The organism is Micromonospora sp. NPDC049175 (genome assembly GCF_043197345.1).
In the GTDB taxonomy this organism is placed as follows: domain Bacteria; phylum Actinomycetota; class Actinomycetes; order Mycobacteriales; family Micromonosporaceae; genus Micromonospora.
Genome location: NZ_JBICSY010000001.1, coordinates 859,534 through 916,984, shown reverse-complemented (window position 1 = coordinate 916,984; position 57,451 = coordinate 859,534). Strand labels below are relative to the sequence as shown.

Sequence of the window (57,451 nt, the reverse complement as noted above, 5' to 3'; positions counted from 1 at the left end):
GAGATCGAGGACCGGGGCCTCGGCATGAGCGAGGAGGATCTGGCCGCCGCGAACCACCGCATCGTCGACCAGTCCGAGTTGAACCTCGCCAACGCCACCCGCCTCGGGCTCTACGTGGTGAGCCGGCTGACCGAGCGGCACGGCGTACGGGTGCGGCTCAAGGAGTCCGCGTACGGCGGCACGACGGCCGTCGTGCTGATCCCCCTGGAACTGGTCACCGAGGACGCTGCCGACCCGGAGGACTCGGGCGAGATCCGCTCCGGCTCGGCCATCCCGCTGCCGTCGGGGCCGTCCGGCACCAGCGGCCGCCCCGCCCTCCTCGCGCCGGTCGGGGCGACCGCGTCGACGACCAGCACCCGCGAGACCCCCGACGTGGTGACCCCGCCGGCACCCGTGTCGGACGACTCCGCCACCCCGGAGGTCGTGGCCGACGAGGGCGGCGGCCTGCCCACCCGGCAGCGGACAGCCCCGACCACCGGCGGCTCCGAGCTTCCCGTCCGAGCCCGGCGTGTCCCGGGCCTGCCAGCCCTGGAGGCCCCCACGGTGCCCACCGGCCTGCCCGCGGTCGACGGCAAACGATCGACCGAGAGCCGCGACGCGCCGGACGCGGCCAGCGACGGTGGTCCCGAGGCCGAGGCCGAGGCGGCCCGGACCGACTCGGGCCTGCCGGTCCGCGTCCGACAGGCGAACATCGTCCCCGAGTTGCGCGACGACCCGGCGGCCAGCGAGACCGACGACGACGAGGACGTGGTACGCCCGCCGGAGCAGGTGCGCCGCATGATGAGCTCGTACCAGACCGGCACCCGGCGTGGTCGGACCGACGCGGCACGACTGCTCGGCGGCGCCCCCGGCACCCCGGCGGAGTCAACCCCCGAGCTGACCGACGACGACCCGAAAGCGACCTGACCGAGCGCTGGTTTTCCGCGCGGTGTGACGGTCAGCCCGATACGAGAACGGCGCACAGCCGGGCGAGAAGAGGACGACGAAGTGGCGCAGAAGACGGCTTCGAGTGCCGACCTGACGTGGTTACTTGATGACCTGGTGGGCCGGGTGAAGCAGGCCGAGCACGCGGTCGCGCTCTCCACCGACGGTCTGCTGATGGCTTCCTCCCAGGGGTTGAGCCGGGACGACGGCGAGCACCTCGCCGCGATGGCGGCCGGCATCCAGAGCCTGGCCCGGGGCGCCGGTAAGCGCTTCGGCGGCGGGCAGGTGCAGCAGACCATCATCGAGATGCAGTCGTCGTTCCTGTTCGTCACCGCGGCCGGCCGCAACGCCTGCCTGGCGGTGCTGGCCAGCGAGGACGCCGACGTCGGTCTGATCGCCTACGAGATGGCGATGCTCGTCACCCGCGTCGGCAAGTACGTCGCGTCGCCGTCCCGCACAGAGCAGCCGGCCGGCGAGAGGTAGCGGTGATGACGGTCCAGGGGGAGTCCGCAGACCATCAGTGGGTGGATGACCATGCGGGTCCGGTGGTGCGCCCGTACGCGGTGACGCGCGGGCGGGCCCGACCGGTCACCGGCACATTCGATCTGATCTCCCTGGTCACCGCGACCCGAGCCGAGGTGACGCCGGAGGTTGGTCTCGGCCCGGAGCACCTGGCGATCGTCGGACTGTGCCAACGCATACAGTCCGTCGCCGAGATCGCCGCTCATCTCGACCTGCCGGTGGGCACCATCCGGGTGCTCCTCGGTGACCTGGCGGCTCGCAGCCTCGTGCAGGTCCGCGAGCCGCACACCACTGCCGGCCTTCCCGACAACAGCATCTTCGAGGCGGTAATCAATGGACTACGGGCACTCTGACCGGCCGGCGGGAGCGACCCCACTGCCCACCGCGATCAAGATCCTGGTCGCTGGCGGCTTCGGCGTGGGCAAGACGACCATGGTCGGTGCGGTCAGCGAGACCCGGCCGTTGCGCACCGAGGAGGTGCTGACGGAGTCGGGGGTCGGCATCGACGACCTGTCCGGGGTGGAGGGTAAGACCACCACCACCGTGGCCATGGACTTCGGCCGGATCACCATCAGCGACGACCTGGTGCTGTACCTGTTCGGCACGCCCGGCCAGGACCGGTTCTGGTTCGTCTGGGACGAGTTGGCGTTGGGCGCCATCGGCGCGGTGGTGCTGGCCGACACCCGCCGCCTCGCCGACTGCTTCCCGTCGATCGACTACTTCGAGGGCCGGGGCACGCCCTTCGTGGTGGCGGTGAACTGCTTCGCGGGTTCCCGGCAGTACCGGCTCGACGAGGTGCAGGCCGCGCTGAACCTGGACCCGGGAGTGCCGGTGCTGCTGTGCGACGCCCGGCAGCGCGAGTCCAGCAAGGAGGTGCTCGTCACGCTGATGGAGCACGCCATGAAGACCCGTGAGGCCCGCCGCCGCGCCAACGGAAACTGACAGAGATTTTTCGGGGGAGGGTGTCCGGAACGCTGTCCGCCGATCGTCATGCTGGCGAAACCCCGAGAAACCAGGGAGCGACCAGATGAAGTACCTGATGTTCGTGTGCAGCGACACCGAGCCGGACACCGACCCCACCGAGCTACCCGACATCCACAAGTGGGTGGCGGAGAACGACGCTCGTGGCCGCCGCCTGACCGGCAACGTACTGGCGGCGACGACAGCGGCCACCACCGTCCGTGTCCGCGACGGTGAGCTGCTCGTCTCCGAGGGCCCGTTCGCGGAGACCACGGAAGTGATCGTGGGCTTCGACCTGCTCGACTGCGCCGACCTGGACGAGGCGATCGAGGTGGCCCGCACCCACCCGATGGCCCGCCAGGGGCGACTGGAGTTGCGCCCGTTCGCGGCCCTGACCGACTGACGCGGTTGTCCACCCCGCAGCGCCGGCCGGCGCGTACCCGGGAACCGGCCGGCGCGGCGGCGGAGGCGGTCGCCGCCGCCGGCGTCGAGGCGTACCCCCGGATCGTGGCGACCCTGATCCGGGTGACCGGGGACTGGGCGTTGGCCGAGGACTGCGCCCAGGAGGCGCTGGCCGTCGCCCTGGAGCGCTGGCCCGGTGACGGTGTGCCGACCAACCCGGGTGGCTGGCTCATGACCGTGGCCCGCAACCGCGCGCTCGACGTGCTGCGCCGGGCCACGGTGGAGCGCCGCAAGCTGCACGACCTGGCCCTCCTCACGCCCGTCGACGCGCAGCCCGAGGTGCGGGAGGACGTGGTGGACGACCGACTACGCCTGATCTTCACCTGCTGCCACCCGGCGCTGGCCCTGGACGCCCGGGTGGCGTTGACGCTGCGAACCGTCTGCGGCGTGCCGACCGCGGACATCGCCCGACTGCTGCTGGTCAGCGAGTCGACGATGACCCGACGCCTGACCCGGGCGCGGACCCGCATCGCGCAGGCCGGCATCCCATACCGGGTGCCGACCGGCCCGGCGCTCACCGAGCGGCTGCCCGGCGTCCTCGCCGTGCTGTACCTGCTGTTCACCCGGGGTTACGTCGCCGACGGCGAGCCGGCGTTCGCCGAGGAGGCGGTCCGGCTGGCCCGGCTGCTCGACCGGCTGATGCCGGAGCAGTCCGAGGTGACCGCGCTGCTGGCGCTGGTCCTGTTGCAGCACTCCCGTCGGGACGCCCGCCGCGACGCCGCCGGCAACCTGCTCACCCTGCAACGGCAGGACCGCGACAGGTGGGACCGCGCCGGCATCGCCGAGGGCCTGGCCGCGCTCGATCGGGTACGCCAGGACGGGCCGTACGCGTGGCAGGCGCGGATCGCCGCCTGCCACGCCACCGCGACGTCCGCCGACGCCACCGACTGGCCGACCATCGCGCGGGCCTACGACGCGCTGGTCGGCGGCCGACCCGCACCGGTGATCGCGCTCAACCGCGCTGTCGCGCACGGTTACGCGTACGGCCCGGCCGCCGGGTTGGACCTGCTCGACGCGGCACACGCCGGGGGAGGGCTGGACGGCAACCCGCTGGCCGTGGCCGTGCGGGCCGATCTGGTGGCCCGCCAGGGCGACCGGCTGCGCGCGGCCACCCTGTTCCGCGAGGCCGCGGCGGCGGTCGGCTCGGCCGCCGAACGCCGCGCGCTGCTCGACCGGGCCGCCGAACTCGCCAGGTAGGACTGGGGGTCAGCCGCTGGGGCCACCTCGCGGCCGGTGCCGAACGCATCGTCGCCCGAAAGGCATTCGGACCTATCGACGTCCTGGTCAACAACATCGGCCCGTGGTGACCTTCCTGGCCTCGGACGCTGCCCGCTGGATCACTGGGGAAGTGTTGTTCGCCAGCGGTGACCAGCGATGACTGGCACCCACCTGTCGTGCGCGCCTGCCGCGTCGTGGCCTCTCAGCCCCGCGGTGCGACCCGGATACGGTTCCCGTCAGGATCGGCTGCGAGGAAGGTCAGCCCAAACCCCGCATCATGAGGCTCCTGCAGGATCGTGACCCCCTTGGACTGCCACTGCTTGAAGATCGCGTTGACCTCGTCGGGTCCACCGCCGCCGATGGCCAGGCAAACCTCACTGGTACGCGGGACGTCCGGCGACAGATCCTCGAACTGGCCAGACCACACTGCGAGGTCAGCGCCCGGCCCGAGGTCGAAGGTGATGTATCCCGGAGTCTCGAACGAGGGGCTCATGTCAAGGAGGTCGCCGTAGAAACGAGCTGCCGCGGGAGCGTCGTTCACATAGACGATGGACACGACGGATCTGGTCATGGTTGTTCCTTCTCACTGCTCGTAGGTCTGCATCCACCAGCCTGGCCGGAATATGCGCCGTATCGTGTCGCAATTTCCTGGAAAACTTCGCGTGTGAAACCGGACCGCTTCTTCGCACTGATGCTGCTGCTCGAATCGAGGGATGGCGCGACCACCCAGGGACTTGCCTCGGCGCTCGGGGTTTCCCTCCGAACCATCACCCGGGACCTGAACTGGCTCCGCGACGCCGGTCTGCCGGTGACCGCACACCGGGGCCGCCTCGGCGGCGTGACCATGCTGCCCGGGTCCGGGCTCGATCTCACGCGACTCACGCCCGTCGAGCATGATCATCTTTCGCTCATTGGGCTGGATGAGAAGCAACGCGCGGAGCTCAACACCTCGGTCGAGAGCCGACGCGCGCTCGCCAAGCTCGCCGCGACACAGTCACGTCGAGTTCATGAACTCCTGCCGCTCACCGACGTCGTGCACGTGGACAGCCGTCCCTGGCACCAGACACGAGCTTCCGGCACGACTCCGGCTTCACTGATCGGCGCAGTGCGGCGAGGTCGCCAGCTACGGATTGCTTACGACAGCCCACGCGAGCCATGCCCCCGTGACCTGGTCGTGGATTCCTACGGGCTGCTCGCCAAGGCCGGCATCTGGTACCTCGTCGCCGACTGTGCCCGAGTGCCACGGATGTACCGACTCGAACGGATCACCACGTGGAAAGAAGTCGACCAGCCACGACGGCTCCGCGACAACCAGACCCTGGCCACCGTCGCTGCGGCGCTCATTGATCAGTGGGAACACAGCCACGCGATAGAGGTCAGCGCCACCATCGACCAGAACCAGATCGAGAGAGCGCAACGGATCTTTGGCCTACGACTCGTCCGGGACGACGATGAAGAATCCGCCACCGGCCACAGGGTGACAATCCGCTTCCTGAATCTGGAGGACGTGCGAGCACTACTGCCGTTCGGGAACGCCGTCACTGTGCATGGCCCCACCGAAGCCAGGGCTCACCTCCGGGACCTCGCCACCAACCTCGCCCACCACTACGCGCCGTCACCAACGTCCTGAACAGCGCCACCTAGTTGTCCTCCTCGCGCTGTCGGCCGAGCAGGAGGGCAAGGGTGCCCCCTGGCCGCTCGTCGTCGACGGCGCTGCAGCAGTAGCGGGCACCAGAACCCGTCGGCAAGCTCGGTCGGCCCGATCGCCGCCGCAACACGCTGGGACTTGACAGGGAATCTTTGCGTCCTTTGCTCTGCACCCGCCCATGCGCCAGTTACGGACCGTTCGTGGTGCACGGGCGGGTGCAGAGCAAAGGACGCAACCTGAACCGGGCGGCGGGTCTGGCTGCCCACTGAGGGCGGCGACAACCCATCGGCCCGCCGCCACGACCGGGCCGATGGAGGCCGCTGCCGAGTCGAGAGCGCGGAGAAGCGAAAGGGCCGCTCCCCGCAAGCGCGGAGAGCGGCCCTTTCGCCGCCGTCGGTACGTCAGTTGGCGATCATGCGGCGCATCCCCGTTGGACACTGGCCGGCGACCGATAAGGTGGCCGCATGGAACTGCCGTTCGAAACTGCTCTGCGCGGTTACGACATGCGTGCGGTCGAGAGTCTCTTCGCCGAGGTCGACAGGGCTCTGGCCATCGACAGCGCGGTGTCCCGGGCTGCCGCGCGCGACGCGCTGCGGGGGGCCAGCCTGCGACGGCGCCTACGTGGCTACGAGATGGGGCAGGTGGATGCGGCGATAGACCAACGGCTGGCTTCGCTCGCGCTCCCGGACACCCCGAGCGGGCCGGCGTGACCGACCGGCATGACGCGGTAGCCGTTCGACTCCGGGCGCTCTGACCGCGAGCCCTTTCTCGGCGTGGACGGCGAAGGCCGCCCCCGCCGGAGCGGGAGCGGCCTTCGACCAGCCGTACGCGATCAGTTGGCGATCATGCGGCGCAGCACGTACTGCAGGATGCCGCCGTGCCGGTAGTAGTCCGCCTCACCGGGGGTGTCGATCCGCACCACGGCGTCGAACTCTACGCCGGTGTCGGTGTTGACCCGCACGGTGCGCGGGGTGTCCCCGTCGTTGATGGCGGTCACCCCGGTGATGCTGAACGTCTCCGTGCCGGTGAGACCGAGCGACTCGGCGGTGACATCCACCGGGAACTGCAACGGCAGCACGCCCATGCCGATCAGGTTGGAGCGGTGGATCCGCTCGTACGACTCGGCGATGACCGCCCGGACACCCAGCAACATGGTGCCCTTGGCCGCCCAGTCCCGCGACGAACCCGAGCCGTACTCCTTGCCGGCCAGCACGACGAGCGGGATGCCCGCCTCCTGGTAGGCCACCGAGGCGTCGTAGATCGAGGACTGCTCACCGGTGAGGTGGTTGACGGTGAAGCCACCCTCCACCCCGGGGACCAGCTGGTTGCGCAGCCGGATGTTGGCGAACGTGCCCCGGATCATCACCTCGTGGTTGCCCCGCCGGGAGCCGTACGAGTTGAACTCGTGGCGCGGCACACCGTGCTCGGCCAGGTACGTCCCGGCCGGGGAGTCGACCTTGATCGCGCCGGCCGGCGAGATGTGGTCGGTGGTCACCGAGTCACCCAGCTTGGCCAGCACCCGGGCGCCGGAGATGTCCACGACCGGGCTCGGCTCCTGCTGCATGCCCTCGAAGTACGGGGGCTTACGCACGTAGGTGGAGTCGCTCTCCCAGGCGAAGGTGTCGCCGGTCGGGGTGGGCAGCGACTGCCACCGCTCGTCGCCGGCGAAGACATCGGCGTACGCGGCACTGAACCCGGTCGCGCCGATCGCCTGGGCGATGACGTCCTGGATCTCGGTGCTGTTCGGCCAGATCTCCCGCAGGTAGACCGGGTTGCCCTCGGTGTCCTCACCGATCGGCTCGTTGGCCAGGTCGATGTCCATCGTGCCGGCGAGGGCGTACGCGACCACGAGCGGCGGGGACGCCAGGTAGTTCATCTTGACGTCCGGGTTGATCCGGCCCTCGAAGTTGCGGTTGCCCGACAGCACCGAGACGACCGACAGGTCGTGCTCGTTGACCGCGGCGGACACCTCCTCGGGCAGCGGGCCCGAGTTGCCGATGCAGGTGGTGCAGCCGTAGCCGACCAGGTTGAAGCCGAGCTTGTCCAGGTACGGCGTGAGGCCGGCCCGCTCGTAGTAGTCCATGACGACCTTCGAGCCCGGCGCCAGGGTGGTCTTCACCCACGGCTTGCGGGTCAGGCCCTTGTCGACGGCGTTGCGCGCCAGCAGCGCGGCGCCGATCATCACCTGCGGGTTGGACGTGTTGGTGCAGGAGGTGATCGCGGCGATCACCACTGCACCGTGGTCCAGCTCGTACTCGACGCCGTCGGCGCCGGTGACCCGTACCGGCTTGCTGGCCCGGCCTCCCGCGCCGACCGCCGCGGTCTCCAGGTCGCGCGGCTCGTCGGCCGGGTCGCTGAAGTCGTTTGCCGGCGGGTCGCTGGCCGGGAAGGACTCGGCGCTGGCCTCGTCGGCCGGCCCGTTGGCGCCGCGCGGCAGCTCCTCGCGGGGAACGCCCGGCTTGAAGTCGCGCTCACCGGCGGAGTCGTCGCCCACGTAGTCGGTAAGCGCCGAGCGGAACAGCGTCTTGGCGCTGCCCAGCGGCACCCGGTCCTGCGGGCGCTTCGGGCCGGCGAGCGACGGCTCGATGGTGCCGAGATCCAGCTCCAGGCGCTCCGAGTAGTCCGGCTCGTGGTCCGGGTCGTGCCAGAGGCCCTGCTCCTTGGCGTACGCCTCGACGAGGGCGACCTGCGCGGCGTCGCGGCCGGTCAGCTCCAGGTAGCGGATCGTCTCCGCGTCGATCGGGAAGATCGCCACGGTGGAGCCGTACTCCGGGGACATGTTGCCGATGGTGGCCCGGTTGGCAAGCGGCACGGCGCTCACGCCGGGGCCGTAGAACTCGACGAACTTGCCGACCACGCCGTGCTTACGCAGCATCTCGGTGATGGTCAGCACCAGGTCGGTGGCGGTGGTGCCGGCCGGCATCTCGCCGGAGAGCTTGAAGCCCACCACCCGGGGGATCAGCATGCTGACCGGCTGGCCGAGCATCGCGGCCTCGGCCTCGATGCCGCCGACGCCCCAGCCCAGCACGCCCAGGCCGTTGACCATTGTGGTGTGCGAGTCGGTGCCGACAACGGTGTCCGGGTACGCCTGGCCGCCGCGCTCCATGATGGTGCGGGCCAGGTACTCGATGTTCACCTGGTGCACGATGCCGGTGCCCGGCGGGACGACCTTGAACTCGTTGAACGCGGTCTGGCCCCAGCGCAGGAACTGGTAGCGCTCCTTGTTGCGCTCGTACTCCAGCTCGACGTTGCGGGCGAACGCGTCCTCGCGGCCGAACAGGTCGGCGATCACCGAGTGGTCGATGACCAGCTCGGCCGGGGCGAGGGGGTTGACCTTGCTGGCGTCGCCGCCCAGGTCACGCACTGCCTCGCGCATGGTGGCCAGGTCGACCACGCAGGGCACGCCGGTGAAGTCCTGCATGAGCACCCGCGCCGGGGTGAACTGGATCTCGACGCTCGGGGCGGCGGTGGAGTCCCACGCGCCGAGCTGCTCGATGTGGTCGGCGGTGATGTTCGCGCCGTCCTCGGTCCGCAGCAGGTTCTCCAGCAGGATCTTCAAGCTGTACGGCAGCCGCGCGTGGCCGTCCACCTTGTCGATCTTGAAAATCTCGTAGCTCGCGTCTCCGACGCGTAGCTGGGTCTTCGCACCGAAGGTGTCGAGGCTCGCCACGTCGTACTCCTTCACACCAGCGACCGTGAGTAGTCCTGAGCAGTCTGTCGCACCGGTCGGGGTACCGCCGAGGTTAGGTGACACTTACCGCCGATTACGCTCTCAACAAAACCGTACGTCCGTCTTGCTATTTGCGCAACCCGAGCGCCGACCCTGGGTCCACTCCCATCCCTAGCCTCCTAGGACGGTCTGCGGGGTGTGAGGGACCTGCCGGGCCAGCCGGCCACGGGTAGGGTTCGAGGCCCGGTCGGAGAAGGGGTCAACCGTGTTCGACGTCCAGCACTGGCTCGAGTCGCTGCCACCGATCGCGGTCTACCTGCTGGTCGGCGGCATCATCGGCGTGGAGAGCATGGGCATCCCCCTGCCCGGTGAGATCGTCCTGGTCAGCTCCGCACTGCTCGCCGCCACAGGCGTGGTCGAACCGGAGTGGGTCGCCACCGCCGCGGCCACCGGAGCGATCGTCGGCGACTCCATCGGGTACGCGGTCGGCCGTCGCGGTGGTCGCCCACTGCTGGCTCGACTGGGCCGGCGCTTCCCCCGTCATCTCGGTCCCGCCCAACTCGTCCGGGCCGAACAGAGCTTCGCCCGCTACGGCGTCTGGGCGGTGTTCTTCGGCCGCTTCGTGGCGCTGCTGCGGATCCTGGCCGGCCCGCTCGCCGGGGCACTGCACGTGCCGTACCGGCGGTTCCTGGTGGCCAACGCCGCTGGCGGGCTGGTCTGGGCGTTCGGCACCACCTACCTGTTGTTCAGCGTGGGCCGGGCGGCCGAGCACTGGCTCAAGGACATCTCCTGGGCCGGGCTGGTCCTCGCGGTGCTCGCCGGGCTCGGCAGCACCTGGTGGCTGCGCCGACGGGCCCACCGCATCGAGGCAGCCACCCCAGCGGCGGCCGGCGAGCCAGCGGCGGACGCTGGGCCGGTGGCGGACACCAAGCCGGCGGGCGTGGGTCGGGAACCCTGATTCGAGTACGCCGAAGGGCCGGCCCCTGGTTGGGGTCCGGCCCTTCGGTGTGTGTGGGTGGTGTGGGTCAGCTGGTGGCGTAGCCGCGGGTGGCGATCCAGTCCGCGAGGTGCTCGACGCTGATCTGGTACGCGGCCTGGTTGGGGTCGGCGGAGTCGGCGATGGTGACGGTGTTGCCGTTGTCGCGGTAGCCGACGACGCTGATGTAGTGCCCGCCCTCGTAGGAGTGGGCGACCCCGTCGGTGTCGGTGCTGGTGCCGGCGATGTTGGCGACCACGGCCCGGCCGTCATCGACGGTCTTGACGACATCGGCGCGCAGGGTGTCGGTCTGCTTGGCGTCGGCGTCGGGGCTGCTGATCTCCACGGACCGGTAGGCGTCGTTCTTACCGGTCTCCTTGTTCAGCACCGGGGTGATGTCGTTGATGGAGTTGGTGCCGGCCTCGGTGGTGCCCATTTCCTTGGCCATGTCGTCGACGTTGATGTTCTTGCCCTGCACGCTCAGGGCGTTACGGGTCGCGGCGGGCCCGCAGTAGTAGAAGTTCGGCTGCGCCTCGTAGCGCACACCCAGTTCCCGCTCACCGTGGGTCTTGCGGTCGGTCTGGGTCTGTGTGGCCGGCTTGGCCTCCGACGCGGCGTAGGCGGCGGTGACGGGTCCGGCGATGGCTCCGCCGGTGAACGCGAGGCCGGCGGCGGTCAGAGCGGTCTTACGGATCAGATCGGTACGCATGATGGCGTGCTCCTCTGCATCGGGGGAACCCACACAGCACTCAACGGGGGAGGTGCGGCCGTGCGGGGAAGTTCGTGCCCGGCAGCCCTGGAGGGGCCGGCGTCGGGCGGGGGTGTAACGGTGCGGGCTGGCGGGTCATGCCGCCTAGCCGGGGGCTCGGCTGTCAGGGGCCCTCGGCCGTCAGGGGTGCTCGGCTGTCAGGGGCCCTCGGCCGTCAGGGGTGCTCGGCCGTGTGGTGGTGTAACCGTCCGGACCGGCTGCGCATTCCGCCTTACCGGGGCCCGGCCGTTGTGGCACTTGGCGGTGCGGGGGATGTAACCGGGGCGGCCTGCCGGGTGTTCCCGGCCGGGGTCGCGCACTCGGGACTCGTCAGCGGCGGAGGCCGGGCACCAGGACTTGATGGTCGCGGTGGCGTGCCAGGTATAACGACCCCGCCCGGCCGACGATTCCGCCTCGGAGATGGCCCGACCGCCCGATACCCGCCGGTAAACCAGACAAACCAGACAGGGCACCACTTCGCCCGCGGAGGACCCTCCGATTCGGCAGCCTCTCCAGCTTGATCGACTCGGGTTTGGTGAAAGCGCGGTGTCCCGGCGCCGGAGACACCCCGACATCATGAAACGCGAGTGGATCATGCCTGAATGCGTGGTTTGCGCCGGGGATCCGCCGCCGGGCGGCGCCACGAGGCCACGAGGCCACGAGGCCACGAGGCCAAGCGGCCAAGCGGCCAAGCGGCCAAGCGGCCAAGCGGCCAAGCGGCCAAGCGGCCAAGCGGCCAAGCGGCCACGAGGCCAAGCGGCCACGAGGCCAAGCGGCCACGAGGCCAAGCGGCCACGAGGCCAAGCGGCCACGAGGCCAAGCGGCCACGAGGCCAAGAGGCGGAGGACGTGCACCAAACCCGCCCATGATCGTGCTTGATCCAGGAAGTAGTGCCCTGCGCGCGCCGACGAGGCCACTACATCAAGGATCGAGCACGATCATGCGGGGCAGGTGGACCGTCCAGAGAGGGCGGAGGTGGTCAGGCGGGGTCGCGGGGCTCTGCCGCGTCGCCGGCCTGGGCGTGCCGTTCCCGCAGGCGCTGCCGGATCTCCTCCGGGGTGTACGCGCGCCGACGTCGTTCGGCCCGCGCGATGACCACGCCGGAGGCCGCCACGCCAGCGAGGCCGGCCAGCCCGAGGACCTTCCACCACCGCAATCCTTGCCGCATCGGCCTAGGCTAGTCCCTCATGAGCATCAGCCTGGATGAGGCCGTCGAGTTGACCCGTACCGGAGACGTGTGGGTGTTCCGGGGTCGCAGCGTGCCGGACCGGGCCATCCAGTCCCTTACCAACAGCCCGGTCAACCACGTCGGGATGGCGGTCGTGCTGGACGACATGCCCCCGTTGATGTGGCACGCGGAGCTGGGCAGGTCGTTGCCGGACCTGTGGTCGGGCACCCATCAGCGCGGCGTCCAACTGCACGACCTGCGGGACGCGGTCTGCGTGTGGGCGAACAGGTACGGCCAACGGGCCTGGCTGCGGCAGCTCGACCCGCCGGCCGACGCTGAGATGGAGCGGGCGGTGCTGCGGACGATCGCGCGGTTGGACGGCACGCCGTTCCCGTCGACGGCGCAGTTGGCGTGGCGCTGGGTACGTGGTCGGGTGCCGACGCTGCCGCTTCCCGGCCGCCTGTCCGCGCTGCCGCTCGCCGGTCGCCTGTCCGCGCTGGCGCGCCCCGCTCGGCCAACACCTGCGCCAACCCCGGGACCAGCCCCGGCCACCCCCGGCAGCCCGGCCGCCTCCGGTAGCCCGGCCGCCTCCGGTAGCCCGGCCGCCCCCGGTAGCCCGGCCGCCCCCGGCAGCCCGGCCGCCCCCGGGAGCACGGCCACCTCGGCGGGGGAGCGGGACCGGGCGTTGGAGACGGCGTACTGCGCCGAGGTGGTGGCGGTGACCTATGAGGCCATGGGGTTGCTGCCGGCGGGCCGGCGTCCGAACTGGTATGACCCGGGGCGGTTCTGGAGTGGGGACGACCTTGGCCTTGCCGCCGACGCCCGGTTGGGTTCGGAGATCGAGGTACGGGTGCCGCCGCGCTGAGGTTTGACCTGGGCGATGACTGGCAACTGCTGTGACCGTGAACGCCTCCACGGATCTTGACACGTTGGCCGACTTCTTCGACAGGTACGGCGTGGCGTTGACCTCCGGCGACCTGCCGGCCATCGCTGGCTGTTACGCCCTGCCGGGGTTGGTGGTGGCCGACACCTACAGCTTCTCGTTCACGTCCGCGGCGGCGGTGGCGCTGTCCTTCGTGGGTGCCGCGCCCGACTACCAGGACCGGGAGTTGGTCGCGGCCCACGCCCGGATCGAGGACGTGCAGCCGCTGTCCGCGTTGTTGACGATGGTGGCGGTGGAGTGGGAGTTCTTGGACAGTCGGGGGCAGGCGGTGCCGGGGGAGCGGTACCGGTACCTGCTGCGGCTCGCGGATGGTGGACCACTGATCTGCACGGTTGTCCGGACGGGCTGACCGACCCGGGCCGGTTGGCCCGATCCGTACCCGCCGGGTTTCCGCTGGGTACGGTGCTGGCTACGCTGTCGCCTCGGTGGGACGAGGGGAGACCTGATGGCGGTGCGGCCGGACGGTGCGGCAGGGTCACGAGCTGCGCGATTGTTGGCGTCGATGCCGTGGGTCGTGGTGTTGCTCGGTGTGTGTGCGCTCGTGGTGCTCCTGGTGATCGCGCTGCTGTCGTTCCGGACCAGGGAGCGGGACGCCGCGCCGCGGGCCGCGCCTTCGGTGTTCCTGCCGACCGTGCCGGCCGCCGCGTCGGCCACCGGTGGGCCGACTCCGGCCGCCGTGGAGCGGCGCTCGGTGTCGCCGCGGCCGTCGCGGAGTAGTCGGGCGCCGTCGCCGCGGGCCACCGTGACCGGCGCACCGACTCCGGGACGGACGAGCGCGTCGGCGGTGCCGGTCGTGCCGACGGCGTCGGTCGTGCCGGCGGACGGCGCGGTGGGTGCCCGTTACCAGGTCGGTACGAACGGCTGGGACGGTGACGCCGCGGTGCTGTCGATCGTGAACGAGTCGAGTCGGTCGGTGGACTGGCTCGTGGAGTTGGCGTTCGACGACGACCTGTGGGCTCTGCGGGTCACCGACGACTCGGGCATCTCGGTGCGGGGTCGGGGGGACGGCAGGTTCGTGGTGCGTGGCACGCGTTCGTTGGAGGCGGGTGACTCCCGGACGCTGCGGCTGCGGGTCGGCTGGGGTGAGTCGGCGCAACGGCCGCTCCGGTGCACGATCAACGGGGTCGACTGTCGACTCGGCTGAGCCGGGTCGGATCGGTGGCGTGGCGGGGCGTGTCGTCGGCGCTTCCGGCTCCGGCCGCCGATCGCTAGGCTGCCCGGACGGTGCGCTGAGGGAGGTACATGTCCGGCATGCGTCGTGCCCCGCGACTGTCGCACGGTCCGGCTGCGATCGTGTCGTCGCCCTGGATCGTGGTGGGCGCTGGTGTCCTCGTGATGGTGGTCCTGCTCTTCATGGCTCTGGGCGCGTACCGGGGGCGTAGTCCCGCGCCGGACGGCGCGCCGGTGCCGCCGGTGGTGCCGCTGCCCACGGGCGTGGGCGGGTCGAGCGCTCCCGGCCCGGCATCGTCGTCGCCCCCGCCGGTGCGGCCGGGTTTGTCCGGGCGGGCGAGTGGGTTGCCGCCGAGCACCCCGCCCGGGTCGCGGTCACCGTCGGTCGGCGCGTCTGCCGGCGCGACGGGGGGTACGCCGATGGTGCCGCGGTCACCGAGTGGGGCGCCGCAGGGGCAGCCGGCGATGAGTGGGCGGTACCGGGTGGTGCAGAGCTTCGACGGCGGTTTCATCGGCGAGGTGGCGATGGTCAACAGGTCCGCCGTGAGTCGTGGTTGGACGGTTCGGTTGGAGTTCTCCGGTGGGCGGTTGGTGACCACCTGGGTGGAGGGTGTGCCGCAGGGGACGCTTCGTCAGTCCGGCGACGGTTTCACCTACGTCAGTGGGGTGGACGTGCGGCCCGGTGGTGCGGTGTCGTTGCGGTTCCACCTGGAGCGGACGTCCAGCACCCCGCGGGTCTGCACAGTCGACGGCGTGCGCTGCAGCGGATTCTGAGCGCGACGGCGTGCGCTGCAGCGGATTCTGAGCGGCGCTTCCGCAAGGATGCTGCTGTGTTGCGACCGTGTTTGCAAGTGATTGCAGAATGTTTCGGCAAGGGTTAGCGTGCGGCGCATCAGCGACCAGAGGAAGGCGTCGATGAAACCCTCGCCGATACCGCGCTCCGCCCTGCTGGCTCTCGTCCCCCTGCTCACCCTCACGCTCGTCGGCACTCCGGTCGCCGCGCACCGGCCCGGCGCCGCCACGGACCCCCGGCCGTCCGGCACCGACACGTTGGCCGGCACCGACACGTTGGCCGGCACCGGCACCGGCGCGGTGCAGTGGCGTACCGAACCCTCCGCCGAGGCGCTGCTGAAGGCGGGCGGGAACTCGGCGCGGGCCGAGCAGTTCTACTTCGTGCTGCCGGACCGGTTCGCCAACGGCGACCCCCGCAACGACCGGGGCGGCCTGACCGGCGACCGGTTGCGGACCGGGCTCGACCCGACCGACAAGGGCTTCTACCACGGCGGTGACCTCAAGGGCGTCATCGACAAGCTGGACTACATCCAGGGGATGGGCACCACTGCCATCTGGCTCGCCCCGGTCTTCAAGAACCGGCCGGTGCAGGGCGCCGGCAACGACATCTCGGCCGGCTACCACGGCTACTGGATCACCGACTTCACCCAGGTGGACCCGCACTTCGGCACCAACGAGGAGATGAAGCGGCTGGTCACACTCGCCCACCGGCGCGGCATCAAGATCTACCTCGATGTGATCGTCAACCACACCGCCGACGTGATCAAGTACGCCGAGAACTCCTACGCGTACGTGGACAAGGCGACCTCGCCGTACACCGACGCGCGGGGGCGGGCGTTCGAGGACCGCAACTACGCCGACGGCAGCCGCGCGTTCCCGCCGGTCGACAAGGAGTCCTTCCCGTACACCCCGGTTCTTCCCGAGCCGGGTGACGCGAGCGTCAAGGTACCGGCGTGGCTGAACGACGCGACCATGTACCACAACCGGGGGGACTCGACCTTCGCGGGCGAGAACAGCGAGTACGGCGACTTCTTCGGCCTCGACGACCTGTGGACCGAGCGCCCCGAGGTGGTGCGGGGGCTGACTAAGGCGTACGGGGACTGGATCGGCGCGATCGGCGTCGACGGGTTCCGGCTGGACACCGTGAAGCACGTCAACATGGAGTTCTGGCCGCAGTTCAGCCAGGGCATCCAGCGGGCCGCCGAGAAGGCCGGCAAGAAGGACTTCTTCATGTTCGGTGAGGTGTACAGCGCCGACCCGGAGATCAGTTCCCGCTACGTCCGTCAGGGTGGGTTGCCGGCCACCCTCGACTTCGCCTTCCAGGAGGCCGCGCGCGGTTACACCACAGGCGCCGGCTCGGCGCGGGCGCTCGCCGACGTGTACGCCCGCGACGACCTCTACGCCGCCCGGGACACCGACGCCGGCCGGCTGACCACCTTCCTCGGCAACCACGACATGGGCCGGATCGGCTCGTTCGTCGCCGGCGGTGGCACCGACCCGGCCAGTCACCTGCGCCGCGACCAGCTCGCGCACCAACTGATGTTCCTGACCCGCGGCCAACCGGTGATCTACTCCGGCGACGAGCAGGGCTTCACCGGGCCCGGCGGGGACAAGGACGCCCGGCAGGACATGTTCGCCTCGAAGGTGCCCGACTACCTCGACGACGACCTGCTCGGCACCGACCGCACCCACGGCAGCGACCAGTTCGAGACCGACCACCCGCTGTACCGGACCATCGCCGAGCTGGGCCGGCTGCGCCAGGAGCACCCCGCCCTGCGCGACGGCGTGCAGGTCACCCGGTACGCCGCCGACGGCCCGGGGGTGTTCGCCGCCTCCCGGATCGCCCCCGCCGACCGCACCGAGTACGTGGTGGCGGTCAACAACGCCGACACCGCGCAGACTGTCACCGTGGACACCTGGTCGGCCGGCGCCACCTTCACCGGCATCTACGGCAGCGCGAGCGGCGAACAGGCCGGCGCCGACGGCAGGCTGACCCTTACCGTGCCGCCGCTGTCGGCGGTGGTCTACCGGGCTGGCACCCCCGTCGCGCAGGCGGCCGGCAAGCCGACCGTCACCATCACCTCCCCCGCCCCGGACGCGCCGGTCGCCACCCGGGCGGCGGTCACCGCCCAGGTGACCGGTGACCCCCTCGCCACCGTCACCGTCGCCGCCCGGGTCGCGGGTGGGCGGTGGACGGTGCTGGGCAGCGCCGACCACGCGCCGTACACCGTGCAGCACGACCTGACCGGCCTGGCCGGCGGCACCCGGGTCGAGTACAAGGCGGTGGTCCGTGACGGCCGGGGTCGTACCGCGACCGCCCGGTCCACCGCCACCGTGGGTACGCCTCCGCAGGGCGGTTCCCGGGAGTGGGCGGTGGTGCACTACCAGCGCCCCGCGGGTGGGTACGACGACTGGGGGCTGTACGCCTGGGGGGACATCGACCCGGCGTACGTCACCGAGTGGCCGAAGGGCCAGCCGTTCGCCGGGGAGGACTCCTATGGTCGCTTCGCCTGGGTGAAACTGAAGCCGGGCGCGACGTCGGTGAACTTCCTGGTCGTCGACAAGGCCGGCACCAAGGACGTCGCCCAGGACCGCGGCGTCGACGTCACCCGGACCGGCGAGGTCTGGCTGAAACAGGGCGACCCGGCCGTCTACCCGAGCCGGCAGGCGGCCACCGGTGAGCCGGACCCCCCGGTCGAGGAGGGCACCGCGGTCGTCCACTACCGGCGGGCCGACAACACCTACGACGGTTGGGGTCTGCACGTGTGGGACGGCGCGGCCAACCCGACCGAGTGGTCGACGCCGCTGAAGCCCACCGGGACCGACGCGTTCGGGGCGGTGTTCCGGGTGCCGCTGGCGGCCGGCGCGACCGGGCTGAACTACATCATCCACAACGGCGACACCAAGGACCTGCCCGACGACCAGCGACTCGACCTGGCCGGCGCGGGCCGGGAGGTGTGGCTGCTCGCCGCCACGCCGGGGCGGTTGCTGCCGACCACGGCGACCACCGCGGGCGGGGACACCGACATCGGCAAGCAGAAGGCGCACTGGATCGACAGGTCCACGGTGGCGTGGCAGACACCCCCGACCGACGGCAGGACGTACGCGCTCGTCGCCGCGCCCACCGGCGGGGTGAGTGTGGTCGACGGGGAGTTGACCGGGGCGTACACCACGTTGCCGTTGCGGGCGCAGCGCAACGGGCTCACCGAGGCGCAACGCGACAGGTTCCCGCACCTGTGGTCGTACCGTAGCTTCGCCCTTGACCGACGCGACCTGGCAAAGGTCCCGGCGGCGCTGCGGGGGCAGGTGCTCGTCACCGAGCGCGACGCGAAGGGTGCCCTGCTCGCGGCGACGGGTGTGCAGATCCCCGGGGTGCTCGACGACGTGTACTCCCGGGCCACCGACGCCACCCTCGGCCCGACGTTCGACGGCCGGACGCCGAGCCTGGCGCTGTGGGCGCCGACCGCGCGGACCGTGCGGCTGCACCTGTTCGACTCGCCGAGCGCGTCGCCCAGGATCGTGCCGATGCGCCGCGACGACCGCACCGGTGTCTGGTCGGCGCGCGGCACCGCCGCCTGGGTGGGCAGGTACTACAGGTACGAGGTGCAGGCGTGGCAGCCCGCCGCGCAGAAGATGGTCACCGCCGTGGTGACCGACCCGTACTCGGTGGCCCTGGCGGCGGACTCCACCCACAGCCAGCTCGTCGACCTGAACGACCCGGCCCTGGCCCCGGCGGGCTGGGGGACGCTGCGCAAACCGGCCCCGGTGCCGGCGGCGAAGGCGCAGATCACCGAGCTGTCGGTGCGGGACTTCTCCATCGCCGACGAGACCGTGCCGGCCGAGCGGCGGGGCACGTTCCTCGCCTTCACCGACCCGAAGACCGCCGGCATGACCCACCTGAGGGCCCTCGGCGACGCCGGTGTCACCCACCTGCACCTGCTGCCGGCGTTCGACTTCGCGACGATCCCGGAGCGGCGGGCCGACCAGCGTCAGCCGGCCTGCGACCTGGCCGCGCTCCCGCCGGACTCCGCCGAACAGCAGAAGTGCGTGGCGGCGGTCGCCGACACCGACGGCTACAACTGGGGGTACGACCCGCTGCACTACACCGTGCCGGAGGGCGGCTACGCCGTCGACCCGGCCGGCGCGGCGCGGACCGTCGAGTTCCGGCGGATGGTCGCGGGGGCGAACGACGCCGGGCTGCGGGTGGTGATGGACGTGGTCTACAACCACACGGCCGCGGCCGGCACCGACCCGAAGTCGGTGCTCGACCAGGTGGTGCCCGGCTACTACCACCGGTTGTTGGAGGACGGCGCGGTCGCCAACTCCACCTGCTGTGCCAACACCGCCCCCGAGCACGCCATGATGGGCAAGCTGGTCGTCGACTCGCTCGTCACCTGGGCGCGGCAGTACAGGGTGGACGGGTTCCGGTTCGACCTGATGGGTCACCACCCGAAGGCGAACATCCTGGCCGTACGCCGGGCGTTGGACCGGTTGACAGTCGCCCGCGACGGCGTGGACGGCCGGTCGATCCTGCTCTACGGCGAGGGCTGGAACTTCGGCGAGGTAGCCAACGACGCCCGGTTCGTGCAGGCCACCCAGGCCAACATGGCCGGCACCGGCATCGGCACCTTCAACGACCGGCTGCGGGACGCCGTGCGCGGCGGTGGGCCGTTCGACGCCAACCCGCGGGCGCAGGGCTTCGCGTCGGGGCTCTACACCGACCCGAACGGCGACGACGTCAACGGGTCACCGGCCGAGCAGAAGGCCCGCCTGCTGCACGCCCACGACCTGATCAAGGTGGGTCTGACCGGCAACCTGCGCGGCTACCGGTTCACCGACACCGCCGGGCGGCAGGTCACCGGGGCGCAGGTGGACTACAACGGCTCCCCGGCCGGCTACACCGCCGCGCCGGGGGAGGCCGTCACCTACGTCGACGCGCACGACAACGAGATCCTGTACGACGCGCTGGCGTACAAGCTGCCGCAGGCCACCTCGGCGGCCGACCGCTCCCGGATGCAGGTGCTGGCACTGGGCACGGTGGTGCTGGGACAGGGCACCGGGTTCGTCACCGCCGGCACCGAACGGCTGCGGTCGAAGTCGCTGGACCGCAACTCGTACAACTCCGGCGACTGGTTCAACCAGATCCGCTGGGGGTGCGAGCGGGGCAACGGGTTCGGCGCCGGCCTGCCGCCCGCGCCCGACAACGAGGACAAGTGGCCGTACGCGGTGCCCCTGCTGGCGGACCCGGCGCTGGTGCCGGACTGCGCGGCGATCGACACCACGAACGCCCGGTACGCCGAGCTGCTGCGCATTCGGGCGTCGTCGCCGGTGTTCGGGTTGGCCACCGCCGAGCAGGTGCAGCGGCGGGTGGCGTTCCCGCTGTCCGGTGAGCAGGAGACGCCGGGCGTGCTGACCATGACGCTTGACGCGCGCGGGCTGGGCGGGGCGTGGACGTCGGTGACTGTCGTCTTCAACGGCACCCCGTCGGCGGCCACCCAGACCGTCACCGGACTTCGCGGTGCGGACGTGGCACTGCACCCGGTGCTGGTCGAGTCGGCCGACGAGGTGCTGCGTACCGCCTCGTTCGACCGGGCGGCCGGCACGTTCACCGTACCGGCGCGCAGCGTGGCGGTGTTCGTGCAGAGGTAACGACGTGAACCGGCCCCCTTCCGCGTGGTGCGGAAGGGGGCCGGTCCGTTGTGCTTGTCACCCTCGGTGCTGTGCCGGTTGATCAGGCGAAGCAGTTCTCGATGGTGCCGCCCGGAATGGCCAGGCAGTTGGTCGGACGGTTCGCGGTGATGGCGGACTTGTCGTCCACGTTCACCTCTCCGAAGAAGCTGAAGACACCGCCCGGCTCGAAGGTGGAGAAGTTGTGGGCGACCTTCGTCTTCGACAGGTTGACCTCGCCGAAGATGTTGAAGATGCCGCCGCCGACCCCGATCGGGCCCACGGCCCGGTTGCCGACAACCTCGCTGTCGCGCAGCGTGGTGACGCTGTCGGCGTTGAAGAGCCCGCCGCCGAAGAAGCCGGCGGTGTTGTCCTTGATGTTGCTCTTCTCGAACGTGACCACGCTGTCGAAGGCGATGGCCACACCGCCACCGACGCCGGCGGTGCTGTTCTTCTCCACAGTGACGTTGTGCAGGTTCAGCTGGCTGTCCGCCGCGGCGATACCGCCACCAGCGAGCACCGCGGTGTTCGAGGCGAACTTGGTCTCGTACGCCGTGGTGTTGCCCTCGATGTCGAGGTAGCCACCACCGAAGCCGAGCGTCTCGTTGTCGGTGATCTCGGCCTTCTTGAGCTCGACCGTTCCGCCGTCCACGTCGTCGGTGAAGATCTCCGCGGCGCCGTTGGAGATACCGCCACCACCGATGACTGCGGTGTTGTCGGTGATCTTCGACTCCTCGACCTTGAGCAGGCCGGCGTTGAAGACGCCGCCACCGAAGAAGAAGGCGGTGTTACGGGTGACGGTGCTGTGCCAGATCTTCGTGGTGCCGAAGTTGGCCACACCACCGCCGTTGCCGCCCGACTGGTTCAGGACGACCTCGGACTCCAGGATCTCGGCGGTGCCGCCCGGCTGGACCAGGATTCCGGCTCCGTCGTTCTCCTCGGGCTCCTCGACGAGCGGCGTGACGACGCCCGGCGTGACCTTCTTGGTGACCTTCGGCGCGGCCTTCAGGCCCGCCTTCGGGTTGGCCTGCCGAACGGTGAGCGCCTGGGTCAACGGGGTGCCCGCCTTCACCTGCGCGGCGAGCGCCTCGGAGTCCGAGTAGGCGGCCCAGACGGCGTTCGGCTCGACACCGTTGAACAGTTCGAGGGTCTGGCCGCCCTTGATGGTCAGGCCCTTGATGGTGAGGTGACCACCGGCGCCGACGTTGAGGATGCGGAAGTAGTCGGCCGTTGCTTCCCGGGAGATCGTGGTGTGCTCACCCTTGAGGGTGATGTTCTCCGTGATCACCGGGAGGCCGTTGCCCTCGTAGTCGTTGCGGGTCAGGTTGTAGGTGCAGCCCTTGGCCAGCTCCAGCACACCGCCGTGCTTGTTGTTGGCGAACACGATGGCCTGAATCAGCTTGTCGGTGTCGCAGGGCACCTCCTTCCCACGCTCGTGGTCCTTGTCCCGGTCCTTGTCCTTGTCCCGGTCCTTGTCCCGGTCCTTGTCCCGGTCCTTGTCCTTGTCCTTGTCCCAGTCGCGCCCCTCGTCACCCCGCTGGTCGCCGTCCTTGCTGACCTGCGCGGTGTTCCAGTTCAGGCCGACCGCTCCGGCGCTGCCCGCGACGCCCACCGCCGCGAGACTGATCACGCCCGTCAAACCGGCCACGCCACTGGCGAGCCAGAGCTTGCGACGGCGTTTGGCCGTCGCCCGCCCGGAGGCTTCGTTGTTCGTTAGGTAGTTGGACATCGGAGCTCTCTGCCCTCTCCTCGTACCAGACAGGGTCGCCGCCGTCAGACGGGTGTCCCCTGCTACAAATCGGTTGTAGCTCCCAAAACCACCGTATGAGAAGGTTCCTCGCCTCGCGGGCTTATCCGAGAGAACCCCACATTCGGTTCATGTTGCGTGCGAAGGGGCCGGGACACCCCGCCGGGCCCCGTGCCGCCCAGGGCGGCCGTAGACCCCCGTTGACCTGCCAAAACGGGTACGCCCCTCCGGGCCGGCGACGGCGCGGAGGGGCGTACCTCTCTATGTGGTTCAGCCCCACCGGGTCAGGCGAAGCAGTCCGAAACGTTGAAACAGTTGGTCGGGCGGTTGGCAGTGACCGCGGACTCGTCGTCAAGCGTCACAGTGCCGCCGACGCTGTTGAAGATGCCCCCCGGCTCAAGGGTGGAGAAGTTGTACGCCACCGTGGTCCGCTGGAGTCTGACCTCGCTCCCGTCGGCGTTGACGATGCCGCCGCCGCGGGAGGACGGACCGACGGCCCGGTTGCCCACTACTTCGCTGTCGCGCAGCGTGGTGACGCCGTCGTCGTTGTAGAGGCCGGCGCCCCACAGGACCGAGGTGTTGTCCTTGATCTTGCTGCTCTCGATCGTCGCGACGCTGTCGGAGCTCACGAACAGGCCGCCACCGTCGCTGGCGGTGCTGTTCCTGACCACCGTGGCGTCCTTGAGGGTGAGCTGGCTGTCCGCAACCGCGACGCCACCACCCTCGAGCACCGCGGTGTTGTCACCGACCGTCGTCTGGTGCAGCGTCGTGGTGCCCTCGACATCCAGCACGCCGCCGCCGAAGCCGAGCGTCTCGTTGTCGGTGACCTCGCTCTTGTAGACCCAGACCGAACCGCCCACAACGCCCTCGCCGCGAATCGCCGGCGCGCCGTTGGAGATGCCACCGCCACCGATGATTGCGGTGTTGTCCTCGATCTTCGACTCGTCGACCTGGAGTACGCCGGCGTTGAAGATGCCGCCGCCGACGAAGAAGGCGGTGTTGTGCGCGACCGTCGTCTTGCTGAGCCTGGTGCTGCCGAAGTTGGCCAGCCCACCGCCGTCGCGGCCGGACTGGTTGTAGAGCAACTCGCTGTCCAGGATCTCCGCCCGTCCACCGGGCTGCACCAGCACCCCGGCCCCGTCGTTGAACCCCGGCTCCTCCACCAGCGGCACCACCGCGGACCCGGCCGGCGCCGGCGTCGCCACCGCGGCTACCGGCTTGGCGGCCGTTACCGCGGCCTTGGCCTTGGCTGCTGCGGCCTCGGCTCCAGCGGCCTTGACCGCTGTGGCCTCGACCGCTGCGGCTTTGGCTTCTGTGGCCTTGGCTCCAGCTTCAGCGGCCTTGACCGCTGTGGCCTCGGCTTCAGTGGCCCTGACCGCTGCGGCTTCAGCTTCAGCGGCCTTGACCGCTGCCGTCGAAGCCTTGGCACCCGTCGTGGGTGTGGCCGCGGTGGGCTTGGCGGCCGTTGTCCCCGCGGCCATCGTCCCCGCGGGCTTTGCTGCGGTGGGCTTCGCGGCCGTGGGCTTCGCGGCCGTTGTTGTCGCGCTGGGCTTCTCGGCCGTAGCCGCCGCGGGCTTGGCTGCCGCCGCCTTTGCGGTGGACGCCGAGGTCGGCGTGCCGGCGGGCGCGGTGGTGACCGCGGGCTTGGGTGCCGTGCCGGCCACGGCGGACCGGGCCCGGGACGAGTAGGGCGCCCAGACCGTGGCCGGGTCGGCGGTCACCGATTCCTGAAGGGTCTGGCCGCCCCTGATGCTCAGGCCCTTGAGGGTGAGGTGCCCGCCGGGGCCGACGTTGAGGATGCGGAAGTAGTCGGCGGTGGCCTCACGGCCGAGGGTGGTGTGCTCGCCCTTGAGGGTGATGTTCTCGGTGATCACCGGGAGGCCGTTGCCGTCCTGGTTGCGGGTCAGCGTGTAGGTGCAGCCCTTGGCCAGTTCCAGCACCCCGCCGTCCTCGTTGTTGGCGAAGGTGATCGCCTGGATCAGTCTGTCGCTGTCGCACGGGACCTGCCTGCCGCGGTCCTTCTCCTCGTGCGTGGCGTCCCGGCCCGACCGGTCGCCGTCGCCGCTCCAATCGTCGCCGCTCCAGTCGTCGTCCCGACCGCCGTCCTCGTGGGCGCCGTCTTTCTTGGCACCGTCGTCCTTCGTGCCAGCGGAGTCGCTGACGGTCTGCCGATTCGTCGACGGCTGCGTGTCGGACGCCCGGTTGGAGGCGGGCTTGTCGTCCCGAGCGGCCACGCCGCCGAGAGCCGCCAGGCCCACCACGCCGGTCAGCCCAGCCACGCCGGCGACCCAGAGCGCCCGCCGTCGTCGTGTCGGCGGAGCCGCCGAGGCCCCGCCGTCGGTACTCGTTACGTCGTTGGACATCAGAGCCTTCCGCCCTTTCCTGCTACCAGACGGGATCGCACCGCCCGAGGCGCCACGACCAGCTACAAATGGGTTGCAGCCTCTGATCCCCACCGTATGAGAACCATCTTCGCGATGCGGACTTATCCGAGATAACCCCGCATTCGGCGCAGGTTGGATGAGGTCGGGCAGGCAGCAGGGTTGATCCACTCGGGTTCAGGGATGACGCGGTGTCCGCGTGGTCGGGACAGCGCGACGTCCGTGAAGCCGAGTGGATCTTGCCGAGAACGGCACCGGCGTCGCCGTCGGCCGTTGGTCGGCCGGCGGCGACGCCGGTGCGGTGCGGGTTGGAGCCGGGTCAGGGCTCGTGCGGGGTCAGCCGGGCAGGCGGGGGCCTGCCTCGCGCTGCTCGGCCAGCCAGGTCTCCACCTCGTCGGAGGTGCGCGGCAGCGCGGCCGACATGTTCACCGCGCCGGTCGAGGTGACAAGTACGTCGTCCTCGATCCGGATGCCGACGCCGCGCAGCTCGGCGGGGACCAGCTCGTCCTCCGGCTGGAAGTACAGACCGGGCTCGACGGTGAGCACGTAGCCCTCGCCCAGCGCGCCGTCGCGGTAGGTCTCCTTGCGTGCGTTGGAGCAGTCGTGCACGTCGAGGCCGAGCATGTGGCCGAAGCCGTGCAGCGTCCACCGCCGGTAGACGGTCGACTTCTCGTCCATCGCCTCGTTCACGCTCACCGGCAGCAGGCCCAGCTCGGACAGGCCCTCGGCGAGCACCCGCATGCAGGTCAGGTGGACGTCCTTGAACGCCACCCCGGGGCGGATGGCGTCGATGCCGGCCTGCTGCGAGGCGTACACGATGTCGTAGACCTGGCGTTGCAGGGCGGTGAACCGCCCGTTGACCGGCAGCACCCGGGTCACGTCGGCGGTGTAGAGGTTGCGGCCCTCGACGCCCATGTCCATCAGCAGCAGGTCACCCGGCCGGGTGGCGCCGTGGTTGTGTACCCAGTGCAGGATCGTGGCGTGCTCGCCGGCGCCGACGATCGAGCTGTATCCGACGTCGTTGCCGTCGTGGCGGGCCCGCAGCGCGAAGACGCCCTCCAGCAGCCGCTCGGAGACGGCGCGGTCGGCCGGCAGGATCCGGGCCACGTCCTCGAAGCCGCGTACGGTGGCGTCGATCGCGTCCTGGAGTTGGCCGATCTCCCACTCGTCCTTGACCAGCTTCATCTCCGACAGGGCGATGGCCAGCTCCCGGTCGCGGGGCGGTTGGCCCTCGGCGCGCGGTCCGTCGTAGGCGCGGACGGCCGCGTCCACCTGGGCGTCGAACCCGCGCAACACCCGGGTACGCCCCGGCGCCAGGTCGGCGAGCGTCGCCTCCAGCCCGGTCAGGTCGGCGGTGGGCAGGCCCAGCTCGGTCGACTTCTCGCTGAGCGTGTGTCGCCGGCCCACCCACAGCTCGCCGTTGCGGCTGCGGAAGAACTCGTCGGTCTCCCGGGACGAGCGGGGCCGCATGTACAGCGTCGCGTCGTGCCCCGAGCCGTTGGGGCGCAGCACCAGCACGCTGTCGGCGTCGTGGTCGCCGGTCAGGTAGGCGAAGTCACTGCCCGGCCGGAACGGGTAGTCGGTGTCGTTGGCCCGGACCTTCTCGGTGCCGGTGGGGATGACGAGCGTCTCGCCCGGGAAGGCCGCGGAGAGCGCGGCACGCCGCTTGGCGTAGTTCGGCGTCTCCGGGCGGGGCGTCACGGGGAGCGCGGTGTCGCGCCAGCCCTGCCGCATGAAGGACAGGAACGCCTCCGGGAAGTCCGGATCGTGCGATTCCGTGCCGTCCGTCGGCGTACCGTCGGTTTGTCCCTCGGTCATTGCGCCGCTCCCTCCGCCTCGTTGCTGATCTCGACGGTACCGCGCGCCCGGTTCCCGGTGGCGACCCCGGGAGTCGGATCGACGGACGGCTGCGACGGGCCGACAGCGCGCGTGGAAAGATGACCACCATGTGCGGACTTCTGGCCTTCTTCAGCGCGAACGGTAACGCCGCCGCGCACCGCGACCACATCGCCGGAGCGTTGGAATGCCTGCACCACCGCGGCCCCGACGAGACCGGGGTCGAGGTGGTCGGCGACGCTTCCGGCCGGTACGCGGACGGCGTGTTCGCCCACAAGCGGCTGGCCATCATCGACGTCGCGTCGAGTCACGAGCCGCTGCCCTACGCGAACGGCCGTTACCTGCTCACCTTCAACGGTGAGATCTACAACTACATCGAGCTGCGCGAGGAGTTGATCAGGAACTTCGGCGCGCAGTTCGCCACGGCCGGTGACGGCGAGGTGATCGTGGCGGGCTACCACTTCTGGGGCGAGCAGGTGCTCACCCGGCTGCGGGGCATGTTCGCCTTCGTCATCTGGGACCGGCAGGAGCGGCGCGCGTTCGGCGCCCGCGACTACTTCGGCATCAAGCCGATGCACTACCTGGAGACCGCCGACGGGCTCTACCTGGCGTCGGAGAAGAAGGCGCTGTTGCCGTTCGCGCACAGCAGCTACCAGGGTGACGCGGGCGTCGACGGCGCCAGCCTCAGCCACTACCTGACCCTGCAGTACGTCCCGGAGCCGGGCACCCTGCACAAGGGCATCAGCCGGATCGGTTCGGGGGAGTACCTGAACTGGACCCCGGGTGGGCGCATCGACGTACGCCGGTGGTACCGGCCGGTGTTCCGGCCGGCGCCTGTCGACGACGAGCAGAAGCTCTACCACGAGATCCGGGAGACGCTGCGGGAGAGCGTGCGCATGCACATGCGCTCCGACGTGCCGGTCGGCTCGTTCCTGTCCAGCGGCATCGACTCGACGGCCGTGGTCGCGCTGGCCCGGGAGTTCAACCCGAACATCCTGACCTTCACCGTCGGCTACGACGTCCCGGGATATTCGGAGATCGACGTCGCCCAGGAGTCGGCGCGGCACCTGGACGTCACCACCATCCCCACCAAGATCGGTCCGCAGGACATGATCGACGCGCTGCCGAAGATCGTCTGGCACCTGGACGACCCGGTGGCCGACCCGGCGCTGGTGCCGCTCTACTTCGTGGCCAAGAAGGCCGCCGAGCACGTCACGGTGGTGCTCTCCGGTGAGGGCGCGGACGAGTTCTTCGGCGGCTACACGATCTACCGGGAGCCGTTGTCGCTGGGCACCGTCAACGGTCTGCCCGGCGGGGTGCAGAAGGGCCTGCGCGCGGTCTCCAAGGCGATCCCGCAGGGGGTCAAGGGCAAGAGCTTCCTGGAGCGGGGCACCACCCCGATCGAGGAGCGCTACTACGGCAACGCGCGGATGTTCACCGAGGAGGAGAAGCAGCACCTGATGCGCCGCTACGACCCCTCGGTGCGCTACACCGACGTCACCGCCCCGATCTACGCCGAGTGCACCGAGCTGGACGACGTCACCAAGATGCAGTACGTCGACCTGTACACCTGGCTGCGCGGCGACATCCTGGTCAAGGCCGACCGGATCTCGATGTCGCACTCGCTGGAGGTGCGGGTGCCGTTCCTCGACCGCGAGGTGTTCGACGTCGCGGCGAAGATCCCGGTGGACCTGAAGCTGCCGCCGCGCTCCGACGCCACCAAGTACGCGATGCGTCAGGCGTTGCAGGGTGTCGTGCCGCCGGCCATCGTCAACCGCAAGAAGTTGGGCTTCCCGACCCCCACCCGGGTCTGGCTGCGCGGCGAGATGTACGAGTGGGCCCGGCACGTGCTGAGCACCTCGGGCGCGGGCGACCTGCTCGACCTGTCGTACGCGCTGCGGCTGCTCGACGAGCACAAGCGGGAGGAGGCCGACCACTCCCGCAAGGTGTGGACGGTGTTGATCTTCTGCATCTGGCACGCCATCTTCGTGGCCAAGACCCTCGACCCGGGCATCCAGCGCAACCAGTCCGCCCTGCTCACGAAGCCGGTGGTCGGCTCGATGGTCCGCTGACACCCTGTCGACCAAGAGGTTTGCGTCACCGGAGCAGTTCCGGTGACGCAAACCTCTTGGTCATTTCAGGCGGTGGTGGCGGCTACTTGCGGGCGCAGGTGACCGTCGGGAGTCCGTTCGTTCCTGTGCTGCTGGCCAGGAAGCCGAACGTGGTGGTGCCCTCCGGTGCGACGGTGCCGTTGTAGTTGACGTTCGTCGCCGTCACCGTCGAGCCGGACGTCGTCTGGGTGGCGCTCCAGATCTGACTTATCGACTGCCCGTTGGGCCAGGTCCAGCTCGCGGTCCAGCCGTTGAACGGCGTACTGCCGTGGTTCATGATCGTGACCTCGCCCTGGAAGCCACCCTGCCAGGTGCTGCTCACCTTGTAGACCGCCATGCAGTCACCGCCGCTCGGCGGCGGGGTGGTGGTCGGCGGCGGGGTGGTCGGGTCCGGCGGCGGGGTCGTCGGGTCCGGCGGCGGAGTGGTCGGGTCCGGCGGCGGGGTCGTCGGGTCGGGCGTCGGCGAACCGGTACCCGGGCCCACCCCGGTCACCTGACCGTTGCCGCCGTCGAAGGTCACGTCGGAGCAGCCGAAGAAGTTCTCCTGCGAGTCCGAGCGGACCCAGCGGGAGTAGATGATGTGCCGGCCGCTCTTACCCGACGGCAGGTTGCCGCTGAAGTAGTAGTGCCCGTCGTTGGTGCCGACCGCGCCGCGCTGCGGCGGGTTGGTCACCGTGAGGAACGGCTGCTCCAGGTCGCTCCAGGCCAGGGCCCGGGTCGGGCTCCAGCTGTCCTTGGTCACGTAGAAGTAGAACGTGCCCGGGTGGTGCGCCCAGTTGCTGTACTTGAAGTCCAGCCGGGACCCGGAGGTCAGGTGGGTCAGCGGCCAGTCGGTGCGGGGCAGGTCGTAGCCGCGGAAACCGGTGGCGCCGCCGCTGCACAGCTGCCCGTCCGGGATGAAGCCGGTGGTGCGGCCGCCAGCGTCGGAGCGCAGCACACTGAACCAGTTGTAGAGCGAGTTCGCCCCGCTCTGCGCCACCGCTGCGGAGCACGCGGGGTTGTTCGGCCGGATCTCACCGGTCTGGCTGCGGCCGTCCTGCCAGCACAGGTAGGTGCGGCTGCCCGGCGTCATCGCCGCGCCGTGCGCGGCGGCCGGCTGGGGACTGGACGCCAGGGCGACAGCGCCCAGCGCGAGGGTCATGGCCGCGGTGAGCAACGCGGCCGTACGGGAACGGTTCACGGGTTCTCCTGACTCGCGAGGCGTGCCGCCCGAGCCGTCCGCCCGCTTGTGGGTGGGACGTGGCCTGCTCGCCCCGCTGAAGTGAACGGTGCGACGATCACGGCGACGTGCCCCGGCGGAAGACCGGCCGGTGGACGCGCGCCATCAACGGTCCTGTCAGGGACCGGCGCCCTCGCGTGTGTCGAACCCGGCAACCGGTGGCGCGGCAGCCCTCGCACCGCCCGGTACCCGTCATCCCACCACGCCCCGCCGCGCCGCGCAATAGCTGTTCCTCGATGGATGGGTTGACCCACCGGCCGCCGTCGAACGCCATATCCTGCGGACGGGGACGACGGAGGCGGAGAGGCGGCGGCCGGTGCCGGACGTGTTCGACGAGGTGCACCGCAGGTGCCGCGCCGGTGAGTCGGTCGGCCTGGCCACCGTCGTGGCCACCTGGCGCTCCGCGCCGCAGCCGCCCGGCGCGACGATGGCGGTCGCGATCGACGGCACGGTCACCGGCAGCGTCTCCGGCGGCTGCGTCGAGGCGGACCTCTACGAACGGTCCCGCCGGGTGCTGGACACCGGCGCGGCCGAGCTGATCCGCTACGGCATCAGCGACGACGACGCGTACGCCGTGGGTCTGACCTGCGGTGGCATCCTCGACGTGTTCGTGGAGCGCGTCGACCCCGCTGCCCTGCCGGAGTTGGCGGCGGTCGCCGCCGCCCGCCGGGGAGGCCAACCGGCGGCGGTGGTCACCTGCGTGGCCGCCGACGCCGGTGATCCACCGGGCGCGGTGCCGACCGATCCGGCTCGACGGTTGGGGCGGCGGCTGGTGCTGACCGGCCAGCGGTCGATCGGCTCGCTGGGTGACGACCGGCTCGACGACGCCGCGGCCGTCGACGCCGCCGGGCTGCTCGCCACCGGGCACAGCGGGGTGCTCCGCTACGGCTACCACGGGCAGCGGCGCGGCAGCGGCGTCAGCCTCTTCGTGACCGCGTACGCCACCCCGCCTCGGATGATCGTCTTCGGGGCCATCGACTTCGCCGCCGCGGTCGCCCGGATCGGCGCGTTCCTCGGCTACCGGGTCACCGTCTGCGACGCCCGAGGAGTCTTCACCACCGCCCGGCGCTTCCCCGAGGCCGACGAGGTGGTGGTGCAGTGGCCGCACCGCTACCTGCGGACGGAGTTGGACGCGGGCCGGGCCGACGGGCGGACCGTGGTGTGCGTCCTCACCCACGATCCGAAGTTCGACGTGCCGGTGCTGGAACTGGCGTTGCGCCACCGGTTGGCGTACGTCGGCGCGATGGGTTCGCGGCGTACCCACGACGAGCGGCACAAGCTGCTACGCGAGGCGGGGCTCGACGCGGAGCAACTCGCCCGGCTCGCCTCCCCGATCGGGCTGGACCTCGGTGGTCGTACCCCGGAGGAGACCGCGGTGAGCGTGGCCGCGCAGATCGTCGCGGCCCGCTGGGGTGGCAGCGGTCGTCCCCTCGCGGCGCTCGACGGGCCGGTCCACCGGCCGGGGTAGCCCGTGCGCCGCTTCGGCGCCCGCCGAGCGGCCCGCTGTGCCAGCCTGGTGGCACGGCGACCGGCTCGGCGGGCGACGGCCGGCGGTGGGCTGGCCACGACGGGAGGATCGGCATGGGGTACGCGGTGGTGCTCGGCGAGGCGCTCGTCGACCTGCTCGACAGCGAGCGCGACGGGGAACGGGTCTACCGGCAGGCGATCGGCGGCGGGCCGCTCAACGTCGCCGTCGGGGTGGCCCGCCTCGGTGGTGCGGCACAGTTCGTCGGCTCCCTCGGCGACGACGTGCTGGGCGGCCGGATCCGCGCCTTCCTGACCGCCGCCGACGTCGGGGTGGCCGGTGCGGTGACGGTGCCGGCGCCGACCACGCTCGCGGTGGTCACGTACGCCGGGCCCGAACCCGACTTCCGCTTCTACGGCGAACCGGCGTCCTACGGACTGCTCGGCCCCGACGACCTGGACCTGGCGCTGCTGGAGGGCGCCGACGTGCTCTACTGCGGCTCGATCGTGCTGCTTCAACCCGACACGCTGGCCGCCGCCCGCCGTGCCTGGTCGCTCGCCGCCGGCCTGCGGGTCTTCGACCCGAACGTGCGCCCCCGGCTGCTGCACGGGCCGGAGGCCCTGGGCGGGCTCCGCCAGGTGGTGGCCGAGTTCGCCGCCGGCGCGCACCTGGTCAAGCTGAGCGCCGCCGACGCCGCGCTGCTCTACCCGGGTGAACCGGTCGAGGGGGTGGCCGCGTACCTGCGCGAGTTGGGGGCGGCCACCGTCGTGGTGACGCTCGGCGCGGCCGGCGCGGTGCTGGCCGCCGCCGACGCCGACCCGGTCCGGGTGCCGGCCCCCAAGGTCGACGCGATCGACGCCACCGGCGCCGGCGACTCGGTAATGGCCGCGCTGATCGCCGACCTGCTCCTCGACGGCGAGCCGGACTCCCCGGCGGGCTGGGTCGAGCGGGTCGCGTTCGCGGTGCGGGTGGCGGGCCTGGTCTGCGAAAAACCCGGTGGTGCCACCGCCATGCCCACCCGCGCCGACGTCGACCGTCGCTTTCCGGCCTAGACCTCGCCGTCCAGCTCCCGGTAGCCGCGGCGGGCGGCGACCAGGGCCGCGCGGGCGCCGAAGGGAGCCTCGGCGGCCACCCGCTCCGGCGGCGCGCTGCCGGTGTGCGCGGCCCGGATCAACCAGGCCAGCCGCACCAGGTCGGCGTGCTGGGCGCGGACGAAGTCGACGTCCACCGGGTCGCCGTGACCCGGCACCACCACCGTGCGCGCGGTGGTCAGCCGCAGCAGGTCCGCGACCGCGTCCGGCCACCGCAGGGGGTACGCGTCCTCGAAGGCGGGCGGGCCGCTCTGCTCCACCAGGTCACCGGCGACGAGTACGTCGGCGTCCGGCACGTGCACCACCAGGTCCGCGTCGGTGTGCCCACGTCCCGGGTGGCGCAGCAGCACCCGCCGGCCACCCAGGTCGAGCGACGTCTCCGTGTGCACGGTGTGCGTCGGGGCGAGCAGTGGGGTGTCGGCAAGCTCGGCGGCGAGCGCCGGATGCTCCTCGCGCAACTCCTCGTACGCCTCCCGGCGCAGCCGCTCCGGGTCCTGGCGCAGGGCCGCGGCGGCCATCTCGTGCGCGTACACCGGGCGGGGTGGGTTGCCGGCCAGGACTGCGTTGCCGAAGCAGTGGTCGTAGTGGTGGTGGGTGTTGACAAGCGTCAGCGGGCGGTCGGTGACCGCCCGGACGGCGGCGGCCAGCTCGGCGGCCTGCGCGGCCGAGGAGAGCGTGTCCACCAGGAGCGCCTCGTCGTCGCCGACGACAAGTGTGACGTTGACCCGCAGCAGTGGTTCGCGAAGGACGTGCACCCGGTCGGCGACCTCGACGAACCCGGCGGTCACGACGATCGTCCGGCGCGCTCGACGAAGCGTTGCCGGTCCACCAGGATCCGATCCACCCGGCCCCGGGCCACCGTCTGGTCCCCGTCGCTGACCGTGACCTCGAACGACAGTCGACGGCCGTCGACCGTCGCCAGCAGGGCCTGCGCCCGGACCGTGCGGCCGACAACCGTCGGCGCCAGGTGCTCCAGCTCGACGCGCGTCCCCACGGTCGTCGACCCCGCCGGCATCCCGGTCGCCGTCGCCGCGACGGTGGCGGCCTCGGCGAGGGCGAGCACCCGGGGAGTGCCCAGCACCGGTACGTCCCCGGAACCGACAGCCTGGGCGGTGTCCGCGTCGGTGACCGTCAACTCGACCTGGGCGGTCAGACCCGGCGCGAAGGCCGGCTCGGGCTGCTCCTGCATGGTCGTCAGCCTAGGTGCTCGGTGCAGGCGTCGGGCACGCGCCCGGCGATCCGCTCGCACCCCACCCAAGACGACCGACGGGTGGTCCCCGTCTGTCGATGCCGTACCCGTCGTTAACCTTGACGACGATGGCCGTCGTGACTGACCCCCAGCCCCCCGCCCGGACCGACCCGCCCGCGTCCGGCGACGGGGGTCGTCGACGTGTCGTCGCCATGAGCGTGTGGGCCGTCGCCTTCGTCGCCGCGTGGCTGGCGATCGGACTGCCGACCGACCCCACGTACGCCTTCGTCTGGATCTGGGCGGCGACGATCGCCTGGAACAGCGACCGGCCGTGGCGTAGTCACCTGCGCTTCGCCCGGGACTGGGTGCCGGTGGTGCTGCTGTTCGTCGTCTACAACCTCTCGCGGGGGTTCGCCGACAACGGGTCCACCCCGCACGCGATGGAGCTGGTCGTCGCCGACCGGTTCATGTTCGGCTGGGCCACCGGCGGTGAGGTGCCCACCGTCTGGTTGCAGCAGCACCTCTACCGTCCGCAGGTGCACTGGTGGGACATCGCCGCGAGCTGGGTGTACTTCTCCCACTTCGTGGTCGCGTTGACCGCCGCCGCGGTGCTCTGGCTGCGCGACCGGCACCGCTGGGCGGCGTACATGCGGCGCTGGGGTTTCCTCTGCGCCGCCGGCCTGGTCACCTACTTCATCTACCCGGCCGCCCCGCCCTGGTGGGCGGCGCAGAACGGCCTGCTCACCGAGGTCGCCCGGATCTCCACCCGGGGTTGGAAGGCGTTCGGCATGCACGGTGCCGGCAACGTGCTCAACGCCGGTCAGATCGCGTCCAACCCGGTCGCCGCGATGCCGTCGCTGCACACCGCGTGGGCGCTGTTCGTGGTGCTGTTCTTCCTGACCACCACCCGCCGCCGCTGGTGGCCGCTGCTGCTCGCGTACCCGCTGGCGATGACCTTCACCCTGGTCTACTCGGGTGAGCACTACGTGATCGACGTGCTGGTCGGCTGGGCGTACGTGGGGCTGACCTTCCTGGCGGTCGGTCTGGCGGAGCGCGGTTGGGCGGCCTGGCGGGCCCGCCACCCGAGCGCCAAGGCGCCACGGCCCACCGACCCCACCAACCCCCCGCCCGACCAACCCGAGCCCCCACCCACACGCGGCCCAGACACCCCCAGAACCCACCCCCCAGTCCCGGCCGACCACTAACCCCACCCCACCCCCGGGCCTCCGGCGCTTCCCCGGCGCTTCCCCCGTTGATCATGAGGTTATTGCCCTCCCAGACGGCGTGTCAGGGCAATAACTCCATGATCAACGCGGGGGCGACGGGGGCGACGGGGGCGGGGGAGGGTGCGGGGCCGGGTGGGGTGGGGGGTTAGGTCTGGGTTTGGGCTTGGTGGGACCTTGTGGTCAGTTCGGCTGCTATCGCCCACGCTTCGGCCAGGTCGCGGTCCTGGGCGGTGGCACCGGAACCGCCAGCGGTGTCCGCGTGCACGGTGGCCAGCCCCAGGCGGCGCTGCACCGGCCCCTGCACCACGCGCACGCTCTGGATGCGGGCGTACGGCAGGATCACCAACTGCCGGGTGAGCCGCCCGGACCGGGTGGCGAACACCTCGTCGAACAGACCCGCGCCGAACGCGCGACGGCCCAGTGGGTGCAGCCAGCGGGTGCGGGTCGGTGGAGGGGTCAGCGGCAGGGTGTCGAGGCGTACCCCGGGCAGCACCTCGGCGACGATCATCGTCGCCGTCGGGAGGTCACCGACCGGCAGGAGCCGGTCGGGCCGGTTGCGGTCGTCTGCGTCGGCGAGGGAATACCCGGCCACCTCCAGGCGCAGCCGCAGCCAGCCCTTCATCCGCCAGAGCAGCGGCCAGGTGGCCCGTACGGTCTGTACCCGCGCCAGCGGCACGGCCTGCGCCCGCGTCTCCAGCAGGCCGTTGTGCACCCGCAGCGTGCCACCGTCGCGGGCCAGTCGGAAGTTCCAGTCGTCGAGGACCCGGCGGACCGGTTGCAGCAGCACGCCCGCCATCGCGGTCAGCGTGCTCGCCACCGCGACGAACGACCACGACCCCGCGGTGACGAACTGCACCACGACGAAGGCCACCCCGAACGGGAGCAGGAACGCCTGCGGGGTGAGCAGTTGGCTGACCAGCAGGTCCTGGTTGCGTACCGCGTGCAGTTTCCGGCCCGGCGCGGCCAGCACCGGCGGCGCCGCCGACCCCGGGACCACCGCGGGCGTCGCGTCGCCCCGCCCGCTCGGTTGCGTCACCCGCCCGGCCAGCGCCAGCAGCCGCTCGCGCAGCCGGGCCGCGTCGGCCACCCCGAGGTACGCCAGTGGCGCCTCGGTCTTGCCGCCGCCGACGACCTCCAGACGCAGCTCGGCCAGACCGCTGAGCTGGGCCAGCAGTGGCCGGACCACCTCGACGGCCTGTAGTCGCTCCAACGGGATGGCCCGGGTACGCCGCCAGAGCAGCCCCTCGTACACCCGCAGTTCGCGGCCCACCACGTGGTAGCCGGTGTTGTACCAGCTGATCACCGACAGCACCGTCGCGCCGAGCGCCAGCACCGCCACCATGGCGGCGAACCAGCCGAAACCCACCCGGGACAGCGTCGACCACGACAACCCGGCGATGACCACGGCCAGGGACTTGGCGCCGTGCAGGAGTGGGCTGAGCGGATGCAGTCGCTGCCGGGGCTCGCCCTCGCCATCAACCGCCGGTGCCGGCCACGCGACGGACTCCGCCGACGGCACCGGCCCGTGCGGTGCCGCGTCCGCCGACGAAGTCGGCCCGGGTGGGGCCGCGTCCGCCGACGGCACCGGCCCGTACGGTGCCGCGTCGACAGATGGCACCGGGGCCGTGTCGGCGGGTGGCGTCGGCCCGTGCGGTGCCGTGTCGGCGGGTGGCGCGGTGCTCGGCTCGGCGGGACGGTCGCTCATCGGGCCGGCCCCCGGCCCGGTCGGTGCTCCCCGCCGGACGTGCCGGGTCGGTCGCGGTACGGCCCGCGACGCCACCCCGTCGCAGCGCTCACAACCCCTCCGCCCGGTCCTCGCCGAGCGCGGTGAGCCGGTCGCGGAGCCGGGACGCCTCCGCCGGGCGCAGCCCGGGAACCCGGGCGTCGCTGGCCGCCGCGGCCGTGTGCAACTGCACGGTGGCAAGGTCGAAGGCGCGCTCCAGCGGCCCGGCGCTGACGTCGACGAACTGCATCCGCGAATAGGGGACGATGGAGAGCCGGCGGACCAGCAGCCCGTGGCGGACCAGCAGGTCGGTGTCCCTTTCGGCGTACCCCCAGGCCCGGACCGCGCGGACGATCGCCACCGCCCGCCACGCGCCGAGCAGCACCACGACGGCGACGGCGAGCCCGAGCGACCAGTGCCCGCTCAACGCCCAGCCGACCCCGGTCGCGGCCAGCCCGATGGCGACCACGATCGCCAACCGGATCAGCTCCACCCAGATCAGGTCGGTGGAGATCGGCTGCCAGTGGACCGTGTCGGGCCAGGGCTCCAGCGGCCCTGGGCCCGCCGGTGCGGCCGTCGGGGCGTCGGATCCGGGGGGCGGTGGGGCGCCGGGGGTGCTCACGTGTCGAGCGTAGGCGATCCGGGCACCGCGGTGACGGCACGCAGGAAGCCGCGAGCGTCCAGGAAGTCACCGAGGCTGGTCCGGTGGTCGGCGCAGGCCAGCCAGGTCTTGCGCCGATCGGCGTCGTGCAGCCGGGGATTGTTCCACTCCAGGGCCCAGACAGCGGCAGCCCGACAGCCGCGGGCCGAGCAGACGAGGGCGTCGTCGGCGGTGGAGGGGATGCTCATCCGGGCCAGTCTAGGGTGGCCGGACGGAAAGTTTGATCGCCGGGCGACCACGGGGGGAGCCGCCCGGCGACGGGGTGAATCGTACACGCGGCAGGCCGGTCCTTGTACACCCTCGTCGGGCGATTCTGCTGCTGGGGACGGCGCGGCGAAAATCGGCTTCTCCCCACCTCGACACTCAGCAAGGCATGCGAGTCTTGATACCGCACGAGCCGCGACGACCGACAAACGCTGTGGAGGACCGGTGGCCCAGCCGACCATGCCCGACGCCCCGACGCCGAACGGGGCGGCACCGCAGACACCCGCGGCGGTGACCACACCCGCGCAGGACGCCACCCTGTTGGAGCGGGCGATGTTCGAGATCAAACGTGTGATCGTCGGGCAGGACCGGATGGTGGAGCGGATGTTCGTCGCGCTGCTCGCTCGCGGCCACTGCCTGCTCGAAGGGGTGCCCGGGGTCGCCAAGACCCTGGCGGTGGAGACCCTCGCGAAGGTCGTCGGCGGGTCCTTCGCCCGGGTGCAGTTCACCCCGGACCTGGTGCCCGCCGACATCATGGGCACCCGCATCTACCGGCAGTCCAGCGAGAAGTTCGACGTGGAGCTGGGCCCGGTCTTCGTCAACTTCCTGCTCGCCGACGAGATCAACCGGGCGCCGGCGAAGGTGCAGTCCGCGCTGCTGGAGGTGATGAGCGAGCGGCAGGTGTCCATCGGCGGCGAGAGCCACCGGGTGCCCGACCCGTTCCTCGTGATGGCCACCCAGAACCCGATCGAGCAGGAGGGCGTCTACCCGCTGCCGGAGGCGCAGCGGGACCGATTCCTCATGAAGATCGTAGTGGGCTACCCGACCGACGCGGAGGAACGCGAGATCGTCTACCGGATGGGCGTGTCCGCGCCCGAGCCGACCGCGGTCTTCGACACACCCGAGTTGATCGCCCTGCAACGCAAGGCCGACCAGGTCTTCGTGCACAACGCCCTGGTCGACTACGCGGTCCGGTTGGTGCTTGCCACCCGCGCCCCCGCCGAGCACGGCATGCCCGACGTCGCCCAACTGATCCAGTACGGGGCCAGCCCCCGCGCCTCGCTGGGCCTGGTCCGGGCGACGCGTGCGCTGGCGCTGCTGCGCGGACGCGACTACGCCCTGCCGCAGGACGTGCAGGACATCGCGCCGGACATCCTGCGGCACCGGTTGGTGCTCAGCTACGACGCGCTCGCCGACGACGTGCCCGCCGACCACATCGTGCACCGGGTGATGTCGACGATCCCCCTGCCGGCGGTCGCGCCCCGGCAGCAGGCCACTCCGTCGACGATCGCGCCGCCGCCGGGCGCTGGCTGGCCCGGGCAGCGGCCGTGACCTCACCCACCCCTCGTCCCGTCCCCGATCGCAGCGAGGCCGTGCTGTCCCGGCTGCAACTGCTCGTCACCCGCAAACTCGACGGTCTGCTGCAGGGCGACTACGCCGGTCTGCTGCCCGGGCCGGGCAGCGAGGCGGGCGAATCCCGGGAGTACCGCCCGGGCGACGACGTGCGCCGGATGGACTGGCCGGTCACCGCACGGACCACCACACCCCACGTGCGGCGTACGGTCGCCGACCGGGAGCTGGAGACCTGGCTGGCGGTGGATCTGTCCGCCAGTCTGGACTTCGGCACCGGGCAGTGGCTCAAACGCGAGGTGGTGGTGGCCGCCGCGGCAGCCATCACCCACCTGACCGTGCGCGGCGGCAACCGGATCGGCGCGGTGGTCGGCACCGGCGGCGGCGTGTCCGCACCGGCCCGCCGCTGGCGTGGCAGACCACCACCGCCGGCCGGACCGGGGGTGTTCACCCGGTTGCCGGCCCGCTCCGGCCGCAAGGAGGCGCAGGGCCTGCTGCGTACCCTCGCCGGCACCGCCATCCAGCCGGGGCGTGGTGACCTGGGCGCCCTGATCGAGATGCTCAACCGTCCGCCCCGCCGGCGCGGGGTGGTCGTGGTGATCTCGGACTTCCTCGCGCCGGTCGAGCAGTGGGCCCGGCCGATGCGCAAGCTGCGGATCCGCCACGACGTGCTCGCCATCGAGGTGATCGACCCGCGCGAGCTGGAGTTGCCCGACGTGGGTGTGTTACCGGTGGTCGACCCGGAGAGCGGCGAGTTGCACGAGGTGCAGACTGCCGATCCACGGCTGCGGCAGCGCTACGCCGAGGCCGCGACCGCCCAACGGGCCACGATCGCCGCCGCCCTGCGCGGCGCCGGCGCGGCCCACCTGCGTCTGCGTACGGACCGAGACTGGCTGCTGGACATGGTGCGATTCGTGGCCGCGCAGCGGCACGCGCGTACCCGGGGGACGACACGATGATCCGTTTCATGCAACCGTGGTGGTTGTTGGCCGTGCTGCCGGTGCTCGCCCTCGCGGCGTTCTACGTCTGGCGGCAGCTGCACCGTCGGGCGTTCGCGATGCGGTTCACGAACGTGGACCTGCTGCGTACGGTGGCGCCGAAGGGGCTCGGTTGGCGTCGGCACGTCCCGGCGACGGCGTTCCTGCTCTGCCTGCTGGTGCTGGCCACCGCGCTGGCCCGGCCGGCGGTGGACACCCGGGAGCCCCTGGAACGGGCCACGGTGATGCTCGCCATCGACGTGTCGCTGTCGATGCAGGCCGACGACGTGGCGCCGAACCGGCTGGAGGCGGCCCAGGAGGCGGCCAAGCAGTTCGTCGGTGAGCTGCCGGAGAGCTACAACCTGGGTCTCGTGTCGTTCGCCAAGGCGGCGAACGTGCTGGTGCCGCCGGGCAAGGACCGGGACGCGGTGACAGGTGCCATCGACGGTCTGGTGCTGGCCGAGGCGACCGCGACCGGCGAGGCGGTGTTCACCTGTCTGGAGGCGATCCGGTCGGTGCCGGCCGACGGCGCGGCGGGCATCCCGCCGGCACGGATCGTGCTGCTGTCCGACGGCTTCCGCACCTCCGGGCGGGCGGTGGAGGAGGCGGCGGCGGCCGCGCAGGCGGCGAACGTCCCGGTCTCCACGATCGCGTTCGGCACCGACACCGGCCAGGTCGACATCGGCGGGCAGTTGCAGCGGGTGCCGGTGGACCGGTTGGCCCTGGCCGAGCTTGCCGAGACCACCGAGGGCTACTTCTACGAGGCGGCCTCGGTGAGCGAGCTGAAGCAGGTCTACCAGGACATGGGCAGCTCGATCGGCTTCCGGACCGAGCCGCGGGAGGTGACCCAGTGGTACGCCGGGTTGGCGCTGCTGCTGGCGCTGTGCGCCGGGGCGCTCAGCCTGCTGTGGTCGTCGCGGATGATCTGAAGCGATGGACCGGCGGCGGTCACCGACCGCCGCCGGTCAGCGCCACCTCGGTGGCCGCCGCCGACCATCAGCACCTCAGTGGCCGCCGCCGGCCAGCACGAAGACGATTGCCACCCAGACGGCGGCGAGGGTGAAGCCCAGCGGGGCGACGTAGCGGCTCATGGACGGCTCCGGGTGGCGGCTGGACGGTCCGCGTGCGGGGGCGGACCGCAGGGGGTGGGGACGCGCACACGAAGTCGTGACCGGGCGGCTCCCGGCGACCGTCGGCGAACCGGACGGCGCGACACACCTCGGCGTGTGCCGAGGGGTGGGGGAGCGGAGCGGGGTCAGCTCACCAGACTGAGTCGTGGCTCAGCGGGGCTGACCATCGGCCCGGCCACGACTGGGAGGATCGCTATCTCGCACAGCGATCACCTCCTGCAAGTCGGGCGGGCCGGAACGTCGATGATCGTACACCTGCGACGCCGCCGAGACGCACTCGGCCGACCGGTCGGCGACCCCTGGGCCGGCCGGTCGGCGTCGCGGCTGCGGCCGGCCGGTTCGTACCACCGTGACCAGCAGCGCGGCCAGCACCGGCAGCCAGCAGAAGCGCGCGAGCACCCAGCCCGCGTCGTCCGGCACGGTGTGCAACCCGGGCAGCGCCAGCCCGCCGCGGGCGGTGAGCGCGGTCACCCCCACGAGTATCGGCTGGTGGCACAGATAGATCCGGAACGCGCACCTGTTCACCTCGGTCACCGCCCGGCCCGGCAACGGCCGGGCCAGCAGCCGTTCCAGCGCCGGCCGGGCGAGCAGCCCCAGCCCGACCTGGGTCACCGCCAGCGCCACGGCCAGCAGCGACGGCGGGTTCAGGTTGGACACCCCGGCCCCGGGCACGCCGACAGCGCTCACCGGGTAACCCAGGGCCAGCAACGCGGCAAGCGCGGCCACCCCGCCGGCCGCGAGCGTGCCCGCCGCCCGGGGGCCGGCCAACCGCCCGTCGGCGTGCGCCACGCCCAGCAGGTACGGCACCGACCAGGCCGCCACCACACTCACCGGTGGCAGGTGCCCGCCGGCCGGCAGCAGCCGCACCGCCAGGTCCGCCGCGGCGACCACGACCACCGCCGGTACGACGCAACGACCCCACCCCCACCGGCGTACGGCGGTGCGCAGCGGCCCGGTCATCGCGATCAGGAACACCAGCGGCGCCAGGAACCACAACGGACTGATCGCCAGCCGCAGCGCGACGGTGAGCGTGTCGTCCGGGGTGCCGGCGACGGTGGCGGCGAGCAGCACGGCGGCACCCACCCCCAGCAGCGCCACCATCGGCAGCAGCAACCGGCGCAGCCGACCGGCCACCCAGCCACCCGGACCGCCCCGGTGGCCGGCCAGCGACCGGGCCGACCCGAAGCCGGCGGTGAAGAAGAACAGCCCGAGCGTCTGCAACACCCAGGTCACCGGGGCCAGCCCGGGCAACGCGGTGAGCGGGCTGGCCTGGCGCAGTCCGCCGTCGCCGGTCAGTACCAGCCCGGTGACCAGCCAGTGCCCCAGCACCACCCCGCCGATGGCGTACGCCCGCAGCGCGTCGACGGTGCGGTCCCGGCTCATCGCGCGTCCCCGATCCGGTCGGCGTCGACACCGTCCAGCACGACCGCCGCCACCGCGACAAGCGTGGCGCTGCCGGGGGCGAGGTAACCGTCGTGCCCGCTCACCCCGCCCACCGGCAGGCTGCGGGCGCCGAACGACGGGTCGCCGGGGCGGCGGCCGAAACCGAGACCGGGCAGTCGTACCGACGGAACCCGCCGGATCCAGTCGGTGGCGGCCTCGGCCGCCCAGAACCGCCGCCCGCCGGGCAACTCGTCGGCGCGCTGCACCCCCGCGCCGACGCCGCCGAGGCTCACCACATCGGTGACCTGGGCCGGGGCGTCCGCCGCCGCCAGGGCCACCACGAGCGCCCCATAGCTGTGCCCGACCAGCGTGATCGTCGCCGCCGGACGGCGCGCGGCCAGTTCCCGCAGCAGCCCGGCCAGCCCGGCAGCGCCGCGTCGGGCGCTGAGGCCACCGGCGGCCGTCCACACCCCGTCGGGCGGGTCGTAGCCGAGCCAGGCCAGCACCGCGACCCGCGCCGACGGCTCGCTCGCCCGCACCTGCCGGTAGAGCTGCCCGGCCTGCACCGCCGGCGCCCGGTGGGCCACCCCGCCCAACCCCCTGTCGAAGTCGGCCAGGGTGCTGCCCACCCCCGGCACCAGCACCGCGATTCGGTCCGCGCCGGCCAGGTCGCCGAGCACCTCGACCGCGCGGCCGTCGCCACGCGAGTCGAACGACAGAAACCGACGCCCGCCGGCCGCCCAGTCCGCGTACGGCGGGCCGGCCGCGCGCATCGCCGCAGCCGTGACCGGGTACGCCTCCACGAACCCCGTCGCCGCGACCGGCTCGGGTCGGGTCGGCAGGACCAGGTTCACGCCGAGCAGCGTGGCCAGCACCACCCGGCCGGCACCTCGTCGTCGCATCTCGTTCTCCCTCCGGAATGTCGTCCGGAGGCACAGTGCGCGGGTGGGCGGTGCGGGGTCATCGTCCCGGGGAGCCGTCCCCGGGGTGGCTCTCCGGGACTACTCGCCGGCGGCCACCAGACCCGTCTCGTACGCCAGCACCACGGCCTGGGCCCGGTCGCGCAGCCCCAGCTTCGCCAGGATCCGCCCGACGTGCGTCTTCACGGTCTGCTCGGCGACCACCAGGTCACCGGCGATCTCCGCGTTGTTGCGACCCCGGGCGATCAACCGCAGCACCTCGGTCTCCCGGGGGGTCAGCCCGGCCAGGTCGGTGGGGCGGGGCCGGCGGCGGTCCGGGCGGGCCGCGAACTCGGCGATCAACCGGCGGGTGACCGCCGGGGCGAGCAGCGCGTCCCCGGCCGCCACCACCCGCACCGCCTGCACCAGATCGGCCGCCGGGGCGTCCTTGAGCAGGAAACCGCTGGCCCCGGCGCGCAGCGCCTCGTACACGTAGTCGTCGAGGTCGAAGGTCGTGAGGATGAGCACCCGGGGGCGCTGCGCCGACCGGTCGCCGAGCAGCTTGCGGGTGGCCTCCAGCCCGTCCATGACCGGCATCCGCACGTCCATCAGCACCACGTCCGGGTCGAGCCGGCGGGTGGCGGCGACGGCCTGCGCGCCGTCGGCGGCGTCACCCACCACCAGCAGGTCCGGTTGGGCGGCGAGCAGCGCGCCGAAGCCCTGCCGGACCATCGCCTGGTCGTCGGCGATCAAAACCTTGATCACGCGTCCCCGCCCTCCGCGTCGTACGGCAACTCGGCCGCCACCGCGTAACCCCCGTCGGGCAGCGGCCCGGCGCTGAACGTACCGCCGAGCGAGGTGGCCCGCTCCCGCATGCCGGTCAGGCCGTGCCCGGAGCCGCCGTCGGCGGTCGGTCGGACGTCGGCCGGGGAGTTTTCGACGCGTACCCCCAGCCCGGACGGACCGGTGCGGACGGTGACGCGCACCGCGGCCCCGACCGCGTGCCGGGCCGCGTTGGCCAGGCCCTCCTGCACGATGCGGTACGCGGCAAGCCCGACCGGCGCGGGCACCCGGTCGTCGTCGATCGGCTCGGCGTCCAGGGAGACGGGCAGCCCGGCCCGGCGCGCCGCGTCCACCATCGCGCCCAGGTCGGTCAGGTCCGGCTGCGGTGCGGTCTGCGGACCGGTCGCCTCGCTGCGCAGCACCCCCAACAGTCGCCGCATGTCGGTGAGCGCGTCGCGAGCCGAGGCGGCGATCGCCACGAACTCGGCGGCTGCCGGCGCCGGCACGTCGGTCAGCCGGTACGGGGCGGTCTCCGCCTGCACCGCGATCAGCGACATGTGGTGCGCCACCACGTCGTGCATCTCGCGCGCGATCCGGGTGCGTTCCTCCAACACCGCGCGGCGCTCCTGCTCCCGTTCGCTCAGCTCGGTCTGCGCGGCCAGCGCCCGCCGGGACAGCCGGTTGCGCCGGATCAGGTCGCCGACGATGGCCAACGCGCCGAGCAGCGCCAGCACGGCGGCCCGATTCTCCGGGTGCACCAGGGTGAGCACAGGCACCGCGGTAATCGCCACCACCCAGGCCAGCACCGGCCGGTCGACCCGTGCGAGGACCACCGCGACCACCGCTACCGACCCGAGCGCCAGCGGCGGCGTCCACGGTCCGGGCAGCCCGGCCGGGGCGTTGAACGTGCAGATCAGCAGGGCCAGCACCGTCAGCCGCCAGGCCAGCAGCGGACGCCGGGGCAGCGCCAGCAGCGGCGCCACGGTCATCGCCGCGAACAGCACCGCGATCGGAGGCGGCAGACCCCAGTCGCTCTCCACGACAAACGTGATCCAGAAGAGGCCGAGCACGGCGAGCAGCCCGACCGGGGCGGCGGGTCGGGCCAGCCGGGGCCAGCGGGCCAGCAGCGGTCGACCGGGCGGGGCGTCCGGGCCCCACAGGGTCTGTCGCAGCGCCCGCAGGGCCGTGGCGATCGGATGCCGGTTCACCATCCGGAGGCTACGGGCCGACCCCGTCACGAGGCGTGCCACCAGGGGTTGATCCCAGTGTCGTACCACGGTGTGACGCGACTCCCGTTAGCGCTTACCTACCGGTAACCCCTAGGCTCCGACGCGTCCGTGCTGACCATTCGCAAGGGGGAACAGTGGCCCGTACCGTGCTGGTGACCGGGGGTAACCGGGGGATCGGCCTGGCCATCGCGCAGGCCTTCGCCAAGCAGGGCGACCGGGTGGCGGTCACCCACCGCAGCGGCGACGCGCCCGAGGGGCTGTTCGGCGTACGCGCCGACGTCACCGACGCGGCCTCGATCGACGCCGCGTTCACCGCCGTCGAGGCCGAGCTGGGTCCGGTCGAGGTGCTCGTGGCGAACGCCGGCATGACCGCCGACACGCTGCTGCTGCGCATGACCGAGGAACAGTTCACAGGTGTGGTGGACACCAACCTCACGGGTGCGTTCCGGGTCGCCAAGCGGGCCTCCGGAAAGATGCTCCGCGCCAAGTGGGGTCGCATGATCTTCATCTCCTCGGTGGTCGGCCTCGCCGGCGGCGCCGGGCAGGTCAACTACGCCGCCAGCAAGGCCGGTCTGGTCGGCGTTGCCCGCTCGATCACCCGGGAGCTGGGCAGCCGCAACATCACGGCCAACGTGGTGGCGCCCGGCTTCATCGACACCGACATGACGGCCGGCCTGCCCGAGGACCGCAAGGCGGAGATCCGCAAGTCGATCCCGGCCGGCCGGATGGCCAGCCCGGACGAGGTCGCCGGGGTGGTCACCTGGCTGGCCTCCGACAGCGCCGGGTACGTCTCCGGCGCCGTGATCCCGGTCGACGGCGGCCTCGGCATGGGCCACTAACCCTTTTTGAGTACGGAGGAAATCAGCGATGTCCGGACTGCTCGCCGGTAAGCGGCTGCTCGTCACCGGTGTCATCACCGACGCCTCGATCGCCTTCTCGGTGGCGAAGCTCGCCCAGGAGAACGGCGCGCAGGTCGTGCTCACCGGCTACGGCCGGCTCTCCCTGGTCGAGCGGATCGCCAAGCGGCTGCCCGAGCCCGCCCCGGTCATCGAGGTGGACGTCACCAACACCGAGCACCTGGCCGGCCTCGCCGACCGCGTACGCGAGCACGTCGACGGCCTCGACGGTGTCGTGCACTCGATCGGCTTCGCCCCGCAGAGCTGCCTCGGCGGCGGCTTCCTCGACGCCCCCTGGGAGGACGTGGCCACCGCCCTGCACGTCTCCACCTTCTCGTACAAGTCGCTGGCCATGGCGGCGCTGCCGCTGATGTCGCCCGGCGGCGCGGTGGTCGGCCTGACCTTCGACGCGACGAAGGCGTGGCCGGTCTACGACTGGATGGGCGTGGCCAAGGCCGGCCTGGAGTCCGCGTCCCGCTACCTCGCCATGCACCTGGGCAAGCAGGGCATCCGTAGCAACCTGGTGGCCGCCGGGCCGCTGCGCACCATCGCCGCGAAGTCGATCCCCGGCTTCGACCAGTTCGAGGAGGTCTGGGCCGAGCGGGCCCCGCTGGGCTGGAACCTCACCGACCAGGAGCCCGCCGCGCGGGCCTGCCTGGCGCTGCTCTCCGACTGGTTCCCGGCCACCACCGGCGAGATCGTCCACGTCGACGGCGGCTACCACGCCATCGGCTCCTGACGCTCCCCCGACGACGCCCCCGGCCGCCGCCGACGTGACCCACGCGGCCGGAGCAGGGGGCGTCGCCGGGTGCTCCCGGCCGACCGGCAAGAATGTCCCCATGTCGTACGACGCGGTGGTGCTGGTGTCCTTCGGCGGGCCCGAGCGGCCCGAGGACGTGATGCCCTTCCTGCAGAACGTCACCCGGGGTCGAGGCGTGCCGCCCGAGCGGCTGGCCGAGGTCGCCGAGCACTACCAGCACTTCGGCGGGGTCTCCCCGATCAACCAGCAGAACCGCGAGTTGTTGGCCGCGATCCGCGCCGACCTCGCCGCGCACGGCGTCGACCTGCCCGTCTACTGGGGCAACCGCAACTGGGACCCGATGCTCGCCGACACCGTGACCCAGATGCGCGACGACGGCGTCACCCGGGCCCTGGCCTTCGTCACCAGCGCGTACGGCGGCTACTCGTCCTGCCGGCAGTACCAGGAGGACATCGCCGCCGCGCGGGCCGCGGTCGGCCCGGACGCCCCGGTGATCGAGAAGCTGCGCCAGTTCTGGGACCACCCCGGCTTCGTCGACCCACACGCCGACGCGGTCCGGGCGGCGCTGAGCCAACTCGACCCGGCGCGGCGGGACACCACCCGGCTGGTCTTCACCGCCCACTCCATCCCCACCTCGATGGCGGCGAACGCCGGCCCGCACGGCGGCCGGTACGAGGCGCAACTGCACGAGACCGCCCGGCTCGTGGCCGCGGCCGCCGCCCCCGACCTCGCGTACGACCTGGTCTGGCAGAGCCGCTCCGGCCCACCACAGATGCCGTGGCTGGAGCCGGACATCAACGACCACCTGACCGCCCTCGCGCAGGGCGGCACCACAGCGGTCGTGGTCAGCCCGATCGGGTTCGTCTCCGATCACCTCGAGGTCGTCTGGGACCTGGACACCGAGGCGCTGGAGACGGCCAAGCAGCTCGGGCTGGACTTCGTCCGGGCCGCCACCCCCGGCACCGACCCGCGCTTCGTCACCATGGTGCGGGAGCTGATCACCGAGCGGACCGACCCGGACGGCGCGCAGCTCCGCCGTCGCCTGGGCGAGCTGCCGATGTGGGACAGCTGCCCGACCGTCTGCTGCGTACCGACCCGCCGTCCGACACCTGCTGGGGGCACCGATGCATGACCGCAAGCCCGTGCAGAGTTGGCTGACCGACATGGACGGCGTGCTGGTGCACGAGGGCCAGCCGGTGCCCGGGGCACCGGAGTTCATCAACCGGATGCGCTCCTCCGGCAAGCCGTTCCTGGTGTTGACCAACAACTCGATCTACACCCCGCGCGACCTGACGGCCCGCCTGAGCCGGATGGGGCTGGACGTGCCGGAGGAGTCGATCTGGTCGTCCGCGCTGGCCACCGGCCAGTTCCTCGCCGACCAGCGGCCGGGCGGCACCGCGTACGTCATCGGTGAGGCCGGGCTGACCACCGCGCTGCACGCGGTCGGCTACGTGCTCACCGACTTCGCCCCGGACTACGTGGTGCTCGGTGAGACCCGCACCTACAGCTTCGAGGCGATCACCAAGGCGGTCCGCCTGATCAACGACGGGGCCCGATTCATCTGCACCAACCCCGACGTGACCGGCCCGTCCGTGGAGGGCGCGCTGCCGGCCGCCGGCTCCGTCGCCGCGATGATCTCCAAGGCGACCGGTGTGGAGCCCTACTTCGTCGGCAAGCCCAACCCGATGATGATGCGCTCGGCGCTCAACACGATAAACGCGCACTCGGAGAGCACCGCGATGATCGGCGACCGGATGGACACCGACATCCTCTGCGGCCTGGAGGCCGGGTTGGAGACCATCCTGGTGCTCACCGGAATCAGCAGCCGCACCGAGGCGGAGCGCTACCCGTACCGCCCGTCCCGGATCATCAACTCGGTCGCGGACCTGCTCGACGAGATCTGACCGCCGAGTCCAGCGGCGCGTCCCAGGGCTCGCTTCGTCGTGACGTCGCGTGGCGTGGCGTGGCGTGGCGTCGCGTGGCGTGGCGTGGGCGGTGCTGGCGGTCGTCGCGCGATCTTGCAGTTTCGGTTGTCCATATAGGTGATATGCACCTTGTGTCGGGACAGAAAGTGCAAGATCGCGGAGCGGAGGCAGTCCGGACCCGGCAATCACCTCATCCTGGTGCCGGGCTTGGGGGCTTTATGGGCGCCCTGCCGCATGCCACAACGTCGTGACCGGCGACGCGGCGCGGTTGACGAGCAGCGGTTCCGCCAACAGCAACGGTGTTGTCCTGGATCTCAACGTGGTTACGGTGGCGCTGCGCCGGCCAGGCACGACCTCGATCACCAACCGCCCCTCGGGCAAGGTGCACGAGTCGCCCGTCCTTTGCTCTGCACCCCAATAGGCGCCGGTCACAGACCGTAGCCGTCGCACCCGCGGGTGCAGAGCAAAGGACCCCCGACCACCCCCCGGACACGCAGAGCCTGCCCCGTCGACCGGCACCCCGCGCACCCCTGGCCGATCAACCTGGGTCGAAGAACAAGACCACCCCGGCACAACAGCATGAAAGGCGAGACAGTGCCCATTGACGAACAACCCCTCGCCCTAACGCGACGGCGCTGACCAGGATGTAGTGGTCCTCCGCCCACGGGAGGCCACTACATCCTGGTTCGAGCACGATCATGGCCGGCGTGGCGTGGCGTGGCGTGGCGTGGCGTGGCGTGGCGTGGCGTGGGGCCGTGCCCGGCCTGGTGTGGCGTGCCCGGCGGGTGTGGCGTGCCTGGCGTGGGGCCGTGCCCGGCCTGGTGTGGCGTGCCCGGCGGGTGTGGCGTGCCCGGCGTGGCGTGAGCGGGGCGGGGCTCCGTCAGGGGCGCAGGGGGGCGTTGCAGGCGGCCACGAGTGCCTGGCGGCAGGCCGTGGTGAGGGGGCGCAGAGCAGCGTCGCGCTGCTGGGCCTCGTAGTTGTTGATCGCGCCGCCGGGCGCGGCGTGCCCGGCCAGCGCGAGCACCCGGTCGAGCACCGCGGCACGGGCGAAGAGTCGGCGGGCTCGGGGGTCGAAGCCGGGCGGCAGGTCGGTGGTGCCGTCCGGGCGGCGCAGGGCGGCCAGCGCACCGGCCAACTCGGGTCGCCACTGGGCCACGTCGAGTCGGGTCAGCGCGGCGGTCGTCTCGGCCAGCGCGGCGGCCAACTCGGCCTCCGCCTCGGCGGCGCCGGGCAGCGAGAGTGAGGCGGCGGGCGCGTTTGCCGGCAACGGGTAGACCCGCCAGAGCACCGTCTCGAAACAGTCCCCAGAACCAGAGGTGTGCGTGCGCACCTGGGGGATCAGACCGAGCCCTCCGGCGACCACCGCCTCGCCCGTGACCAACGCCGCGCCGGCGAAGTCGCCCGGACCGGGCAGCCCCCGCGGGTCGCCCGGAGCGGGCAGCACCAGACGGATGTCGTCCGGGGAGAGTTTGGCCAGGGTGGGCAGCGCGGCGCCCAGCGGGACGTCGGTCCAGGTGCCGGGGGCGTCCGCGACGAGATGTTCCTCGTCGCCGGCGATGGCGTCAGCGACCTCGTCGTACGGCACCAACCCGGCGCGCCACGCGCGCACCCAGGCAACGAACCGGCTCGACCGGCGCGGCGTGAGTGTGGCCGCGCCCGTTGCGGGGGTGGACATGCCGAAAGGGTACGTGGTCCTGACCGGCCCTGTCTCGACTGCCGCTCCGACCGCCCGGCCTGCCCCGAACTGCCCCGTTAGCCCGAATCCCCGCCCACCCCACCCGCCCTCCTGTCCGCCTCCCGCCACCCCACTCGCGCTCCCGCCACCCCACTCGCGCTCCCGCCACCCCCGCACCCCCGCACTCCTGCGGCCCCTGGCACCCCCAACCCAGACGATCATGGAGTTGTGGTGGGCGGTAGGTGCCTTTTCGGCTGTTTCATGGGGCACCACGACTGCTTGATCGACACAGGCGGTCGATGCCAGCGGGACGCACGCGGTCGACGGGGGCGGTCGACGCGGGCGGGCGCAGGCTCGACGTAGGCGGGACGCGGGCGGTCGATGCCAGCGGGACGCAGGCGGCGATGCCGGCGCGGCGCGGGCGGGCTTGCGGGCCGGCGAGTTCGCGGGTTGGGCGGGCGGGTGTGGGGCGAGGTGGGGTGTGTCGGGGGGTCGGGCGGAGGTCGGGGGGTTAACGTGATCCACCATGGCGGGGCGATACGGCGAGGACGTGTTGGCGGGGGACTGGCGGCGGCGGAAGGTCACCCCCGAGGTGGACGCCGAACCGGATCTCGTGGTCGAGGACGCCGACTCCGGGTTCTGCGGGGCGGTGGTGGGCTTCGAGGCCGGCGCGGTCGTGCTGGAGGACCGGCATGGCCGACGGCGCAACTTTCCGTTGCTGCCGGCGGCGTTCCTGCTCGACGGCAGCCCGGTGACATTGCGCCGTCCCGCCCGCGCGCCGGTACCGGCGGCCCGTCGACGGACCGCGTCCGGTTCGGTGGCGGTCGACAACGTCCGCGCCCAGGTCGCCAAGGCGAGCCGGATCTGGGTGGAGGGCATCCACGACGCGGCGCTGGTCGAGCGGATCTGGGGCGACGACCTGCGGATCGAGGGCGTCGTCGTGGAGCCGCTGGACGGCATCGACGCCCTCGACGCCGAGGTACGCGACTTCGGCCCCGGCCCGACCCGACGGCTCGGGGTCCTCGTAGACCACCTCGTGCCGGGCAGCAAGGAAAGCCGGATCGTGGCCCGGGTCAACTCGCCGTACGTGCTGGTGACCGGCCATCCGTACGTGGACGTGTGGCAGGCGGTCAAACCGGCGGCGCTGGGTATCGCCGCGTGGCCGGTCGTGCCGCCGGGGCGACCGTGGAAGGAGGGCGTCTGCGCGGCTCTCGGGGTCGCCGAGCCGGCCGACATGTGGCGGCACATCCTGTCCCGGGTCAACAGCTTCGCCGACGTCGAGACGCCCCTGATCAACGCCATGGAACGCCTCATCGACTTCGTCACCGAAGCCCCCTGAGCGCCGGATCCGAAGCCGCCTGACCGCCGGATCCGTGGCTCCCTGAGCGCCGGATCCTTCCGGTGGTGGGTCAGGGGACCTCGTCGGGGCTGCGCGTGAAGACGAACGTGGCGATGTCGACCGCGACCGCCCGTCCGCTCTCGTCGCGCAGCACCGACAGGATCTCGCCGTTCTCCGGGCCGGATCGTCCCCGCCAGCGGTCCGTCCCCTCGGCGCCGAACCGGCTCACCCGCTCACCGCGTACGTGGGCCACCAGGTCACCGGCGTCCCAGCTCAGGTCCAGCGAGGTGCCCATCCACCACCAGCGGCCGGTCAGCTCGGCCAGTTCGGGGGCGGGCGCGGCGGTGGCCGGCAGCCACGGCTGCGGGAGCGCCGGCTCGGCGTCCAGCACTGTGGTCAGCAGCCGACGGCCGAGCCCGGTGATGGGGAAGCCGTAGGAGTTGGCGAAGCCGACCACGGCGGTACGGGTGGGGCGGTGCACCATCAGGGTCGCCACGTACCCGGGCATCGAGCCGCCGTGCCCGACGTACACGCGCTCGCCGTCCCGGTAGAGCTCCAGCCCCAGGCCGTGCCCGCCGGTCCAGGAGTCGGGGTCGGTGATCGCCACGGGCGCGCACATCTCGGTGATCGTCCCGGCGGCCAGCACCGACGGGTCGGGGTCGGCCAGGAACGCTGCCCACCGGCCCAACTCTTCGACCGTCGACCAGAGCTGCCCGGCGGGGGCCATCGCGCCGGTGTCGGTACGCGGCTCCTCGCGCAGGGTGCCGTGCCAGGGGTGGACGACGTAGCCCCGGGCGAACGGCTCGGTGGCCGCGTAGGTGGTGCGGCGCAGGCCCAGCGGGCCAAGGATCCGCTCGTGGAGCAGGTCGACCCAGGGCTTCCCGGTGAGTCGTTCGAGCACCCCGCCGAGCAGCCCGTACGCCAGGTTGGAGTAGTGGTACGTCGTGTGTGGGGGGTAGGCGATCTTGCCAGCGCTCACGCCGGCGAGCAGCGTGGTCAGGTCGGTGCCCGCGGCCCGTTCCCACCAGTCGCCCTCGGGTTCGCGCTGCATGCCGCTGGCGTGCCCGAGCATCTGGCGCAGGGTGAGCTGACCGACGCCGGTGCCCGGCAGGTGTTCTTCCAGCTCGTCGTCGACGGCGAGGCGGCCGGCGTCGCGCAGTTGCATGATCAGGGTCGCGGTCATCGTCTTGCTGATCGAGCCCAACCGGTACTGGAGGTCGGCGTCCGGGCGGGGGTGTTCGCCGGCGCTGGCCAGGTGCACCAGCGCGCCGTCGCAGACCACGCCCAGCACCAGTGCCGGGGTACGACAGTCGAGCTGCGCCTGGGCGACCTGGGCGTCGATCCGGCGGGTGGTCTCGGGCAGCAGGGTCAACGGGACCTCCTCGGTCGGGCCCGGATCTTTGTCGAAAACGGGCCGCGTCGAGCCTACTGATCTTCCTGGGGAGGCCGCGCGTGCATATACGTGTCACGATCGTGGTGTGGACGCGGTGGTGTGGATCGTATTGGGTGTGCTGCTGGCCGTCGCCGAGATCTTCACGACGACTCTATTTCTGATCATGTTCGCGGCTGGCGCGTTCGCCGCTGGCGGCGCCGCCGCCCTGGGCGCGCCGGTAGCGGTGCAGGCGCTTGTCTTCGCGGTGGTGTCGGCGCTGAGTCTGTTGGTTGCCCGGCCGGCCCTCCGACGGCACCAGCGGTCGTCGCTGGAGAGCGGCGAGCAGCCGTTCGGCCTGGAGGCGATCGAGGGTTCCACGGCGCTGGTGCTGGAGCGGGTGGACGCGGACCAGGGCCTCGTCAAGATCGACGGTGAGCTGTGGAGTGCCCGCTCGTACGACACGACGCAGACGTTCGACCCCGGTCAACGGGTGCGGGTGATCAAAGTCCGGGGCGCGACAGCCCTGGTGTGGCAGGACGATATTTCTTCCGCCGGCGAGCTGCCGGAAGCGAGAGGGTGAACGGGATGACCTTAATCGGGGTGCTGGTGATCGCGGTGGCGTTGATCGCCGTGATAACGCTGGCGAAGGCGGTGCGGATCGTGCCGCAGCAGCGCCAGGACGTGGTGGAACGGCTCGGCAAGTACAAGCGCACCCTCAGCCCCGGCCTCAACCTGCTGGTGCCGTTCATCGACGCGGTGCGTACGAAGGTCGACATGCGGGAGCAGGTGGTCAGCTTCCCGCCGCAGCCGGTGATCACCTCGGACAACCTGGTGGTCTCGATCGACACGGTCCTCTACTTCAAGGTGGTCGACTCGGTCCGGGCGACCTACGAGATCTCCAGCTTCCTCCAGGCCATCGAGCAGCTGACCGTCACCACGCTGCGTAACGTGATCGGCTCGTTGGACCTGGAGCGCGCGTTGACCAGCCGGGACGAGATCAACCGGCACCTCTCCGGGGTGCTGGACGAGACCACCGGCCGGTGGGGCATCAAGGTGACCCGGGTGGAGATCAAGGCGATCGAGCCGCCGGCGAGCATCCGTGACTCGATGGAGAAGCAGATGCGCGCCGAGCGGGACCGTCGCGCGGCGATCCTCACCGCCGAGGGCCACAAGCAGTCGGTGATCCTCACCGCCGAGGGTGACAAGCAGTCGGCGGTGCTGCGGGCCGACGGTGACCGGCAGGCGCGGATCCTGCAGGCCGAGGGTCAGGCGAAGGCGATCCGGACGGTCTTTGACGCGATCCACCAGGCGAACCCGAGCCAGAAGGTGCTCGCCTACCAATACCTGCAGGCCCTGCCGCAGATCGCCCAGGGCAGCGCCAACAAGGTCTGGATCGTCCCGGCCGAGCTGACCAAGGCGCTCGAGGGGATGGGTGGCGCGCTCGGCGGGTTGAGCCAGATGGTGGGGGATCTTCCCGCGCCGGAGGCGGCCGAACACGCGAGCCGGGTCGAGCAGGAGGCCGCGGAGGCGGCGCAGGCCGCGGCGGACGCCGCCCAGCAGATCCACGACGAGGTACGCGTCGCCGAGGCCCAGGCCACCGGCGGCAACAAGCCGCAGGGGCTGCCCGCGCCGGAGCCGGTGTCTCCGGCCAGCCTGACCGAGGACCCGGCCGACCAGCGCGAGCGCGGCTGACCGGTACGCCGGCACGACAGGGTGTGTCGACGCCTCGACCGAGGCGTCGACTCCCGGCCTTAATGCGAGAAAGACTCATGGGGCGCTCCGAGGCCTGCCACGATCGGTCCTAGGACGGGTGGTGACCAGGCAATCGGGGCGCCCCGGCGCGTTCCGCACCACTCGCGGACGAGCGAGGTGACGCATGAAGGATCCGGCGAATCGGATGTGGTCCTCGGCCCCGGTGCCCGGCGCGCACGACCCGGTCGCCCCGCTGGGCTCCCGCAGCACCGGTGGCGGGTTCGGCGTACTGCCGTTCGTCGACGAGCCAACCCCGGGCGGCCCGGCCACGAACGCCAGTTGGGCCTGGTCGGTACGCCGGTTCGCGCGGGCGGCCGTGTGGCTGCTGCCCGCGTACGCCATCCTCTACGGCGCGGTGGCGATGGCCAGTGACGGTGGGGTGGGCAACGACCCCTATCCGGCCGACGGCCGGGCGGTGTACCTGATCGGTTGGGTGGCCGCGGTCTGGCTGGGCCTGCTCGCGCTGCTGGCCCTCACCGGGCTGCTGGCGGCGACCCGCAGCCGCCGGGTGGCCGCCGCCGGGCTGCTGGTCAGCATCGCCGGCACCGTGCTGATGCTGCCCTTCGCCGGGCTCGCCGAGCAGACGCCGGTCTTCGGGACCACCGCGCGGGCGCTCGTGCTGCTCGGCGCGACGTTCTACAGCGTGGGATGGTTCCTCACCGGGTGGGCGGTGGCCCGTTCGGGCACCTTCAGCCTCGGCGACGGCGTCATGCTGATCATCGCCGCGCCCCTTCTCGGCCTGGGCGGCGCGCTCATCGGTTCGCTCCAGACGTTCGGGGCGATCTTCGTGCTGATCGCCGGCATCGGTATCGGCTATCGCTCCGGCCGCCTGATGCCCCGGGAAACCGCCCGCGACGCGGCCAGCGCCAGCCTCTCCACCCCGGCCCCGCCGCCCGCCGCCCCGGGCGGGCCTATTTCCGCCGCCTGATTGGCGCCGCGAAACTCCGCCACGACGGCTGGCGCATAAGCCGGAACTACTTTGTTCGCAGCCCGATAGCGGAGAATGGCGTTCTTCGAACTGTCGGATCCTTGACGCCTGGCTGTTGCCGGCGCCGGCCATGTCAGCCATTGTCGACGCCGCTGTCGTCAATCCTCGACAGCGGCGAGGTGGCTGGCGCGTTCGCCGCGGACGACAATTCAGTCGACGTGCGGTGGGCGTCGTCGCTGGTGGGGGCAGGGCTGGGCGGACCGGATCGCGCCGTGGCGGCGGCCGAGCGCCGGTCCGTTCGTCGTGACGCCGACTCCGCCGGGCGGGGATCCACCCAGGGCCCGGGCGTGTGGCTCCGGAAAGCACACAGCCCATGCCGCCCCGTCCCAACGGCGTGGTACGGGTCCGTTTGGTCATTGTCGAAGGACGCAACGTGGAGGTGACCCAGTCGATGAGCCGTGCCACCATTGGTGCTCAATTCACGGCGATGTCGACATTCCTGGAGCAATATCGTGGCTGCGTTTCCCCGATTGACCGTGCTGCTCTGCGATAGTGACGACGCCGCCGCGGGGCGGCTCTACCAGGAACTGACCTCCAGCACTCTGGTGGAGCGGGTGGTGGCGGTCGGAAGTCTGGCCGACGCCGTTCGTGAGGCGGGCACGGGCACATTCGACGTGATCGTCGTCGATCCACTCAGCACCGATCTGGTGCAGGCCGGCAGGTTCGCGCTGTCCCGGTCGGGCGAGGGGGCGGCCGTGGTGCTCTACGTCGACCTGGCGCGCGTGGAGGAGCAGGCGGCGGCGTTCTACCACGGCGACCGGAGCCGCCTCCGGGATGCCTTCACGCTCGACAAGCGAACTCCACCCGACATGCTGGCGGACGAGGCCGACGCCGTCCTGACCAACTGCCAGGCGTTCCGGCTGCTCGCCACCAGCAAATCCAACGCGGACCGGCTCATCGGCGAGGTGCGCGACCGGGCGACCAGCAGCGGCGACGACGAATTGGGTCGGCTTGTCGACGACGTGGATCAGGCCCGGATCCTGGAACACGTCCGACCCGACCCGGGCCTGGTACGGCCGAAGGTCGCCAGCAACAGCGTTTTCCTGTCGTACCGGTTCAAGGAGGAGGACGGGTACGTCCGCGGCCTCAGCGGATTGTTGGAGGACAACGGTTTTACCGTGATCACCGGTCGGGCCGCGGACGGGTACGTGGGAATGGCGGTGCTCAACCGGATTCGGGAGTGCGAGTTCTTCGTCTCGTTGATGACCCGGTCCCGGCAATTCGCCGAGCCCGGAGAGAAGTTCGCGACCAGCGCCTGGTTGATCGAGGAGA

At 71.7% G+C, this 57,451-nt stretch carries 49 protein-coding genes (2 of these 49 running past the window's edge); 30 read left to right on the top strand and 19 right to left on the bottom strand.

What is annotated here, in order from left to right:
- The 6 genes from ACGFH8_RS03740 to ACGFH8_RS03715 form a co-directional block, all read left to right on the top strand.
- On the top strand, positions 1-906 hold the end of the coding sequence (locus ACGFH8_RS03740) for a nitrate- and nitrite sensing domain-containing protein (protein WP_393362883.1). Its footprint begins 1,653 nt before the window's first position; 906 of the gene's 2,559 nt are visible here — the last part of the coding sequence; the start codon falls outside the window, past its left edge; its stop codon occupies positions 904-906.
- A gap of 81 nt (positions 907-987) precedes the next feature.
- Positions 988-1,407 carry a roadblock/LC7 domain-containing protein gene (locus ACGFH8_RS03735; protein ID WP_355032793.1) on the top strand — a complete coding sequence of 140 codons (420 nt, stop codon included), beginning with the start codon at positions 988-990 and terminating at the stop codon, positions 1,405-1,407.
- Positions 1,408-1,412: 5 nt separating this feature from the next.
- Positions 1,413-1,799, top strand: a complete 387-nt coding sequence (locus tag ACGFH8_RS03730; protein ID WP_393362880.1) for a DUF742 domain-containing protein — start codon at positions 1,413-1,415, stop codon at positions 1,797-1,799.
- A complete protein-coding gene (locus ACGFH8_RS03725) occupies positions 1,780-2,388 on the top strand; it encodes an ATP/GTP-binding protein (protein WP_393362877.1) in 609 nt (202 codons plus the stop codon). The genes ACGFH8_RS03730 and ACGFH8_RS03725 overlap by 20 nt, the downstream gene beginning before the upstream one ends.
- Positions 2,389-2,473: 85 nt before the next feature.
- Positions 2,474-2,809: a YciI family protein gene (locus ACGFH8_RS03720; RefSeq protein ID WP_393362874.1), complete on the top strand. Its 336-nt coding sequence runs from the start codon at positions 2,474-2,476 to the stop codon at positions 2,807-2,809.
- Positions 2,810-2,814: 5 nt separating this feature from the next.
- On the top strand, positions 2,815-4,065 hold the full coding sequence (locus tag ACGFH8_RS03715; protein WP_393362871.1) for an RNA polymerase sigma factor: 1,251 nt from the start codon (positions 2,815-2,817) through the stop codon (positions 4,063-4,065).
- A gap of 223 nt (positions 4,066-4,288) precedes the next feature.
- Here the strand turns inward: ACGFH8_RS03715 and ACGFH8_RS03710 are convergent, their stop codons facing one another.
- A complete protein-coding gene (locus ACGFH8_RS03710; RefSeq protein WP_393362868.1) occupies positions 4,289-4,657 on the bottom strand; it encodes a VOC family protein in 369 nt (122 codons plus the stop codon).
- Between the two features lie 93 nt (positions 4,658-4,750).
- Here ACGFH8_RS03710 and ACGFH8_RS03705 point away from each other — a divergent pair, with 93 nt between their 5' ends.
- Positions 4,751-5,716 (top strand): helix-turn-helix transcriptional regulator, encoded by a 966-nt coding sequence (locus tag ACGFH8_RS03705; RefSeq protein WP_393362865.1) that lies wholly within the window; start codon positions 4,751-4,753, stop codon positions 5,714-5,716.
- Between the two features lie 482 nt (positions 5,717-6,198).
- On the top strand, positions 6,199-6,444 hold the full coding sequence (locus tag ACGFH8_RS03700) for a hypothetical protein (RefSeq protein ID WP_393362863.1): 246 nt from the start codon (positions 6,199-6,201) through the stop codon (positions 6,442-6,444).
- A 122-nt stretch (positions 6,445-6,566) separates the two neighbouring features.
- On the opposite strand, the gene ACGFH8_RS03695 is transcribed toward ACGFH8_RS03700, so the two are convergent.
- On the bottom strand, positions 6,567-9,419 hold the full coding sequence (locus tag ACGFH8_RS03695) for an aconitate hydratase (RefSeq protein WP_393362860.1): 2,853 nt from the start codon (positions 9,417-9,419) through the stop codon (positions 6,567-6,569).
- 250 nt (positions 9,420-9,669) lie between these two features.
- Between ACGFH8_RS03695 and ACGFH8_RS03690 the strand changes: the two genes are divergently transcribed.
- Positions 9,670-10,362 carry a DedA family protein gene (locus tag ACGFH8_RS03690; RefSeq protein ID WP_393362857.1) on the top strand — a complete coding sequence of 231 codons (693 nt, stop codon included), beginning with the start codon at positions 9,670-9,672 and terminating at the stop codon, positions 10,360-10,362.
- A 67-nt stretch (positions 10,363-10,429) separates the two neighbouring features.
- Here the strand turns inward: ACGFH8_RS03690 and ACGFH8_RS03685 are convergent, their stop codons facing one another.
- Positions 10,430-11,089 carry a C39 family peptidase gene (locus tag ACGFH8_RS03685; RefSeq protein WP_393362854.1) on the bottom strand — a complete coding sequence of 220 codons (660 nt, stop codon included), beginning with the start codon at positions 11,087-11,089 and terminating at the stop codon, positions 10,430-10,432.
- Positions 11,090-12,107: 1,018 nt separating this feature from the next.
- Entirely contained in the window at positions 12,108-12,296 is a 189-nt protein-coding gene (locus ACGFH8_RS03680) for a hypothetical protein (RefSeq protein ID WP_393364565.1), read from the bottom strand.
- A 19-nt stretch (positions 12,297-12,315) separates the two neighbouring features.
- Here ACGFH8_RS03680 and ACGFH8_RS03675 point away from each other — a divergent pair, with 19 nt between their 5' ends.
- From ACGFH8_RS03675 to pulA, 5 genes are all read left to right on the top strand, one after another.
- The gene (locus tag ACGFH8_RS03675) at positions 12,316-13,161 is read left to right on the top strand and encodes a hypothetical protein (RefSeq protein WP_393362851.1); all 846 of its coding nucleotides are present in this window, start codon (positions 12,316-12,318) and stop codon (positions 13,159-13,161) included.
- Between the two features lie 37 nt (positions 13,162-13,198).
- Positions 13,199-13,588 (top strand): hypothetical protein, encoded by a 390-nt coding sequence (locus ACGFH8_RS03670; protein WP_393362848.1) that lies wholly within the window; start codon positions 13,199-13,201, stop codon positions 13,586-13,588.
- Between the two features lie 153 nt (positions 13,589-13,741).
- The gene (locus ACGFH8_RS03665; protein WP_393362845.1) at positions 13,742-14,383 is read left to right on the top strand and encodes a hypothetical protein; all 642 of its coding nucleotides are present in this window, start codon (positions 13,742-13,744) and stop codon (positions 14,381-14,383) included.
- A gap of 98 nt (positions 14,384-14,481) precedes the next feature.
- Positions 14,482-15,183, top strand: a complete 702-nt coding sequence (locus tag ACGFH8_RS03660; RefSeq protein WP_393362842.1) for a cellulose binding domain-containing protein — start codon at positions 14,482-14,484, stop codon at positions 15,181-15,183.
- 141 nt (positions 15,184-15,324) lie between these two features.
- The gene (pulA, locus tag ACGFH8_RS03655) at positions 15,325-20,850 is read left to right on the top strand and encodes a pullulanase-type alpha-1,6-glucosidase (RefSeq protein ID WP_393362840.1); all 5,526 of its coding nucleotides are present in this window, start codon (positions 15,325-15,327) and stop codon (positions 20,848-20,850) included.
- An 82-nt stretch (positions 20,851-20,932) separates the two neighbouring features.
- Here the strand turns inward: pulA and ACGFH8_RS03650 are convergent, their stop codons facing one another.
- From ACGFH8_RS03650 to ACGFH8_RS03640, 3 genes are all read right to left on the bottom strand, one after another.
- A complete protein-coding gene (locus ACGFH8_RS03650; RefSeq protein ID WP_393362837.1) occupies positions 20,933-22,597 on the bottom strand; it encodes a hypothetical protein in 1,665 nt (554 codons plus the stop codon).
- A 302-nt stretch (positions 22,598-22,899) separates the two neighbouring features.
- Positions 22,900-25,167: a hypothetical protein gene (locus ACGFH8_RS03645; RefSeq protein WP_393362834.1), complete on the bottom strand. Its 2,268-nt coding sequence runs from the start codon at positions 25,165-25,167 to the stop codon at positions 22,900-22,902.
- A gap of 165 nt (positions 25,168-25,332) precedes the next feature.
- A complete protein-coding gene (locus tag ACGFH8_RS03640; RefSeq protein ID WP_393362831.1) occupies positions 25,333-26,814 on the bottom strand; it encodes an aminopeptidase P family protein in 1,482 nt (493 codons plus the stop codon).
- 128 nt (positions 26,815-26,942) lie between these two features.
- Between ACGFH8_RS03640 and asnB the strand changes: the two genes are divergently transcribed.
- Complete coding sequence (gene asnB, locus ACGFH8_RS03635) at positions 26,943-28,904, top strand: asparagine synthase (glutamine-hydrolyzing) (protein ID WP_387202573.1); 1,962 nt, start codon at positions 26,943-26,945, stop codon at positions 28,902-28,904.
- 82 nt (positions 28,905-28,986) lie between these two features.
- On the opposite strand, the gene ACGFH8_RS03630 is transcribed toward asnB, so the two are convergent.
- Positions 28,987-30,084: a lytic polysaccharide monooxygenase gene (locus tag ACGFH8_RS03630; RefSeq protein WP_393364478.1), complete on the bottom strand. Its 1,098-nt coding sequence runs from the start codon at positions 30,082-30,084 to the stop codon at positions 28,987-28,989.
- A gap of 394 nt (positions 30,085-30,478) precedes the next feature.
- Between ACGFH8_RS03630 and ACGFH8_RS03625 the strand changes: the two genes are divergently transcribed.
- Both ACGFH8_RS03625 and ACGFH8_RS03620 read left to right on the top strand, forming a co-directional pair.
- Entirely contained in the window at positions 30,479-31,630 is a 1,152-nt protein-coding gene (locus ACGFH8_RS03625) for an XdhC family protein (protein WP_393362827.1), read from the top strand.
- A 113-nt stretch (positions 31,631-31,743) separates the two neighbouring features.
- Positions 31,744-32,679, top strand: a complete 936-nt coding sequence (locus ACGFH8_RS03620; protein ID WP_393362824.1) for a carbohydrate kinase — start codon at positions 31,744-31,746, stop codon at positions 32,677-32,679.
- Here the strand turns inward: ACGFH8_RS03620 and ACGFH8_RS03615 are convergent.
- Both ACGFH8_RS03615 and ACGFH8_RS03610 read right to left on the bottom strand, forming a co-directional pair.
- A complete protein-coding gene (locus ACGFH8_RS03615; RefSeq protein WP_393362822.1) occupies positions 32,676-33,506 on the bottom strand; it encodes an MBL fold metallo-hydrolase in 831 nt (276 codons plus the stop codon). The two genes, ACGFH8_RS03620 and ACGFH8_RS03615, sit on opposite strands and share 4 nt — an antisense overlap.
- Positions 33,503-33,907 (bottom strand): hotdog domain-containing protein, encoded by a 405-nt coding sequence (locus ACGFH8_RS03610; RefSeq protein WP_357803715.1) that lies wholly within the window; start codon positions 33,905-33,907, stop codon positions 33,503-33,505. The genes ACGFH8_RS03615 and ACGFH8_RS03610 overlap by 4 nt, the downstream gene beginning before the upstream one ends.
- A 128-nt stretch (positions 33,908-34,035) precedes the next feature.
- On the opposite strand from ACGFH8_RS03610, the gene ACGFH8_RS03605 reads away from it, so the two are divergent.
- Complete coding sequence (locus ACGFH8_RS03605; protein WP_393362819.1) at positions 34,036-35,112, top strand: phosphatase PAP2 family protein; 1,077 nt, start codon at positions 34,036-34,038, stop codon at positions 35,110-35,112.
- Positions 35,113-35,278: 166 nt separating this feature from the next.
- On the opposite strand, the gene ACGFH8_RS03600 is transcribed toward ACGFH8_RS03605, so the two are convergent.
- The 3 genes from ACGFH8_RS03600 to ACGFH8_RS03590 form a co-directional block, all read right to left on the bottom strand.
- Positions 35,279-36,838, bottom strand: coding sequence for a PH domain-containing protein (locus ACGFH8_RS03600; protein WP_393362816.1), 1,560 nt, complete (start codon positions 36,836-36,838; stop codon positions 35,279-35,281).
- Between the two features lie 88 nt (positions 36,839-36,926).
- The gene (locus ACGFH8_RS03595; RefSeq protein ID WP_393362814.1) at positions 36,927-37,478 is read right to left on the bottom strand and encodes a PH domain-containing protein; all 552 of its coding nucleotides are present in this window, start codon (positions 37,476-37,478) and stop codon (positions 36,927-36,929) included.
- Positions 37,475-37,705, bottom strand: a complete 231-nt coding sequence (locus ACGFH8_RS03590; protein WP_357248680.1) for a hypothetical protein — start codon at positions 37,703-37,705, stop codon at positions 37,475-37,477. The genes ACGFH8_RS03595 and ACGFH8_RS03590 overlap by 4 nt, the downstream gene beginning before the upstream one ends.
- A 241-nt stretch (positions 37,706-37,946) precedes the next feature.
- Here ACGFH8_RS03590 and ACGFH8_RS03585 point away from each other — a divergent pair, with 241 nt between their 5' ends.
- The 3 genes from ACGFH8_RS03585 to ACGFH8_RS03575 are packed head-to-tail and all read left to right on the top strand — an operon-like array spanning position 37,947 to position 40,977.
- The gene (locus ACGFH8_RS03585; RefSeq protein WP_393362811.1) at positions 37,947-39,053 is read left to right on the top strand and encodes an AAA family ATPase; all 1,107 of its coding nucleotides are present in this window, start codon (positions 37,947-37,949) and stop codon (positions 39,051-39,053) included.
- On the top strand, positions 39,032-40,030 hold the full coding sequence (locus tag ACGFH8_RS03580) for a DUF58 domain-containing protein (RefSeq protein WP_393364475.1): 999 nt from the start codon (positions 39,032-39,034) through the stop codon (positions 40,028-40,030). The genes ACGFH8_RS03585 and ACGFH8_RS03580 overlap by 22 nt, the downstream gene beginning before the upstream one ends.
- Positions 40,027-40,977, top strand: a complete 951-nt coding sequence (locus ACGFH8_RS03575; RefSeq protein ID WP_393362808.1) for a VWA domain-containing protein — start codon at positions 40,027-40,029, stop codon at positions 40,975-40,977. Before ACGFH8_RS03580 ends, ACGFH8_RS03575 begins: the two co-directional genes overlap by 4 nt.
- Positions 40,978-41,328: 351 nt before the next feature.
- Here the strand turns inward: ACGFH8_RS03575 and ACGFH8_RS03570 are convergent, their stop codons facing one another.
- The 4 genes from ACGFH8_RS03570 to ACGFH8_RS03555 form a co-directional block, all read right to left on the bottom strand.
- The gene (locus tag ACGFH8_RS03570) at positions 41,329-42,561 is read right to left on the bottom strand and encodes an acyltransferase (RefSeq protein WP_393362805.1); all 1,233 of its coding nucleotides are present in this window, start codon (positions 42,559-42,561) and stop codon (positions 41,329-41,331) included.
- On the bottom strand, positions 42,558-43,463 hold the full coding sequence (locus ACGFH8_RS03565) for an alpha/beta hydrolase (protein WP_393362802.1): 906 nt from the start codon (positions 43,461-43,463) through the stop codon (positions 42,558-42,560). The genes ACGFH8_RS03570 and ACGFH8_RS03565 overlap by 4 nt, the downstream gene beginning before the upstream one ends.
- A gap of 99 nt (positions 43,464-43,562) precedes the next feature.
- Positions 43,563-44,225 (bottom strand): response regulator transcription factor, encoded by a 663-nt coding sequence (locus ACGFH8_RS03560; protein WP_357248668.1) that lies wholly within the window; start codon positions 44,223-44,225, stop codon positions 43,563-43,565.
- The gene (locus tag ACGFH8_RS03555; protein WP_393362799.1) at positions 44,222-45,451 is read right to left on the bottom strand and encodes a sensor histidine kinase; all 1,230 of its coding nucleotides are present in this window, start codon (positions 45,449-45,451) and stop codon (positions 44,222-44,224) included. Before ACGFH8_RS03555 ends, ACGFH8_RS03560 begins: the two co-directional genes overlap by 4 nt.
- A gap of 155 nt (positions 45,452-45,606) precedes the next feature.
- Between ACGFH8_RS03555 and fabG the strand changes: the two genes are divergently transcribed.
- The 4 genes from fabG to ACGFH8_RS03535 all read left to right on the top strand — a co-directional run bounded on the left by fabG (position 45,607) and on the right by ACGFH8_RS03535 (position 49,032).
- Complete coding sequence (fabG, locus tag ACGFH8_RS03550; RefSeq protein ID WP_393362796.1) at positions 45,607-46,311, top strand: 3-oxoacyl-ACP reductase FabG; 705 nt, start codon at positions 45,607-45,609, stop codon at positions 46,309-46,311.
- Positions 46,312-46,339: 28 nt separating this feature from the next.
- Positions 46,340-47,107 carry an enoyl-ACP reductase FabI gene (gene fabI / locus ACGFH8_RS03545; RefSeq protein WP_357377064.1) on the top strand — a complete coding sequence of 256 codons (768 nt, stop codon included), beginning with the start codon at positions 46,340-46,342 and terminating at the stop codon, positions 47,105-47,107.
- A 100-nt stretch (positions 47,108-47,207) separates the two neighbouring features.
- The gene (locus tag ACGFH8_RS03540) at positions 47,208-48,260 is read left to right on the top strand and encodes a ferrochelatase (RefSeq protein WP_393362793.1); all 1,053 of its coding nucleotides are present in this window, start codon (positions 47,208-47,210) and stop codon (positions 48,258-48,260) included.
- Positions 48,253-49,032, top strand: coding sequence for an HAD-IIA family hydrolase (locus tag ACGFH8_RS03535; protein WP_357558003.1), 780 nt, complete (start codon positions 48,253-48,255; stop codon positions 49,030-49,032). Before ACGFH8_RS03540 ends, ACGFH8_RS03535 begins: the two co-directional genes overlap by 8 nt.
- A 901-nt stretch (positions 49,033-49,933) precedes the next feature.
- On the opposite strand, the gene ACGFH8_RS03530 is transcribed toward ACGFH8_RS03535, so the two are convergent.
- Positions 49,934-50,728, bottom strand: coding sequence for a hypothetical protein (locus tag ACGFH8_RS03530; protein WP_393362790.1), 795 nt, complete (start codon positions 50,726-50,728; stop codon positions 49,934-49,936).
- 526 nt (positions 50,729-51,254) lie between these two features.
- Here ACGFH8_RS03530 and ACGFH8_RS03525 point away from each other — a divergent pair.
- A complete protein-coding gene (locus tag ACGFH8_RS03525) occupies positions 51,255-52,067 on the top strand; it encodes a DUF3097 domain-containing protein (protein WP_393362787.1) in 813 nt (270 codons plus the stop codon).
- 70 nt (positions 52,068-52,137) lie between these two features.
- On the opposite strand, the gene ACGFH8_RS03520 is transcribed toward ACGFH8_RS03525, so the two are convergent.
- Positions 52,138-53,439, bottom strand: a complete 1,302-nt coding sequence (locus tag ACGFH8_RS03520; RefSeq protein WP_393362784.1) for a serine hydrolase domain-containing protein — start codon at positions 53,437-53,439, stop codon at positions 52,138-52,140.
- Positions 53,440-53,545: 106 nt separating this feature from the next.
- On the opposite strand from ACGFH8_RS03520, the gene ACGFH8_RS03515 reads away from it, so the two are divergent.
- From ACGFH8_RS03515 to ACGFH8_RS03500, 4 genes are all read left to right on the top strand, one after another.
- Positions 53,546-54,019, top strand: coding sequence for an NfeD family protein (locus ACGFH8_RS03515; RefSeq protein ID WP_393362781.1), 474 nt, complete (start codon positions 53,546-53,548; stop codon positions 54,017-54,019).
- A 5-nt stretch (positions 54,020-54,024) separates the two neighbouring features.
- Positions 54,025-55,131 carry an SPFH domain-containing protein gene (locus tag ACGFH8_RS03510; protein ID WP_393362778.1) on the top strand — a complete coding sequence of 369 codons (1,107 nt, stop codon included), beginning with the start codon at positions 54,025-54,027 and terminating at the stop codon, positions 55,129-55,131.
- A gap of 184 nt (positions 55,132-55,315) precedes the next feature.
- Positions 55,316-56,119 carry a hypothetical protein gene (locus tag ACGFH8_RS03505; RefSeq protein WP_393362775.1) on the top strand — a complete coding sequence of 268 codons (804 nt, stop codon included), beginning with the start codon at positions 55,316-55,318 and terminating at the stop codon, positions 56,117-56,119.
- Between the two features lie 512 nt (positions 56,120-56,631).
- Positions 56,632-57,451, top strand: partial view of a hypothetical protein gene (locus ACGFH8_RS03500; protein WP_393362772.1) — the 5' portion only. Its footprint extends 176 nt past the window's final position; 820 of the gene's 996 nt are visible here — the first part of the coding sequence; its start codon is at positions 56,632-56,634; its stop codon lies off the right edge, out of view.

Excerpts from the sequence above, each read along its gene's own strand:
- ACGFH8_RS03665 (WP_393362845.1), top strand. The coding sequence starts at position 13,742 with ATGCCGTGGGTCGTGGTGTTGCTCGGTGTGTGTGCGCTCGTGGTGCTC.
- ACGFH8_RS03650 (WP_393362837.1), bottom strand. The coding sequence starts at position 22,597 with ATGTCCAACTACCTAACGAACAACGAAGCCTCCGGGCGGGCGACGGCC.
- ACGFH8_RS03725 (WP_393362877.1), top strand. The coding sequence starts at position 1,780 with ATGGACTACGGGCACTCTGACCGGCCGGCGGGAGCGACCCCACTGCCC.
- ACGFH8_RS03530 (WP_393362790.1), bottom strand. The coding sequence starts at position 50,728 with ATGTCCACCCCCGCAACGGGCGCGGCCACACTCACGCCGCGCCGGTCG.
- ACGFH8_RS03710 (WP_393362868.1), bottom strand. The coding sequence starts at position 4,657 with ATGACCAGATCCGTCGTGTCCATCGTCTATGTGAACGACGCTCCCGCG.
- ACGFH8_RS03600 (WP_393362816.1), bottom strand. The coding sequence starts at position 36,838 with ATGAGCGACCGTCCCGCCGAGCCGAGCACCGCGCCACCCGCCGACACG.
- ACGFH8_RS03590 (WP_357248680.1), bottom strand. The coding sequence starts at position 37,705 with ATGAGCATCCCCTCCACCGCCGACGACGCCCTCGTCTGCTCGGCCCGC.
- ACGFH8_RS03565 (WP_393362802.1), bottom strand. The coding sequence starts at position 43,463 with ATGCGACGACGAGGTGCCGGCCGGGTGGTGCTGGCCACGCTGCTCGGC.
- ACGFH8_RS03505 (WP_393362775.1), top strand. The coding sequence starts at position 55,316 with ATGAAGGATCCGGCGAATCGGATGTGGTCCTCGGCCCCGGTGCCCGGC.
- ACGFH8_RS03660 (WP_393362842.1), top strand. The coding sequence starts at position 14,482 with ATGTCCGGCATGCGTCGTGCCCCGCGACTGTCGCACGGTCCGGCTGCG.
- ACGFH8_RS03605 (WP_393362819.1), top strand. The coding sequence starts at position 34,036 with ATGGCCGTCGTGACTGACCCCCAGCCCCCCGCCCGGACCGACCCGCCC.
- ACGFH8_RS03570 (WP_393362805.1), bottom strand. The coding sequence starts at position 42,561 with ATGAGCCGGGACCGCACCGTCGACGCGCTGCGGGCGTACGCCATCGGC.
- asnB (WP_387202573.1), top strand. The coding sequence starts at position 26,943 with ATGTGCGGACTTCTGGCCTTCTTCAGCGCGAACGGTAACGCCGCCGCG.
- fabI (WP_357377064.1), top strand. The coding sequence starts at position 46,340 with ATGTCCGGACTGCTCGCCGGTAAGCGGCTGCTCGTCACCGGTGTCATC.
- ACGFH8_RS03730 (WP_393362880.1), top strand. The coding sequence starts at position 1,413 with ATGACGGTCCAGGGGGAGTCCGCAGACCATCAGTGGGTGGATGACCAT.
- ACGFH8_RS03510 (WP_393362778.1), top strand. The coding sequence starts at position 54,025 with ATGACCTTAATCGGGGTGCTGGTGATCGCGGTGGCGTTGATCGCCGTG.
- pulA (WP_393362840.1), top strand. The coding sequence starts at position 15,325 with ATGAAACCCTCGCCGATACCGCGCTCCGCCCTGCTGGCTCTCGTCCCC.
- ACGFH8_RS03540 (WP_393362793.1), top strand. The coding sequence starts at position 47,208 with ATGTCGTACGACGCGGTGGTGCTGGTGTCCTTCGGCGGGCCCGAGCGG.
- ACGFH8_RS03720 (WP_393362874.1), top strand. The coding sequence starts at position 2,474 with ATGAAGTACCTGATGTTCGTGTGCAGCGACACCGAGCCGGACACCGAC.
- ACGFH8_RS03700 (WP_393362863.1), top strand. The coding sequence starts at position 6,199 with ATGGAACTGCCGTTCGAAACTGCTCTGCGCGGTTACGACATGCGTGCG.
- ACGFH8_RS03575 (WP_393362808.1), top strand. The coding sequence starts at position 40,027 with ATGATCCGTTTCATGCAACCGTGGTGGTTGTTGGCCGTGCTGCCGGTG.
- ACGFH8_RS03630 (WP_393364478.1), bottom strand. The coding sequence starts at position 30,084 with ATGACCCTCGCGCTGGGCGCTGTCGCCCTGGCGTCCAGTCCCCAGCCG.
- ACGFH8_RS03675 (WP_393362851.1), top strand. The coding sequence starts at position 12,316 with ATGAGCATCAGCCTGGATGAGGCCGTCGAGTTGACCCGTACCGGAGAC.
- ACGFH8_RS03610 (WP_357803715.1), bottom strand. The coding sequence starts at position 33,907 with ATGCAGGAGCAGCCCGAGCCGGCCTTCGCGCCGGGTCTGACCGCCCAG.
- ACGFH8_RS03685 (WP_393362854.1), bottom strand. The coding sequence starts at position 11,089 with ATGCGTACCGATCTGATCCGTAAGACCGCTCTGACCGCCGCCGGCCTC.
- ACGFH8_RS03620 (WP_393362824.1), top strand. The coding sequence starts at position 31,744 with ATGGGGTACGCGGTGGTGCTCGGCGAGGCGCTCGTCGACCTGCTCGAC.
- ACGFH8_RS03640 (WP_393362831.1), bottom strand. The coding sequence starts at position 26,814 with ATGACCGAGGGACAAACCGACGGTACGCCGACGGACGGCACGGAATCG.
- ACGFH8_RS03525 (WP_393362787.1), top strand. The coding sequence starts at position 51,255 with ATGGCGGGGCGATACGGCGAGGACGTGTTGGCGGGGGACTGGCGGCGG.
- ACGFH8_RS03535 (WP_357558003.1), top strand. The coding sequence starts at position 48,253 with ATGCATGACCGCAAGCCCGTGCAGAGTTGGCTGACCGACATGGACGGC.
- ACGFH8_RS03680 (WP_393364565.1), bottom strand. The coding sequence starts at position 12,296 with ATGCGGCAAGGATTGCGGTGGTGGAAGGTCCTCGGGCTGGCCGGCCTC.